Raw genomic sequence first — 49,235 nt, 5'->3', positions numbered from 1 at the left:
TGGTGCGGCGTATAGGATTCGAACCTATGACGTTCTGATTCGTAGTCAGACCCTCTATCCAGCTGAGGTAACGCCGCAACGCACGGATTATTATGCACGCGAGCCCCCGATGGGTCAAGCGACAATTAGAAAAAATTTTACGGAGTGATAATTAAGTTGTTCGTGCCTCGACCGAGGTTCGAATCCATGCGGTGTTGCCATAAAAGAAAAGCCCCCGTTGCCGGAGGCTTTCAATTTCAATTGGTGCGGCGTATAGGATTCCGCGCATCCGCTTCGCGGATCCGCACCGGCTTCGCCCGCCTGCCGGCGGACTCGCCCGCGGGCTAAAAACGCTCCGCGTTTTCTTGACGCCCGCGCCTCGACCGAGGTTCGAATCCATGCGGCGTCCGCCTAAAAGAAAAGCCCCCGTTGCCGGAGGCTTTCAATTTCAATTGGTGCGGCGTATAGGATTCGAACCTATGACGTTCTGATTCGTAGTCAGACCCTCTATCCAGCTGAGGTAACGCCGCAGCGCAAGACATATAAAACCACTTTAGCTTATTGGAGTCAAGCACAATTTCAAACTTTTTTGTGGAACGCAGTCTTGTCATGCTGCTCCGCATATACCGCCATTCCCCGTACGATCGATTGGCTTTTCGATCACGTCAAACTTAGCATCAAGTTCCCTCAGGAGCGATCTCACCCGCTGGGCACAATCATAATCGGCAAACGAGATGCTCAACATGCGAGCAACCTGATTAGATGTCTGGACCCCATAGAAATGCTCTAGGGCCACAAGCCCCTCGTGCGCCACAAACGTCTCAACCACATGAGGCGACTCCTCGTAGCACCATTGCGTCAACGGCCCCTCGCTCGTCTGTCGAACCACCAGGCCACCCATGCCAGACGGCTCACACGTCACAAGCAGGTACTCCCCGCCCTCGTCGCTCTCAAACAAAACCACCCGATCATCAAACAGCTCCATCGCGTCCCCTTTCTCTCGCTCTTATTTAGCAAAAGCATAGCAGGTAGATGGCTGTATACAGAACAGTTGTTCGTGTGTTTTCTATTGAGCTGTCCGCACGGCATGGTATGGACCTGCGCACGAAATAGGGCGCCCCCGAAGGAGCGCCCTTGCATATCGCCTATGCAGCCAAGTTACGCGACCGGCTCGATCTTCTCGAGGCCGCCCATGTAGGGACGCAGGACCTCGGGGATCGTGATGGTGCCGTCGGCGTTCTGGTAGTTCTCCAGAATGGCAGCCATGGTACGGCCAGCCGGCAGGCCGGAACCGTTAAGGGTGTGCAGGTAGCGCGAACCCTTGAAGTTCTCGGGGTCGCGATACTTGATGTTGGCGCGGCGGGCCTGGAAGTCACCGCAGTTGGAGCAGGAGCTGATCTCCTTGTAGGCGTTGTAGCTCGGCAGCCAGACCTCGATGTCGTAGGTCTGACGGGCAGAGAAGCCCAAGTCGCCGGTGCACAGGCTAATCACGCGATACGGAAGGCCCAGCTGCTGCAGCAGGTACTCGGCCTCGGCGGTCATGCTCTCGAGCTCCTCGTCGGACTCCTCCGGCTTAGCGAACTTGACCATCTCGACCTTGTCGAACTCGTGCTGACGGATGATGCCACGGGTATCGCGACCGGCGGAACCGGCCTCCTCGCGGAAGCAGGGGGTGAAGGCGGTGTAGCGGCGCGGCAGGGTGTCGGCGTCGAGGACCTCACCGGCGTGCAGGTTGGTGAGCACGACCTCGGCGGTAGGGATCAGGAAGTTGTCGCCCGAGACGTGATAGGCGTCGTCCTCGAACTTGGGCAGCTGGCCCGTGCCGAACATGGTCTGACGCTTGACGACGATGGGCGGCCACCACTCCTTAAAACCACGGCTGGTGTGCGTATCGAGGAAGAAGTTGATGAGGGCGCGCTCAAGACGGGCGCCGGCGCCACCGAGAACGGTGAAGCGGCTGCCGGAGAGCTTGTTGCCACGCTCGAAGTCGAGGATGTCCAGATCGGTGCCCAGATCCCAGTGTGGCTTAAAGTCGAAGTCGAACTCGCGCGGGGTACCCCAACGACGGCGCTCGATGTTCTCGTCCTCGTCCTTGCCGTACGGCGTGGCCTCGCAAGGAATGTTGGGCAGGTGAGCCATGAAGTCGTACTGCTCCTGCTCGAGAGCAGTGCGGCGCTCGGCCAGACCGTCAATCTTCTCGTTGACGGCGCGCACGGCCTCCTTGGCGGCCTCGGCCTCGTCCTTCTTGCCCTCCTTCATCAGGGCGCCGATCTTCTTGGACTCGGCGTTGCGCGTGGCCTGGAGCTCCTCGACCTCGGTGATGACGGCACGGCGCTCATCGTCGAGCTCAAAAAACTTCTCGCGGTCCCAAGACGTCTGGCGATTGGCCATAGCGGCGTCGATGGCATCGGGGTTCTCGCGAACAAACTTGATATCAAGCATTAGATCCTCCGGCGATATACATTCCATTTAGGTTGCAACCTTGTACATGTATGGGCAAGTATATACTTATGAGCGTTTACGACCCAACTCAACTACGCAAGAAGGCACCCAATGGACGCAGTTTTTTCCTTTTTGTTTGGCACCCGCACCGGTTTTGCCATCCTTTTCGCCGGCGGCATCCTGCTGTTTGCGATTATTGCCTTTGTAATGGAGAAGCGCACCCATAAGATGTATGTCGACCGCGGCCCCAAGTCCGAGGACGAAGAAGACGGCTTCTGGGACTAACCTGCCAAAAAGGGACAGGTTTATTTTGGTCGGTTTTATCTGGGCAAACGCAAGTGCCCCGCAACTGGAATTGAGCCAGTTGCGGGGCACTTTTCGCTAAAAGGACAAAACCGCAGGAAAAACCTGCCAAAATAAACTGTCCCTTTTTTGGTCGGTTTTACTGGAGGGTTGCGTCGATTGCCTTGACCAGGGCGCTGCGCATGCCGGCGTCCTCGAGTGCAACGACGCCCTTGATGGTGGCACCGCCGGGCGAGCATACGGCATCCTTCATCGCCGCAGGATGCTGGCCAGTTGCAAGCTGCAGCTTTGCCGTACCCAGCACCATCTGGCTCACAATGCGATAAGCATCCGCACGCGGGATACCGTGCTTGACCGCCGCATCGCCCAGGGCCTCGATTGCCATGGCGACAAACGCCGGAGCGCAACCACCCACCGTGCCGCCCACAAACAGCAGGCTTGTGTCGAGCTCGACGACAGCGCCAAGCTTACCGAGCAGGTCGAGCACCACAGCACGCTGCTCGTCGTTAAGCGTCGAAGCCTTCTCGCAGGCGATGACGCCCTCGCCCACCGAAACCGGCGTGTTGGGCACCGTCGAGATATGCGCGACGCCCGGCAGGACCTGCTCCCACTTGGCACTGTCCCAGGTCCAGGCAACCGACAGAACGACCTTTTTGGCAAGAGCATCCTTGAGCGGGGCGAATACCTTCTCGATCATGTACGGTTTGACCGCAGCGACCACGATATCGGATGCGGCGACAACCTCGGCGGCATCGTGGCAGGCGACCATGCCGCGCACCTCGCAACGCTCGACCAAAGCATCGTAGCGGCCTGCGCAGGCGCACATGTCGCCCGCGGCCACGCCGGCGGCAATCCAGCCATCGGCCATAGCACTCGCCATATTGCCAAAACCGACAAATCCGATCTTCATATCACACAGTCCTCTCAGATGCGTTCCTCAAAAACGAAAGTCATTGTCCCACGCTATTGTTTCGTATTGCCGACCTACTTGTGATACGGCTCGCCACGGCTAATCTTGCAGGCGCGGTAGATCTGCTCCAGCAGCACCACGCGCGCCAGGTTGTGCGGCAAGGTAATGCGCCCAAAGCTGAGCATCTCGTCGGCGCGGGCGCGCACCTCATCACTCACGCCGTCCGAACCGCCGATTACAAAAGCAATGTCGCTACTACCTCGCAGCATAAGATCGTCGAGCCTCGCCGAGAGCTCCTCACTCGAACGCTCCTTGCCCTCAATGGCCAGCAAGATCACATGCGCTCGAGACGGCAAGGCAGCAAGAATCGCCGCCCCCTCCTTGTCACGCGCAGCATCCACACCGCCCGCCTTAGCCGGGTCGATATCGGCCACCTCGCGGATATCCACCTTGGCATAGGCACCCAGACGCTTGGTGTACTCAGCGCACGCGTCCTTCCAAAAGCGCTCCTTGAGCTTACCAACACAAACGACGGTGTATTTCACGCGCGCCTACTCCTTCGAATCGTTTTGAACTTTGCCGGCAGCCAGCATCTGCTCGAACATAGAGGCCGACTGCGAGAAGTCGCTCGGCAACACGACCGTCGAGTTTTTGCCCGTACGTGCGAACTCCGTCATCATCTCGGTCCACTGCGTAAACATGAACAGCTGGTTGGCCTCATCGTTGCCAACGCCTGTCTCCTGGATAATCTCGAGCGAATCCTTGATGCCCAACGCGATAGCTTTGCGCTGGTTGGCGATGCCTTCGCCTGCCTTTTCCATCGCCTCAGCCTCGGCGGTCGCCTCGGTGACGCGCTTGATGCGGTCTGCCTCGGCGAGCTCCTGTGCCGCAGCGCGCTTGCGCTGGGCGGCGTTGATGTCGTTCATGGAGTTCTCAACCTCGGTCGGCAGTGCGATTTTGGTGATGAGCGTCGACACGAGGGTGAAGCCGTAGGCGGCCATCTGCTCGGAAACGGTAGCGTTGACATCCTTGGCGATGTCATCCTTCTTGGCAAAGACCTCATCGAGTGTGTAGACAGGAATCGAAGAGCGCAGGGCGTCGGTGATGAAGTCGCGCATCTGGTCGACGGGCTCCTGCAGCATATAGTAGCTCTTGTAGATGCCCGAATCTGCCGGGCCGGCGCCCATGTCATAGCTCACGTGGTACTGAGCGGAGACCTCAAGGCCAATGGTCACGTTGTCCTGGGTCTTAACGTCGATGCCAAATCCGTTTTTCATGGTGCGCAGACTCACCGTGGCGGCCTTGCGGTCAATCACGGGCACCTTCACGTGGAAGCCCGCGTTGACGATACGATTGAACTTACCCAAGCGCTCGATGATCACAGCGTGCTGCTGCTCAACGACGTAGCAGGCGTTGGGGAGCAGCAACAACAGGATGATGATGGGAATCAAAAGGCTGGTAAGGGCGGCGATGATACCGGAAAACAGCATGGTCTCTCCTCTGATAGGCACACGTTGGCATTAGGATACCCGTCCAAGGAGATCGTGCATAACAAAAAAGCTCCCATTGCTGGGAGCTCTTTCAATCCATGGTGCTGGCGAAAGGACGTCCGCGTATCCGCTTCGCGGATCCGCACCGGCATCGGCCGCCTGCCGGCGTCCTCGCCAGCTCGCTAAAAACGCTCCGCGTTTTCTTTACGCTCGCTCCTTCACAGGTTCAAGTCCCTGCGACGGGCCCATAACAAAAAAGCTCCCATTGCTGGGAGCTCTTTCAATCAATGGTGCGGGCGAAAGGACTTGAACCTTCATGGGGTTGCCCCCATACGGACCTGAACCGTACGCGTCTGCCAATTCCGCCACGCCCGCGTGCAGGAATTAGAATAACGGAGCGCCACCGCGAACGCAAGAACTATTTTTGAAAAAGTTTGCAGGCATTTTCCCAAGCGGCTCGCGCGATTGCCTCGGCATCCTCGCCGGTGCGATCGACACGGTCGTTGACCAGCGCGTTTGCCGTAATGGAGATCATTGCTGGCTCGCATTCAAGACCGCGAATGGGCTCCGGCGCCATATACGGGCAATCCGTCTCGAACAAAATGCGGTCGAGCGGGGTCGCCGCAAATGCCTCGCGCACGTCGTCGTTGCGCTTAAAGGTGGCCGCACCACCATAGGCGATATAGCAGCCCAGCTCCACAAAGCGCTCCATCGTGGCGCGGTCCTCGCCAAAGCAGTGCAGCACGCAACCGGCCTGAGGCACACCCACCTCGCGCAGCACGTTGTACGCATCCATATGCGAGGTGCGCTCCCCATCCGAGTCCTCGTGCCGCAGGTGCAGCTCCACCGGCACATTGCGGCGCACGGCAACTTCGAGCTGACGCGCCATGCAATCAATCTGCACACTGTGGGGCGCCGGCGCGATGTCGTCGTCGTAATCCATGTGGTAGTCCAGACCGATCTCGCCGATACCGGCGCACAAAGGGTCATCGAGCGCAGCAACAACCTGCGCGTGAATGTCATCGGTATAATCCGGCGCGCCATAGGGGTGAACGCCAGCGAGATACTTGATCTGCGGAATATCCCGCATCGGCAGAATTTCGCGCACGAGCCAGTCGCTATAGTCCGTCACGCTGCGCTTGTCGGCGATGGGGTCGAGCATCGTCACCAACAGGTCGACGCCCGCGGCTTTGGCGCGCACGAGCGTCTCGGGCACTTCTTTCCCCCAAAACGAAAGCAGATGCGCATGCGTGTCAGCAAGCGGTGCCAAGGGCACGGGACAAGCAACCGTCTTCTTTTTCTTGGTAAACGTCACGCGTTCGGCATTAGGCATCATGGATGAGCTCCTGAGCCAGGCGGATAAAGTCGGCAACATCAAGCGTTTCTGCGCGCGTGGTGGGTGCGATACCGCAAGCCTCAAAGGCGGCGTCGAGCACGTCCTTGGCAAAGCCGTTGGCGCTCATGGAATTGCGGATGGTCTTGCGGCGCTGAGCAAATGCAGCATCAATCACGCGGGCCACAAACTCGCGATCGAGTCCTTCGGGCGCCACGCCGTCAACACGGTCGATACGCACGACGGCCGAGTCCACGTGCGGTGCCGGCATAAAGCAACGTGGCGGCACCTCAAAGCGACCCGTAACCTGCGCATACAGGCCGAGCTTTGCCGTGTAGCCGCCATAGGTCTTGTTACCCGGCACCGCGGCAATGCGATCGGCAACCTCCTTTTGAACCATGACCACGGCACGCTTGAGCGCGGGCATCGTCTGGAAGAACTGCAGGATGATCGTCGCCGCCACGTTATAGGGCAGGTTCGCGACAAATACCGTCGGCTCACCGCCTGCAGCCTGCTCAATCTGCCCCGTCGTCACCTTGAGCGCGTCGCCCATGATAAAGCGGAAGTTGGCATAGTCGGCGGCATGGGCATCGAGCACCGGTTCGAGTTCGGGATCGGCCTCGATCGACGTGACGCACGCCGCCTCCTGCAGCAGCGCGAGCGTGAGCGTACCAACGCCCGGGCCAACCTCGAGCACGCGCTCATCGCCCGTGAGCTCGGAAAGCTCGCAAATGCGCTCAATTACATGGTTGTCGATCAGGAAGTTCTGGCCCAGGCGATGCTTGGTCGCAAGGCCAAACTCCTCCAGCAGCTCCCTTGTTGCCGTGGGGTTTGCCAAAGGCGAAGTTGTCATAGTTGCCTCCTTAGCATGATGGCGGCGTCTTGAAACAAAAGGGCATGGACCGTTGCGGCCATGCCCTTACATCTAAACAGCAAATTGCCGATATGGCGCGCGGCGTCTTAGCCCAGACGCGGGAACAGCGGCTCACCCTTCTCGACGGGCTGACCACCGGCAAGCAGGCCCCAAGCGCAAATGCCCTTGAGGTCGTCGCTCGCGGCCTCGTCCTCGCAGGACAGGCGGCGCAGGGCTTCGGCAGAGGTCTGAGGCATGAGCGGCATCAGCAGGTGAGCGGCAATGCGGATGGCCTCGAGCAGGTTGTAGATCACAAATGCCAGCTCGTCAGCCTTAGCCTCATCCTTGGCAAGCGCCCAAGGCTCGGAGTCCTCGATGTAGTGGTTGGCGGCGTGGATGAGCTCCATAACCTCGTCCTTGGCTCCGCCGTAATCGAGCACGTCCATCTTGGCCATGTAGCGGTCGACCAGGCCATCGGCGATCTTTGCCAGCGGGTTGTCGAACGCATCGAACGATGCGGGCTTGGCGGGCGCGCAACCGTCAAAGTACTTGCCGCTCATGTTGAGCGAACGCGAGATAAGGTTGCCCCAGCTGTTGGCCAGGTCGGCGTTGTAGACCTGCTCCATGCGATCGAAGCTGATAGCGCCGTCGGTACCGGGAACGACGTCGGTCATAAAGTAGTAGCGATAGCCCTCGACGCCCAGCATGTCGATAACGTCCTGCGGAGCGATGGCGTTACCGCGGCTCTTGGACATCTTCTCGGCCTTGCCGGTCTCGGCATTGCGCACGGTCAGGAAGCCGTGGGCAAAGACGTGCTCGGGCAGGGCCTCGCCGATGGCCATGAGCATGGCGGGCCAAATGACGCAGTGGAAGCGGATGATGTCCTTACCCACGATGTGGAACTGCGCGGGCCAGCGATAGGCCAGCTCGGCACGCGCCTCGTCGGTGTCGACACCGTAGCCGACGGCCGTCATATAGTTGAGCAGCGCGTCAAACCATACATAGGTCACATGGCCCTCGTCAAACGGAACCTGGATGCCCCAGTCAAAGCTCGTGCGACTCACGGAAAGGTCGTTGAGGCCGCCCTCGACAAAGCTGCGAACCTCGTTCATGCGGAACGCAGGCTCGACAAAGTCGGGGTGCTCGTCATAGAGCTTGAGAAGCTTGTCCTGGAAGGCGGAAAGCTTAAAGAAGTAGGACTCCTCCTGGACGCGCTCAAGCGGACGGTGGCAGTCGGGGCATAGATGCTGGCCGACGCTGCCGTACTCCTCGTCGCCCTTCTGGACCTGCGTATCAGTGAAGTAGGTCTCGTCAGGCACGCAATACCAACCGTCGTAGCTGCCCTTATACAGGTAACCGGACTCCTTCATGCGCTCCCACAGGTACTGCACGGCATGATGCTGGCGCGGCTCGGTGGTGCGGATGAAGTCGTCGTTGGAAATCTCGAGCTTGCTCCAAAGCTCCTTGAAGTGCGGGGCCTGGCTATCGGTCCACTCCTGCGGCGTCATGCCATGCTTGGCTGCGGCCTCGGCGACCTTCTCGCCGTGCTCGTCCATGCCGGTCAGGAACTTGACGTTATAGCCGGCGGAACGGCGATAGCGAGCCTGAACGTCGGCGATGATGGTGGAATAAGCCGTGCCCAGGTGCGGATCGGCGTTGACGTAGTAGATGGGCGTCGTGATAAAGAACGAAGGCTTGCTTTGATCCATGGGGTTTGTCCTCCAGAAAAACGTTGCATACAGAGGATGATTCTAGCGCAAGGGCTGGATATCCTCCATCTATTGCATATCGAGCACCATGGCATAGACATCGCGCTTGCGGCGCGAATACTTCTGAGACAGGCGCTTAGCCACCGCAGACGCGGGCTCCCCCTCCTCGAGCGCGGCGCGGATATCCTCGCGCAGGGCCTCGTCGGGATCCGCTGCCGTGGCGCCGACCGGCACGATACCGGCCTCCTCATCCTCGCTCGGTGGCGCGATGACCAGCGCAATCTCGCCCTTTACCTCGCCGCGAGCACGCAGCTCCTCGGCAAGCTGGTCAGCGGGCCCGCGCAAGACCTCCTCGTGCAGCTTGGTGAGTTCGCGGCAGACGGCAACCTCACGCTGGGGAAAGACCTCCGCCACGGCCTCGAGCGTCGCCACGATGCGATGTGGAGACTCGTAGAAGATGAGTGCGCCGGGCACCACGGCAAGGCGCTGCAAACGGCGCACACGGTCGCCGTGCTTTCGGCCCAAAAAGCCCTCGAAGAAAAAATGCTCGCAGGGAATGCCGGACGAAACAAGCGCCGTGACGCAAGCAGAGGGCCCGGGAATAACTTCGACGGGTACATCGGCCTCACGCGCCGCCTCGACCAGCGCCTGGCCGGGATCGGACACGCTCGGCATGCCGGCGTCCGAGGCAAAGGCGAGGGTCTCCCCCGCCAGCAGACGGTCGACCAGGCCGGCAGCGCGGCTAGCGATCACATTCTCGTCGCAACGGACAAGCGGCTTGGAAATGCCCAGGTGCATCAGCAGCTTTGACGTCACACGCGTGTCTTCGCAGCAAATGGCATCGGCGGCGGCAAAGGCCTCGCCAACGCGCGGGGACAGGTCGCCTAGGTTGCCGATGGGCGTGCCGACCACATAGAGTTTGCCCGTATGGGCGCTGTTTTGCGTCATATCAACCTATTCAATCATGCCGCGCTCGAGCGTACCGAGCGCCGCGCGGGCGTCCCATGCTGCAATGCGCTTCTCGGTCTTCCACGTTTGGAAGAACCAACCGGCAGCCGGCGCAAACGAAGCCAGCTGGTTGGCGATAAACACGCGCTCGTAGGCATTGCGGCCCTCGGGCGTAACCGACGAGTTGGCAAAGATCGCCGCGCCCGACCATTCGCCCACCAGCACGGGGAACCCAGTCGAAATCGCTTCTTTAAGCTCGCGCTTGTTACGCGAAATCGCCGTCGTCAGCCCGCGAGGGCTCGTGATGTCGAGCGCATACTCGTCGCGGTAATGGTACAGGTGAAGGTCCATGTAGACGTTCTTGTACTTGGCGCCGCGCATAAAATGCTTCCACTCGCTGGGATGCCCCGACGACGAGAAGACGACGATTTTATCCTCGGGCATATACGAACGGACGAGCTCGTAGGCATCGCGATAGAAATTGCGCAGGTAGTGAGCAGGAATGCCATCCGTCATGGTGAAGAGGCTCTTGCGAACGCTCATCTGCGGCGTGTCCAGCAGCTCAATGCCCAGCAGGCTCTCGGCCTCGCCATAGCGATCGGCCAAGCGCTCGAGCACGTCGAGTGCGACATGACGGCCGTTGGTGGACGAATGCCACTCGGCGACAGCCTCCGGCGTGGTGGGCGAATCGTTGGAATCGCCCTGGCCACCGGGCACGGTTGCCAGATCGAGCAGCACGCGGATATCGTACTTGGCAGCCCACTCAATCGCGCGGTCGATGTAATCGACAACCGATATGTAGGAGGCATCGGACTCCTGTGAGCCAAAGGCATACCAGGGCACCGGCAGACGCACGGCATTGAGACCGATCTGCGCCATGCGGCGAAAATCGTCCTCGCTCACAAACGTCTCGTAATGACGACGCATGCGCTCGTTGTAAGCGGCGGTACCCATGGCCTCCTGCAGCTCGGCTGCGTTGGATGCGCCGGTCGCCGCGTACAGCGACGGGGTCACCCAAGGCTCGGGAATAAACCAGCCAGAGAGATTAACGCCGAGTATCCTCTCCATCACTGCCCCCTTCGGATCATGCAGGTCGAACCCGCATCGTATTGCATAGGATAAGTATCGTTCTGAGTATACCCGCGTGTGCGGACAGGCGACCGAACGGTCTGTAAAGTGACGCGAAAGTGGGAGGAATGTCTGGGGCGGGCGGGCTCGGAATGGTGCGACGAGGTGTGTACGCGCGCCGGAGGCAGGCACCGGAAAGCGCGTCCCGTTCTATCGCTCAATAATGGGGCGCATTTTCCGTTAGCAGGCCCAACCGGAAAGCGCGACCCGCAATTTCGCGTCATTCCGGGTCGCGCTTTCCCAGACAGGCCCGAAGCGGAAAGTGTGTCCCGTTCTGAACCCTTATTCTGGGACGCAGTTTCCGCAGAACCCTACATAAAAGAAAAGGACCCCTTTGCAGAGGTCCTAGTCAATTCAAGGTGGCGGGGAAGGGAATCGCGTCCGCGCGCTGCGCGGACGGACCGCTGCGGCGCTTACGCGCCTTGCGAGCTGCGCTGGCAAACGCTTACGCGTTTACTCAGCTCCGCGCCCTCACGGGGTTCGATTCCATGTGGGGCTGCATAAAAGAAAAGGACCCCTTTGCAGAGGTCCTAGTCAATTCAAGGTGGCGGGGAAGGGAATCGAACCCCTGACACGAGGATTTTCAGTCCTCTGCTCTACCAACTGAGCTACCCAGCCATTTGAGGTGTGCCTTGTTTCAAGGCTTGATTAGTATAACCAAGGACGCGTTCCGGTCAACCGAGAATTTTAAAAAAGTTTTTGAGCACAGCCTCGGTTCTATAAATCGGCACGTCAGAGACATCAGCCGGCAGCAAGAAGTTTTTCGCTCAGAGCCGCACGGGCAAACTCACTTGGCGTCATCCCCTCGGCAGCCGCCCGTCGACGAATGGCCTCCTTCATTCCCAGAGGAATCTTGACCGACAACGTTGCCGTCCCCTCACCTGAGAGCGGGGGCCGTCCATGCACGATCCCACCAACGGTATGTTCGCCATCCGGAAACTCTCCGCGCTCGTACGACTCGCACCACGCGTCAATCATTTCATCCGTTACAACCTGACCTTTAGCGGCCGTATACGTCTTGCCCATCATCGACCCCTTTGCCGAGCCCGTTCAATCTCCTGCCAAAATTTCTTCTGGACTGGAGACAAGGCATGAATGATAAGCCACCCACGGACAAGCTCGACCGCGACAAGCTCCACGCTTCGTCCGTCTGGGAGCCATCCAATCGCAAGCCATCTCGGCGGCTCGTCCTTCGACTCGCGACGAATGCACTCAGTAACCGCAAGCCAAGCGCTAAGCACCTGCTTTTCCGTCAGGTGCTTTTTAGCGTTGGGATGGATCTCAACATCCATGCATCTTCTCCTCCATCTTACCCAATTTCGTATGACGAAAGTCCGCTGTCGCCAATTCTTAAGCCGGCACGCGTTGGAGAGCAGGGGTCGAAACAATGATTGAAGGACGCTCTAGTACGGCCCAGGCGCCGGGGCAGGAGCACATACGCCAGGGACGTACGTTTTCGTAGCATACGAGGACATAGCCACGTGCATCGATAAAGGCGATGTCGATGGGATAGGCCATAAAACACGTGTGGACCGAAGAGCAGCGTGGAAACGCCATGACGAGCGGCAGGCCGTTGGCGGCAACCGGACGCCGTCCCAGCATGCCGCGCAGGCGCACGACAAACGGCTCCGCCACCGCAAACTCGGCCGGCGTCCAACCCAGCCTATTGAGTGCCCGCGCGTAGGCGATGTAGGACGAGACCGCGGTCACATGACCACCCCCGGGCGCCATGGATCGACCGTCACCGCGCGCTCGTGCGACAACGTTGTCGGCGCCCCCAGCGGAACGCCAGCGATGCTGAGAGAAGTCGGCCACGGCTCATAGTGCATGGTGCAGGTGTAGGTCCTAAACGTACCGGGTAGGGAGAGCAGGCCACCATCCGATGCCTCCGCGCCTTGCTCGCTCGACACTTCGATCTGCAAGTCATAGCCCTCCATGGCATTCAGAATTTGAGTCTGAACCGTCGCCGAGGCATCGGCAGAGCTTTCGTCGCCCTCCCCCTCCGACGCCACGGCGTGCGCCAACACGATGTCGGGCACCACGCGGTCGAAGCGCGCGACAGCGCTGGCAAAGATCATGACGTTGTACACGATGAGTGCCAGCACCAGCAAAACGGGCGTAACCACTGCCATCTCGACCGTCGCCTGGGCGCGCTCCTCGCACAGGCGCGTGCGGATGCCCATTACGACCCACCGCCCAGGGCACCCGCCAGTGTGGTGACATCGACGGTAAGTGGGATGGAACCGCCGCCGGGCAGCGGAATCTCCGCAAGCGTGAACGTCGTGCCGCTGATGGTGCGCTCGACTTGATATTCCAACGCCTCGCAAAGCGCCTTGGGATCGGTCACGCCCAACGGAATACTTCGCAGTTTGTCTTGCGCTTGAGAGAGACCGGCAATGTCAGACCCCGGGCTCTTAATGACGTTGGCGGAATCGGTCAGCACCGGCTTTCGCAGGCGCAAGTCGCACGGTTCCAAACCCAGCGCCGCCACGGACGCCGAAACGGTATCGCCGAGCCACGATGCAATGGAGCCCAACGCGCCGCTGCCCCCTCCTAGGCCTTTAATCATCTCGTCCATAAGTTCGTCGGCCGAACCTTGGATGTCTCCGTATCCCACAAGCAGCCGTCCCCAGACATCCATGACGCCATCGAGTACGCCGGCAACGCCACCCGAGCGTTCCTTCAATGTCGAGAAAAATCGCGAAAGCACGTTGTTTTGCGCCGTCGCCTCATCGGGCGCCAGCACCGCGGCAGAGATGGCACCGCGATCGCCAAGCCTGACTGCCGTGTTAAACGAAGAGTTGAGCTCATCGGGGCTCGAGATGGCACCCGAAACCGCAAAGGCAACCACGCCGTTGCGACCGGGCGGAGCAATACGCGGACGCTCGCCCGAAAGCACTTTAATGGCCTGGTCAAACGCATTGCCCGCACGGTCGGCCTCATCCTCGGTCTGACGCATGAGCTCAAGCTCTTTGTTCCGACATTTGACGTATTCCTCCAAGGCCTTTTTGAACTCGTCGAAGTGATATTCGAAGCCGTTTTCGATAGAGGTTGAAGGCGCCGCAACAGCACCAAGCGACAAAACGCCAAAATGGCATTTGCTGCATTTATCCTGTCCATCGTAATCGGCAACCGAAGCAAATCCGCTCGGCGTCCCTTTCTTATAGTTAGGGCAGGTCGTCCCGTAATGCAGATACGCCTTGTCATCGTTCACGCTCGTCGGCCACACCGCATCGGTATAGAGTTCCGTCGCCCGAACCTCATCAGAGTTGCGCGGCAGCAGCGGAATATAGGAGGAAACCCTGTCTCCGTTCTCGGTTATATGTGCCCGATCGACCTCCGCGCTCGCATAGGTATAAAACGCCTTACGCGCCGCAGACTCTGCCTTCATCTCGACACTCGAGCCGTGGGGCTTCTCATTTGTCAGACGCCAATGGTAGTAGTCCTTCGCGCGATCAAGGGCAACTTGGGGCTCCCACGTAACGCTCGATGAGTAATGCGGATTTTGAACACCGGAGAGATCCGTTAGGCTTTTCGCACGCTCCCACATGCAAGAACAGCTGCCGACCGAGCCCTTGTCAGACCCACCACAATCCGCCAGCCAAGCACGCTCTTTAGCCTTCGCCGTGTCCTCAGAAGCCTTCCGCAGCTCCTCGGCCGCACACTCTAAATCATCTGATGTGTCTTTAATGGTATCGGTCGAGATCTCTGATCCTTTGAGCGTAGCGAAGTCAGACTCGGATGTCCTGGGCACGGCAAGCGCCGTACCGGTATAGGTCACACTATCGGTATCCTGCGCCGACACCGCCTGCGTGGCACGCGCGGCGATCAGATACGGCAGAGCCGTCTCGATTTTCTGTAAGCCTTCCGATGCGCTTTTGGCAAACTTGTTGCGCGTTTTAATGATCTCAATCCCGGTGTCGACCATATTGCCGGCAACCGGCTCGGCACCCGGGATGAGGATGGCGACCAGGCCCGTCCCGATCGTGGCAAACCCCGCCAGCCCCAGACTCAAGATGCTCGCATCAACCACCGTGGCAGCCGTGTGATAGGACGACACTACGTTGGCACCCGCCAGCGCGCCGCTATCAGCCGCCACCTGGGTATCCCCGGCACGCGACATGCTCCATATCGCCGCGGTCGACGAAAACAACAATGTGAGCACCACTAGGATGACCACGGCAGAAGAAAGCGTGGTATAGGCGCCGTCTTCGATAAACAGATCGACACCGGCTCGACCCATAAAGCCGCCTCGCTTGCGATGGCAGCTCGGACGGTGCGTCAAAACGCGTCTAGACCAGAAACACTTAATCCCATGCAGCAATCCACGAATCATAATCTCCCTCCAGCCATTCGGGACGCGATTGATACGAGACATCGACCTTGAGCTCAACGTAGCCGCCCTCGGCGGTACCACCCATAGCCTGCGCAAACGCACCGATCACAGGCAACGGCTTGACCTCGCCGGAAACGGACACGGACGAGACGCCACCCGCACCGGCCCGGCCAAGCTCGATATCCCACGACAACGGCCCGCCGGCATGAAAGATCGAAACGTTGGGCACTGCGGCAAGTCGGCGGCGGGTGAACTCCTTAAGATCGTCGTCCTCCGCCGTCGTTGTGGTCATGAGCCGCGCGGTCTCGGCGGCGGCAGACTCCATGACCGCGCGCGTATAGAGCAGGCACACCGGTTGCAGCGCGAGAAGGATGAGTGTCAGAAACGTCGGCAGCAAAAAAGCGGCCTCGACCGTAGACTGCGCCCGGTCCTCGCGCGCGGCATCAATACAACGCGATGTCCTTAGCGGCCGCAGCGGCGTCGATAACCGACGTCGAGGCAACGCCATGGGATGCCGCCCGCTCAACCAGCGCCGCCAAGCGCCCATCGGTGCCGGCACGCCAAAGTCCCGCGATCGCCAGCACGATCGATAACAGCGCCACCGTGACGATGGCGTATTCGACCGTCGCCTGGGCAGATTCCTCACGCAGGACATCATGCATTTCACGATCCCTCCTTTGAGTCCGTTGCCTGCGGGCTCAGGCGCACGGCGCGCAGACGACACGAAGCATCGCCAGCATCCGCGGCAATTGTCACCATATCGACCCAGCCGCGTCCGTCGCGCACGATGGCGCCCCACACGTTTCCCTTGATGTCGAGATAGCCGCTCAGAGCAAGTTGCGCCGTGGGTACCTCGCGATAGGCACGCAGCATATCCGCCGCCGCTTCGGTCATCGGTCGGTCCTCGGACCATGCAAGCCGGACCGCAATCGCGTTGCCCTCAGGCGAATCCGTCGCAGTGCCAGACCGCTTGCCGAGCGTCCGCAGAAAGGTTTGCGCCGTGACAGCGACATCCGAATCGTCCGCATCTCGCATCTCATCTTTTTGAGACGCCACCGCCGAATCTGAGCCCAAATCGGAGGCGGTCCCAGGACGCTGCTGCCGCGCGGCGTTAAGCCCCCAAAGCACCGCCGCTATCGCCACGGTCAGGCAAGCAAACACCAGCAGCACCCCGATGGGGCGCTCGCCCTCTACAGGCTGTTGATGCCCTCGCTGATAGCGTTCCATAGATCTTGGACCTTGCCCTTAAATGCGACGATGGCGATAATCGCGATCACCACGAGCACGCCGACCAAGATGGCATACTCGGTGGTACCCTGTGCACTCTCCTCCTGCAATAGTTCCTTGGCGCGCTGACGAACATGTGCCGCCCGGCAAAACGCCCAGCCCTGGACCTTGCCAGCAGCGTCAGTCATCGTGTTCATGTATTCCTCCCTACATCATCCCGCCTGCTCCCAGCAGCGGGCCCAATATGGACAGAAGCAACGCCGGCAAGATGAGCGTGCCGGTGGGAATCAGCAGCTTGACGGGCGCACGCTCGATCTCGCGCTCGACCGCGGCGCGATGAGCCGCACGGATCTCGCGACTTTGAGCGGCCAGTGTCTCGGCAAGTGGGGCACCCAGGACGAGCGCCTGCCCCACCGTGATGGCAAAGGTCTCGAGCGCTCGCACGTCCAGGTCGCGCGCGGCGGCCAACAACTCGTCCTCACGCGTGCCCACGCCCACCTGCCACGCCATGCAGGCGCGCTCAAGGCGAAGAGCCAGCACTGACCGGCGGTTGGCGCAGAAAATCTCAAGCGCCGCATCAAACGAAAGACCGGCCGAAAGACCTAAGCGCACAACATCGATCATCTCGGACACTTCGCCGAGCGACACTCGCGCCGGGCCGCCCGCTCCGAGCGCGCCTTTCAATCGTGTTGCCAGGGTATCGACCATCGAGCGAGCCGCGGCAACGACCAGCACCGCCTCGCGCTTACACGCCTCGGCAAGCTTTCGTGCATCCGCCCGGTCCAAACCCGTCGCAACGAACACGCTGAGCGCACACAAACAAGCCGCAGCACCGACCAGGGCACTCATAACTCCACCCGCATAATGCGCCGAATAACCACCAGGGCAACGGCGTTGAGGGCAAGCCCCAGCACTACGGCACCAGCGCCCGCCGGCGTTGCAAGACCACGGCGGAAGTCGGCCGAAAGCAGGGCAAGCACTGCGCACATGCCCGCCGGCATCGCCGCGACCATATGCGCCGACATGCGCGCCTGCGACGTCTTGACATCTAGGCGGCGCTTGAGCTCAATGCGCTCCCCCACCATGCTCGATGCCTCGGACAATAAATCGGCAAGCGGAGCGCCGGTGTGCTGCGACACCTTGAGCGCCAGCGTCACGAGCGAAAGACCAGGGGCATCAATGCGAACAAGCAGGTCATCTAGCGCATCCGTCGCCGAGATACCGCAATCAATCGCCGCCGCTACCCGCAAAAACTCGGTATGCACTGGTTCCTGTGCATGGGCGCCCACAAACCGCATGCCCTGGGCAAGAGAGTGCCCCGAGGCAAGCGACATGGAAAGCGCCGTAAAGGCCTCGGGCATGGCCTCTTCCACATCGTGTTGCTCACGACGGTGGTCGAAGGTGTCGCGTGCGGCGCCCACGCCAAGCGGCGCCACCAGCCCCAGAACAAAGCCGATGGGCGACAACGACACCATGGTTAGGGCAATGCAGCAGACACCGCTCGACAGCAACAGAAACGCTAGGCGCGCCGCATCATCCTCAATAACTAAGCCAAGACGATGCACTGGAACCAACGATGCCCACGAGCGGGCGATCCTTTTAAGCGGATCGTTTTCCACCAGCTCGCGCGGCAGTTTCTCCGCCGTCGATTCGAGCGTCTGGCGCGCCAGCTGCGCCGGGGGCACCCGCGGCACACGAGGTTCCGCCCCGCACGCCGCCGCAACCGAAAGCCCAGCCAAACCCCCTACGACGAGGGGCATAACGACCTCCATTCGTCCACCTCCTCTTGTGTGAGCGTTCCCGACCGCAAGCCCTCTGCAATAAACGGCGGCTCGCGGTCGAGCGTCCAGGTGCGCTCGGCGGCATCGAAGGTCACATAGCGCTCGAGCTCCACGCCACCCGATGCGCTGCGCCGCACCCCCGAATACGAGGACACAAAACGCCTGCCATCCGCATGGCGCTCGGACATCACGATGCCGTCGAGCGCCATGGCAATCTGCTCCTCGATAAGCTCACTTGGCAGGTCGATGCCGTAGCGCGCAAGCAACGTCAGGCGCACCACGGTCTCCTGCTCGGTGCCTGCATGAAGTGTGGTGAGCGATCCGTCGTGACCCGTGTTCATGGCCTGCAGCATGTCGCAGCACTCGGCACCGCGTACCTCACCCACGACGATGCGGTCGGGGCGCATGCGCAGGGCATTGGTCACCAGGTCGCGGATTGTCACCGCGCCCTCGCCCTCGATCGATGCCTCGCGCGCCTCCAGGCGCACCACATGCGGATGGTGCGCAAACTTGAGCTCAGCGGAATCCTCGATTGTCACGATGCGCTCGCCGGTGGAAATCTCGCACGACAGCGCGTTGAGCAGCGTGGTCTTGCCCGAGCCCGTACCTCCTGCAACCGCCAAATCCTGCCGCAACGACACCGCACACGAAAGCAGCTGCGCATACCAAAGCGGCAGCGATCCCAGAGCCACGAGCTCATCCAACGAGCATATGCGGTCCGAAAACTTGCGGATAGTGAGGATTGGTCCATCGATCGCCACGGGCGGAATCACTGCGTTGACGCGATAGCCCGTCTTGAGGCGGGCATTGACGATGGGACTGCGCTCATCGATGCGCCTGCCCAGCGGCGAGATGACGCGATCGATGAGCACGCGAATCTGTTCATCGTCCTCAAATGCATGCTCAATGGGGTATAAAACACCGCCGCGCTCAAAGAAAGCCGAGCGGCAGCCATTGATCATGATTTCGGTGACGCTATCGTCCTCGATAAGCGGCTGCAGCGGCCCCAAGCCAACCACGTCATCCAAGATTTCGTCAATGATGGTCTCACGCTCGGGCGTCGCCAGGTCGGTCGGCTCCTCCACGTTGAGCGCCGCCTCCACCGCCGGTCGCAATTCTGAGCGTGCAAGCGCCGGATCGATATAGGCACTGATGCGTGCCACCTCGTCGTAGCCCATGCGGTCCATCACGGCGCGCTTGGTGCGACGCTTGACCGCACGGCGCCGTCCCGCATCGACGTGAGCTACCGTTGCCGCCGCGCCGGCAGCCTTAATCCTCGTTTGCAAACTCATCGGTGATCACCCTCGCGCGACCAAGGAAGACGAATACGCGGACGCTCGGTACGCGTTGCGCGGTCGGTGACCATGTCGCTCCAGGGGCCGACAGCGCAGCCCAACTCCACGAGCATCTCACGCGTGGCCTCGCGCACGCTAGTCGCAAAAGCGCTGGTCTGCCCCACTGCCTCGTCAGCGCGCCCAAACGCCATGAGCGCGGCGAGATCCTGCCCGCCATCGGCGATACGAATCTTGGAGCTTAACGCACAGGCAATCTCAAAGCGCATGGCGACGTCCTCGTCTGCCCCGCGCGCACCGAACCGGTTGAACACGGCGCTCATGCGCGTGCGCGGCACACCTACTCGACCTGCCAGTTCAATGACGCGCGATGCCGATGCCGCGGACGACACCGCCGCATCGCCAACGACCAGGCAACGGTCGCTCGCCGCCACCGCAGCCGCCACGGCGTCGCCCCAAAAGACCGAGGTATCGATAAAGACCACGTCGGATTCGCGACGCAGAACATCAAGCAGTAGCTCCACCGGACGTGCCATGAGCTCGGCTTGCTCGGGCGCCGCGACGGGACCCCAGAGCGTAACGCCCGGCGCCACGCGCATCGAAGCGGCTACGATATCCGGCTCGGTGAGCGTGCCCGCCGCCGACGGCTCGATAAGTGCCGCCATATCGCGCGGAGCATCGACGCCTAACAAGTCGTAAAGGTTTCCAAACATCAGGTCCAGGTCGAGCACGGCGGCACGCAAGCCCAACAGCGACGATGCGTGTGCCATGGTGGCAGCGATCGTCGACTTGCCGCAACCGCCCGAACCCGAAATAGCGCAGATGACTGGAGCTCGATGCGGCGAAGCGGCAGCGTCTGCCGGCGGCATCGGAGGCGGCGGGGCGGGCGTCGGTGACAGCGTCCCTGTCTCCCCCGCCGCAACCACGTGCTGCGTCCAAGCCGGCATGGCTGCTTGTTCGGTCTGCGAGGCAGGCTCGTTCTGCGCAATCTGCTCATGCTGCATCAGCGACAACTCGCCGCACCCGGCAAGGCCCTCAACTTCGTCGAGTTCATCCGCCAGATTCACGCCGTGCACGTATCCCATATCTACTGCCGGGGAGTCGCCAGCATGCTGCGCCGGCCCTCCAGCGTCATCGTATACAAGGGGGTTCCGGGGGCGCCGACCATGCTCGGCTTCCGCTTTTCCATAATCATCAACACGCGGGCCTCTTGTAGCGCGAGGCGCCCCGGGTTCCCTATCAACAAAAGCATCGGGCTCAATCGTCATGCGCCGATCGGAATCAACCGCTCCCTCGCCCGCGCGCCCGTTGCCGCATATACTGTGTGCAGCGATGACCTCGGTCGCCCCCGCGCGAAACAGCACCTCGATATCCGACGGATCGAGCGCTTCTATCAACACGACCACGCGACTCACGCGGCCTTCGGCCGTCAGGCGCGCAACAGTCTTGCGCACATCTTCGGTATCAAACAGAGACGCCGCGATGATGGCAGCCCCGCGGCGCGACGGAAACGCCCGCGCCATGGAAACCAGCCCGTCCAGGTCACCCACGCGAAGCACCTGTGCACCCGCATCACGGCCCTCGACTTCCCGCTGCAACAGCCCGTAATCGCCGCACGCGCAGCACGCAAGCCAGATCGCCTTCATCACTCGTCGCCTCCGCTCTTTTTGCCGCGCGCCGTGGCGGGAATCGTCAAGCTGACCGTTCCCTTGCCCGAGGCTCCCAGCAGTTCCTTGACGTCTTCGGGGTCAGCCGCCAGCGTCACCCATTCGATCTTGCCCTCGCGCGTGGCACCGGAATCCTCACTGGTATCGATCACGTACGCGCCGCACAGCCGATCGGTCACGCCGTCTTTTTGCACATACACATCCACGTAGCTGCCCACGCCCGTAGCACCGCCGACCGAGTGCTCGGCATCGACCGCCACCGAAACGGCGACCTTGCCCTTAGGCACCTCGAGCTTGCGGCTCTCGACCTTGGTGTAGACATTGCAGATCACGGCGTTTTTGGGAATACGCGAAGTCGTCACGTCGCCGCGCACCTGGCGCAGCTCGGTCGCCGCGTCACGCGGCAGCAGACTCGTCAGCCACCCCTGGGTTATGACATTGGTCTCATCGAGGGTCTCGCCCACATCGATATCGCGCGCCGCGACGCATACCTCGACGCGATCGCCACCGTACTTGGCCAAGGTCTCAGCCTGGACCTGTTCGGCTTGTGAGCGGATCGATGAGCCGTAAACCATGCAGAGCAGAGCAGCGAGCACGCCCGCGACCAGACTGATGGCGATGCGCTTGCTCTTGTTCACGGCCGCTCCTCTCATGGCAGTGCCGGGCGAATGCCCGTACCACCATTGTCTGGGCGGTCAGAGTGCAAAGCGGCGCAATCGCAATCTTGGTTTTCGATGTCAAACCAATCGCTGACCAAAAGCTGACCAGCCCGTCAAGCTCGTGGCAAGGTTTTGGTCAGCACGTCAGCAAACTGCATGTTTCGAGGCTTTTCCGCGGCAAAAAGCCGTCTCCCGAACAGTTGGAAAACGGCTGTCATAGGAAAAATCAATTACAGATGGACATCGGGATCGAGCATTTGAGCACTCACGCGCATGGATGACGCCAGGTTTTGGAACGTTTCCAAACGCAGGCTATCGATCTGCCCGGCGTCCTCGGCCTCGCGAACGGCGCAACCCGGCTCATGGGTATGCGTGCAATCGCCAAACCGGCACGCGCGCGATGCCTCGACAATCTCGGGGAAAGCGCGCGCCAGACCCCGCTCGTGACCCACGAGCGGCAGGCTGCGCAGGCCCGGGGCATCGGCGATCACGCCGGCGTCGCCCGGCAGTGCCACCATCACGCGCGCGACGGTAGTGTGACGGCCCTGATCGTCGCGTTCGCGCACACCGCCGGTCGCCAACGTATCGTGGCCCAGCAGCGCATTGAGCAGCGTCGACTTGCCGGCACCCGACTCGCCCAGAATCATGGCGCAGCTCCCGGCGGGCACGCAGGCACGGATCTCGTCCAGGCCGCGGCCCTCGGCAGAGGACGTCACGATCACGCGCACGTCCGGACCCACCAGGCGGCGCACGCGGTCCAGATCGCGCTCGAGTTCCTCGGCATCGCAGCGGTCAGCTTTGGTGAGTACCACCACCGGTTCGGCATCGCAGTCGAGCGCCAACACCAGCGAGCGCGCCACACGGTCGAGCAGCACCTCGCCGGCACCGAGCGCCTGCACGATTAGCACGCTATCCACGTTGGAGCAGAGCACCTGACGCTCCCCGCGGGCACGGCCGCGCCAACGCTCAAAGCTCGTACGGCGCGGCAGCACGCACTCAATCACGCCCATATCGTGCCCGGGAGCGCGGCGCACCGCCACACGATCGCCCACGGCAGGCAGCAGGACCTCGTCCTCGCCGCGTGACTTGGCAAACCCCACAGCATGCTCGGCACGAAACGTGTCATCGGCAGTCGCCACCAGTGGAAACCCGCGATCCAAGCGCACCACGGCGCCAAGCTGCATCTGCTCGGGCTCCTCGACATGCGCGCAGAAATCATCAAAGGCAGCCTGCTGGGCTTCATCGACCGGCAGGTCATCAAACGCCGGAACGTCCCGCAGCGCGTCAAGCCCCGGTACACTCGCCAGCAACTCCTCAGCAGATGCGGGAGCCTCGGTCGCGAGCTTCCGACGACGATCACGCTTAGCCCGCGCCCCCGTCGTCTTTTTCTTCGCTTTTGCCTTAGCCTTGCCCACAAGCGCCTCCCAGCACCCAACCACACAACTGAGCAGGTATTTTAGATCAAAAAGAGCTGGCCGGGCAAAGCCCGACCAGCTCACAAACTTTCCCTCAGCTTATGGTCCCGAGAGGTTATCCGAAGGCCCGCCCGCCGGGAGGGGTTTCTTCTGAGCGATTCCGCAGCGCGAAGCGCGAGGACCAGCGAAGAAGAAATCCCGCAGGCGGTCGGGCCGGTGGGAAGGATGGCCTTTCGACTTACTCCTTCTCGACCGCGCGCATGATCGCCTTGTAGATCTCCATCAGCGGGATGATCAGGAAGGCCAGGCCCAGGGCAGCGACAACGCCCTTGAGCTCAAGCGTCACGGGGCCAAAGAACATCTCGGCAAGCGTCGGCTGCACGGTCACGATCACCGTCAGCACCAGTGCCAGCGCGGCGGAAGCCCACAGCCACTTGTTCTGCTTCTTCATGGTGAACAGCGACGCACGACGGCTGCGCATATTGAAGCAGTGGAAAATCTCGACCATGTTGAGCGTGATGAACGCCATCATCACGCCTTCCTCGTCGGCATTGCCGGCGATCATATCGGCGATGTGGATGTAGCCCATGTCAAAGTACACGCCCACAAAGAAGCTCGCCAGCACCAGCGCGGTGATGATTAGGCCCTGGACCACGCAGTCCAGACCCATATGTCCGGCAAAGACACCGTCCTTGGCGTTGCGCGGCTTGCGCTTCATGATGTCGCCCTCGGCATCCTCCATGCCCAGCGCAAGCGCGGGGAAGCAGTCGGTGACCAGGTTCACCCACAGCAGCTGCACCGGCTGGAAGATGGTAAAGCCGATGAGCGTGGCGATAAACACCGAGAACACCTCGGCAAGGTTGGCCGAAAGCAGGAACTGGATGACCTTGCGGATGTTGTCGTAGATGCGACGACCCTCTTCGCAGGCGCCGATGATGGTAGCGAAGTTGTCATCGGCAAGTACCATGTCGGCGACGTTCTTGGTGACGTCGGTACCGGTGATGCCCATACCAACGCCAATGTCGGCGCGCTTGATGGACGGGGCGTCGTTGACGCCATCGCCCGTCATGGCCACGATCTGGTCGCGCGACTTCCAAGCCTCGACGATGCGTGTCTTGTGCTCGGGCTGGACGCGGGCGTACACGCCGTAGTCCTCGATGTGCGCGTCGAGTTCCTCGTCGCTCATGCGATCGAGGTCGGCACCGGTGATGGCCTGGCTGCGATCGGCGACGATGCCCAGCTGCTTGGCGATGGCCACGGCGGTGTCGATGTGGTCGCCCGTGATCATGACGGTGCGGATACCGGCGTCGTGCGCCTCGTGGATAGCGTCGGCCACCTCGGGACGGACCGGGTCGATCATGCCGGACAGGCCACAGAAGACCAGGTCATGCTCGAGCGCAGCGGGGCTGCAGTCGTCGGGAACCTCGGTGTAGGTGCGGCTTGCCAGCGCCAGTACGCGCAGGGCCTCGTCGGCCATGGCCTTGTTGGCCGCCACGAGCTCGGCGCGGCGCTCCTCGGTCAGGGGGACGACCTTATCGCCCTCGTAGATATGGGTGCACAGGCCGATCACCACGTCGGGCGCACCCTTGGTGTACTGCTCGTACTCGCCATCCAGGGTCTCGACGACCACGGACATCATCTTGCGGCCCGAGTCAAACGGGGCCTCGCCCACGCGCGGATGCTCGGCAGTCAGGCCAGTGAGGCCCGCCTTGCCGGCGTCGTTGACGAGCGCGCACTCAGTCGGCTCGCCCACGGCCTCGCCCAGCTCCTCGTCCCACTGAGCATCGGAGCACAGCGCCATGCCGGCCAGGAACTTCTCCTTGGGCGCAGCGAGCTCGTGCTTGACGACGGTCATCTTGTTTTGGGTAAGGGTACCGGTCTTGTCGGAGCAGATGGTCTGCGTGCAGCCGAGAGTCTCGACGGCAGAGAGCTTGCGGATGATTGCCTGGCGCTTAGCCATCTTGGTCACGCCAAGCGATAGCACGATGGTCACGACGGCGACCAGGCCCTCGGGGATGGCAGCGACGGCGAGCGAGACGGCGACCATAAAGGTATCGAGCAGGGCGGTCGGGTCGGTAAGAACGTTGCCCACGCCGTGGCGGATGATATCAACGCCAAAGATGACGACGCAGATGACGATAACCATAATGGTAAGGATGCGGCTGAGCTCGGCGAGCTTCACTTGCAACGGCGTGAGCTCTTCCTTGGCCTCGGCCAGGGCGCCGGCGATCTTGCCCATCTCGGTGTTCATGCCGGTGCCGACCACGACGGCGCGACCACGGCCGTACACGACGGTGGAGCCCATATAGCACATGTTCTTACGGTCGCCGAGCGGCACGTCATCGGTGCCCGCAGCGAGCTCGATCACGTTGGCGTGCTTCTCTACGGGCACGGACTCGCCGGTGAGCGCGGCCTCTTCGATCTTCATCGTGGCGCTCTCGAGCACGCGGCAGTCGGCCGGGACGGAGTCGCCCGCCTCGAGCATGATCACGTCGCCGGGCACGAGCTCGGCGCTCGGCAGGTGCACGAGCTTGCCGTCGCGCAGCACCTTGGACTGCGCCGCACTCATCTCCTGCAGGGCCTCGAGGGCCTCCTCGCTCTTGGCTTCCTGGACCACGCCCAGCACCGAGTTGACGATAACGACGAACATGATGATGGCAACATCGGCAAAGTCGGGCTCGCCCTTGACCATGCCCGTGAGCGCACTGATGACGGCGGCAACGATCAGCATGATGACCATGGGGTCGGCCATCTGCTCAAAGAAACGCTTCCACAGCGGTGTCTTCTCGGCTTCCTCGAGCTTGTTAGGGCCTGTCTTGGCGAGGCGCGAAGACGCCTCGTCGTTGCTCAGGCCGAGGTTCTCATCGACACCTTGGTCGCTGAGCACCTCCGCCGCGGCGGACAGGTATTCCTTTTGCATATAGAGTCCCCTCCTGGGATTCGGGCCACTCAGCAGATTGATGCCCGATCATAATTCCCAGGAGAAGGGCAAGGGCTCATCAAGGCTGCCGTGCTGAGCGGCAGTTGATAGTGGAGCTATGGTACCCCAAAGCGACGCGTCTAGCCAAAACAATCGGTTTGGAAATATGGTCCGCACGCAACGGTGCAGACCGTGTGATGCTCAACATTGGTAAAACGTTTTTTCTTCGGCACATCGCCAAACTGACATATCTCCCAGATAGCAGCGGTTGGAGTGGTTGGTAAAGATTTTTCATATACCGTTTTTCCCGCAAAAAATGAACTTCCATTTCGGCATACGGTCGATTTTTTGGGGTATTCGGTCGGCATTTCGTTATAATCATCTCGGTTTTATTTCTTATGGTTTATCTATCAGCGCAAGACGATGTCAGATGGAGGTCTGAATGTACAAGCGCACTAAGATTGTATGCACCATGGGTCCCGCCTGCGATAGCGACGAGACCATCCGCGAGATGATCAAGGCGGGCATGAACGTCGCCCGTTTTAACTTCTCGCACGGCTCCTACGACGAGCACCACGGTCGCATCGAGCGCGTCCGCCGTATTTCCAAGGAGCTCGGTCTGCCTGTCGGCATCCTGCTCGACACCAAGGGCCCCGAGGTCCGCACCGGCCTTCTGGTCGACGGCAAGAAGGTTGCCGTCAAGACCGGCGATAAGATCGTCGTCACCGCTCAGCCCACGTCCGAGGATTTCCACGGCACCGCTGAGCACATCTCCCTCGACTACCTGGCTCTGCCTTCCGAGGTCGAGAAGGGCTCCCTCATCCTGATCGATGACGGCCTGGTTGCCCTCGAGGTCGAGTCCGTCAGCGGCCAGGACATGACCTGCGTCGTTAAGAACGACGGCCTGATCGGCGAGCGCAAGGGCGTCAACATGCCCAACGTCAACATCTCGCTGCCCGCCATCACCGAGCGCGATCGTCAGGACATCCTCTTTGGCCTGACCGAGAACATCGACTACATCGCCGCTTCCTTCATCCGTGACGGCGAGTCCGTCCGCGGCATCCGCAAGCTTTGCCGCGAGAACGGTGGCGAGCACGTGACGATCTTCCCGAAGATCGAGTGCGCCCTGGGCGTCGAGAACTTCGACGAGATCCTCGAGGCTTCCGACGGCATCATGGTCGCCCGTGGCGACCTGGGTATCGAGATCAAGCCCGAGCTCGTTCCGCACATCCAGAAGGAGATCATCGCCAAGTGCAACGCGGCCTACAAGCCCGTTATCACCGCTACGCAGATGCTCGACTCCATGCAGCAGAACCCGCGCCCGACGCGCGCCGAGGTTGCCGACGTTGCTAACGCCATCTACGACGGCACCGACGCCGTTATGCTCTCTGGCGAGTCCGCTGCCGGTAAGTACCCGGTCGAGGCCGTTAAGATGCAGGCCAGCATTGCTCTCGAGACCGAGAAGTACCTCCCGGCCCACGCTCCGCTCGAGGTTCCGGCCGACGCTCACGGCACCCGCGTCGTCAACAACGTTGTGGGTATGTCCGCTGTGAACATGGCCACCACCGTTGGCGCCAAGTGCATCACCGTGCCGACGACCACCGGTCGTACCGCACGCCTGATCTCGCACTTCCGTCCCAACATGCCGATCTGCGCGTTCTCCCGCCACGAGTGGGCCGTCCAGCAGATGATCATGTACTGGGGCGTTATCCCGCACCAGGCCGAGATTACCCAGGGCACCGTCAACGGCACGATCGTCAAGGCGATCGAGACCGCTAAGGAGCTCGGCTACGTCGAGGCCGGCGATCTGACCGTCGCTACCGCCGGCGATCCCCGCATGAGTGTTCAGCTCGAGGACAAGGTCTCCTCGACCAACGTCGCTTACGTCGCTCAGGTGCGCTAAATCGCACTTGCAAGCACGCTTGCATTGCAAAAGGGCCCGGAAGGCTTTGCCTTCCGGGCCCTTTTTAGACCTTCTTCGTATGCCGCATCATCGATTTGTGTTCAGTCGCAAGCCTCTCCGATGCCGAGCGCACCACCGAAGACGCCCTGCGACGGGAGCCGTTGGTCAATTGGAATGAACTGTTCACCGTTAAGCCGGCCGGCTAGCAGCTAGCGATCAGGGGGACTGCGGGAACGTCAGAAGCAGCAACGCGAGCCGCAAATCCCGCCTCGGTCAGCTCGATGACCTCGGTAAACGTTGCATCGAAAAACTCCTCGGTTAGCAGGCGATACGGCGGATGATCGGGCTCGCCGGGGTTTTCGCGTACAATCTCGTGCATGACGCCGATAGTCTTGAGCACATATTCTTTATGGATGGGATACTGCCCAAAACGCGTCGCAGCGGTATAGAGGCGATCGGTCGCACGCGGAATGGAAACGATGCCCAGCGTCTTGCCAAACCAGTCAAAATCGCCCTGCTTTTTAATGCGGAATTCCTCGCACGGCTTGCCGCCGTGTGCTTCCAGATACTGGTTCACACGCGTGTTCCATACCGTGTCGGCCACCAGATGCGACCAGACGCCCAGCGTTAAATCGAGCAGCGACTGCGCCACATCTTCGGACGCAAGCGAGAACTCACAGGCGCCGGGACCGACAACCGGCTCGGCATCCCTGTAGCGCTGAGGATAGTGCACGCGGTTCAGTCGCTCGCGCTCCTCGACAATCGAGGTAGCCTCAGCAGGTTCGCCCGCGGGTGCGCCTTTAAGCAGCGGCGCCACATAGGTATCCCAGAACTCGTGCTCGCGCGGCTTAGGGATAGGCTCGGGCTTTGCAAAGTGCGTAATGCGATACGGAATGGGATCGGCGATGCCAGGGACCATATAGCCCACGAAGATATCCGGAACCACGCAGCCAAACAAAAAGGCATTGCGGTCGCGCACGCTATCGGCAAGCACGCTAGCACGTGCCAGCAAGCGCTCCGTTTGAGCGATATGAATGTTCCAACTTGGCATAGCCACCCCCATAAAACCTGGTTAACTATACCATCACGGCAGAGTCGCACAGGCGGCCATACATACCCTACGCAGCAACTATTCCGCAGCACCGCTTTCGGTTCCATACGACGGCACGGGCGCCTCGACCACATGGTGATATCGATCGATATAGATGGCACGGGCCTCCAGGCGGCGCACCAAATCTTGATGGTGCGTACTCATCAAAACCGTCTTACCGGCAGCAACGTAGGCCAGCAAAAAGTTGACTACGATGTCGCACGAGTCCTCATCGAGCCCGTTGGTGGGCTCATCGAGCACTAGGATATCGGGGTTCATCGACACCACCGCAGCCAGCGCAACGCGCTTCTTTTGCCCGCCCGAAAGCTGATAGGGCGAGGCATCGACCAGATCGGCAACCTGGAACAGCTCCATGGCATCGCGGACGCGGCGCTCGAGCTCGTCTGTCGGCAGCCCCATCTGCGCGGGGCCAAAAGCAACTTCCTCGCCCACCGTAGCGCAGAACAGCTGGGCGTCGGCATTCTGGAACACAAAGCCCACGCGCTGATGAAAACGCTGAGCGGCTGCGGAATCCTTGAGATATGCCGCATCGATCACGTGCCCGTCAAACAGGTACGCACCCGCGTCCGCTAGTTCAAGACCGTTGATAAGGCGCATAATCGTCGTCTTACCGCAGCCGTTGGGACCGAGTAGGGCAACGAGTTCACCACGATCGACCTGCAGCGACACACCATCGACAACCGTATGCCCCGCATAGGAGAACAGCACGTCGCGAAACTCGATGAGCGGCACGCTCTTGGCGCCAGTAGCACCGCTCGCGCCCATCACGCCATTCGTATCGTTTGCCAAAACGTCGCCCTTCCCTATCCACATCGACGGCTCGGCCGCCCGCGCTACAGCACCGCGCACAACACGGCGAGCAGCACCACGACGACCGCATAGACCGCATCGCGCCAGCCAAAGCCGCTCCGCGCGGGAGTCGGATACGCACCGGCAAAGCCACGGCAAAGCATAGCCTCGTCCATCGCGCGGCTGCATTCCATCGCCTTGATAAAGGTCATGCCCATGATACCCGCGATCGAATCGGTACGCGAAAAACCCGCAGGCGCACGACCCACACTGCGCAGCATGACCGATTCGGTCAGATCGTGCGCCGTGCGTCCCAGCACCTCGATGTGCTTGAGCGCCATATCAAACGTAAAGATGACCTCGTCGGGCAGCTGTAGCGTCTTGAGCGCCGCCGACATGCGGCTCCAGGTGAGCGTCCACGAAACGCCCAGCACGAACGACACGTTAATGAACGTCTTGAGCGCGATCTTGAGCATGGCGCCCGCGGCAGAAGCGCCCAGCAGCAGGGCAGGCAGTGCCAGAACCACCGCAAGCCCTGTGGCGCCGAGCGCCGGTACAAAGGTCGCACGCAGCCCGCGTACGGGGCGCACGGCAACGAGCACCAGCGCGATGGCCGCCATCAACATGAGGTACAGCGGGCTCTGCGTCAGACACACGCACAGGACGCAAACGAACATCCCCACCAGGCGCACCGGAGCCGAAACGCAAGAAAGGGCGCGGTCGACCATCGACCCGCCCTCGTGCGCGCCTCCACCCAGGCGAACCCGCTCAAGCAGGCTCGCCAGGTGCAGGACATTCTTTTGCATCACACGATGCCGAGCCCCCGCGGGCTCGTAACGCTCCTCGGCCGCAAGCCAACTAGACAGCTCGGCTATTGCCATGAGCACCGCTTTCCTTGACCGTCAGCGAGACCAGGCGGAATGTGATGGTGAGCACCGCCACGCCAATCACGCCCGAAAGAATATACATCGCAGCCTGGCCGGCAAAGCCAAGGCCCTGCTCCTCGGAATAGGCCTGCAGATAATCGCCCGTGGGCAGGGCGTCGGCAAAGGTCGGGGTGTCGAGGCCGACCGAAGCCTGCAGGCTGTCGTCGCCAGCCTCCTGAACGGCGGTCGCGGCGCCCTCGGCGTCCCACTCACCCCAGGCGTCACCGGTGGCGAGCAAGCCGAGCGGCGTAGCCACGACAAGCACGGCGACCAGAATGAGCGTGGGAATCAGGGAAGTCTTCTTGGCGGTACCATCGGCGGCAAGCTGGCCATCGACGGCCTCGGGCCCGACGATAACGCTCGGCGCCGTCTTCTTAATGAAACCGTAGATGGCGGCCGTCGCCACGCCCTCGACCACGCCAGCAACCAACATATGCGGAATCATCATGGCCGGAATGGCAACGGACAGCGGGAAGGGGCAGTACAGTGGAGCGCCCGAAGCGTTGGTGAAGAGCATCGGCTGAATACCGAACTCGATCGCCGCGCACAGGGCCGCCAGACACAGGCCGACCCAACCGCTCACGATGGCAGAAACCGAGGTGCCCCAGCTCTTGTCGTGCAGACGGCTGTTGAGCGCACGGAACACGATAGCAGCGGTAAACGGCAGCACAAAGGCCATGTTAAAGCAGTTTGCGCCAAAGGACAGAACGCCGCCGTCGCCAAACAGCAGCGCCTGCAGCGCCAGCGCGACCGAAACCGCGATGGCAGCGGCCTCGGGACCCAGCAGCAGTGCGATGAGCGCGCCACCAACGGCGTGACCAGTGGTGCCACCGGGGAGCGGCACGTTGAACATCATGAGCAAGAAGGAAAATGCGGCGCAGATGCCCAGGAACGCCATATGCTCGCGATCGAGCGTGGCGCGTACCTTTTTGATGCAATGGACCCAAACGGGCACCATCGCCACCGCCATGACGGCATCGGTCTGCGGGGACAGATAGTTATCGGGAATATGCATGAGCCCTCTCAATCAGAACGTTGCGTGTTACGTTTCCAACAATCCGTAACACCGACTCAGCATACTAACAAAAAGGCGCACCGCCCACAACGCAGCACGTCCTTGCAATACGTACGTTATTAACCCAGGTCCACGCACCGCCCAATAAAGGGCCCATGCACTCCCAACTTTCCGGTCACCCGGAAGAAGGTGCGGTCCGCTCGCAACAAGGTTAACGCAGGAACCCGCCCCCGAGAGGGGTTTTCTAAGGCAACATCCCGCAGCCGCGAAGCGGCGAGGACGTTGCCGTGAAAACCCCGCAGGGGGCGGGTTCCGAACAGCAAAGATTACGAGCGGACCTCGCCGTTTACGCCCTTGCACACCTTGGTGACGATCTTCTGGTGCGCCTTCTCGACCTCTTCGCTGGTAAGCGTGTGGTCGTCCGAGCGATACGTGAGCGCGAAGGCCATGGACTTCTTGCCCTTGCCGATGCGGACCGGATCGCGGTAGACATCGAACAGGCGCACGCCCTCGAGCAGCTTGCCGCCGGCGCTGGTGATGCGACGCTCAAGGTCCTCGCAAGTCACGGCGTTGTCGACCACAATGGCAAGATCGTGCTCAACAGCCGGGTACTGCGAGAACTCGCGATAGTTCTCTTGGTTGCGGGCGCCCTTGATCAGCTTGTCCAGGTCAAGCTCAAAGGCAACGACAACCTCGTCGATGCCGCAGGCCTCGCGCGCCTCGGGGTGGATCTCGCCGACCCAACCCAGCACGGTGCCGCCGGACAGAACCTCGGCCGCACGACCCGGCTGCAAAAAGGCATAGCCCTCGCCCTCGACGGGACGGAAGCGAACCTTCTCGATGCGCAGCTGGGCGAGCAGCTCCTCGACGATACCCTTGCCAAAGAAGAAACGCAGTTTACGGTACTTCATGTTCCAAGACTGCTCGCTCCACTGGCCCGAAAGCACGCCCGCGACGGACTTGGTCTCCTTGGGCAGGCTGGCGTTTTCGCGGCCATGGAACAGGCTGCCGACCTCGTACAGGTGCACGTTGGGCGTACCGTGCGCCTCGTTGTAGGCCACGGATTGCAGCAGGCCCGGCAGCAGCGAGCGGCGCATCTCGGTCTGCTCGGCCACCAGCGGGTTCATGAGCACCACGGGGCAGCCGCGACCCTCGGCGGGCATGCCGATCTTCTCCAGGTCGCCCGGGGCGGCAAAGCCAAAGGTCGTGGTCTCGTTGAGGCCGCAGGCGCGCAGGATCTCGCCGACCTTGCGGGTAAGCTTCTGCTCGCGCGTCAGGCCGCCGATGTGGTTCTTGGCAGCCGGAATGGTCGCCGTGACGCGACCCATGCCCCACAGGCGCAGGACCTCCTCGATCAGGTCGATCTCACGCGGCAGGTCGGGACGGAAGCTCGGCGGCGTGACGATAAAGTCCTCGCCGTCGCGCTCGACGGTGCAGCCCAGGCGGGTGAGCGAGCGCTCGATAAAGTCGGGCTCGATGTCGGCACCGCAGATGGCGTGCACACGGGCCAGGCGCAGCTTAATGCTGTCGATGGTCTTGGGCGCGGGGAAAACGTCGACATAGCCGGGAGCAACCTCGCCGCCGGCGATCTCTTCGATGAGCGCGCAGGTAACGTTGGCGACATCCACGCAGCCGGTCTCGTCAACCTGGCGCTCAAAGCGAATGGAGGCGTCGGAGATCAGCGACAGGTCACGGCTGGTGTGCGAGGTGCGGCCGGCGTTGAAGCAGGCGCTCTCGACCATCACGTCGACGGTATCGTCCTCAATCTCGGAATCCATGCCACCCATAACGCCGGCCAGCGCCACGGGACGCTCGCCGTCGGTGATAAGGCCCATGCCGGCGTCGAGCACGCGCTCCTCGCCATCGAGGGTCGTGAACTTCTCGTCCTGCTGGGCGGCACGAACCACCACGCGACGGTGGCCATCGCGCTCGGCAAAGGTAGACAGGTCAAAGGCGTGCAGCGGCTGACCGGTGAGCATCATCACATAGTTGGTGATGTCGACGATGTTGTTGTGCGGACGCACGCCCAGGGCGTTAAGGCGCTTGACCATCCAGTCGGGCGACGGGCCGACCTTCACGTTGCGCACGATGCGGGCGACATAGCGGTCGCACAGGCCCTCGTCGGCAATCTCGACGGAAAGCTCGTCGTCGGTCGCGCGGCCAGTCTCCGCCTTGATGGCGGGCAGCTCAACGTGGAAATCGCGATCGAAAATGGCGCCGGTCTCGCGGGCCATGCCGATCATGGACAGGCAGTCGGGGCGGTTGGGCGTGATCTCGCAGTCGAGCACAGTATCACTCGAGCCCACATACTCGGCAAACGGCATGCCGCAGGGCGTATCCTCGGGCAGGATCATAATGCCAGAGTGGTCGCCGCCCAGGCCGAGCTCGCGTGCGGAGCAGTTCATGCCCATAGACACGACGCCGCGAAGCTTGCTCTTCTTGATCTTGACGTCGCCGGGCAGAACTGCGCCGATCATGGCCGTGACGATGTGGTCGCCGGCCTCGAAGTTCTGCGCGCCGCAGACGATCTGCAGCGGAGCGGGATTGCCGTCGGCGTCGAGGTTCTTGTCACCCACGTCGACCGAGCACACATACATATGGTCGCTATCGGGGTGCGGGGTCTTGGCGAGCACCTTGGCGGTCACCACGTGGTCGAAGGATTCTCCCACGGTGTCAATCGCCTCGACCTCAGTGCCGGTACGGATATATTCGTCCGAAAGGGTCTTGGGATCCTCCGGAATATCGATCATGGTCTTGAGCCAGTCGTAAGAAACACGCATCTAGCTCTCCTTTCATACTGAAAGCCTGCGAAGAGATGCAGGTGGAAACTTCAACTTTGTGAACATTCCTTACAAAGCGAGGGTTGTCCAAGTGCGGCAGATCGGCCCGAAAGAGGAGCGCCGCGTACTTTGGTACGCAAGCGACGAATGAGCGCCGAGGTGCCGTGCTTGGGCAAGCCGCAGCCTAGAACTGATTCAGGAAACGCATATCGCCTGTCATGAGCGTTCTGAGGTCGGGCAGGTCGTAGCGCAGGGCCGCGACGCGCTCGGCGCCAATGCCAAAGGCGAAGCCGGTGTACTTCTCGGGGTCGATGCCGCAGTTGATCAGGACGTTGGGGTCGACCATGCCGCAGCCCAAGATCTCGATCCAGCCGCTGTGCTTGCAGAAGTTGCAGCCCTTGCCGCCGCACACGTGGCAGCTCACGTCCACCTCGCAGCTGGGCTCGGTGAAGGGGAAGAAGTGCGGGCGGTAACGCGTCTTGCGATCCTCGCCAAACATGCACTTAACAAAGTAGTCGAGCGTGCCCTTCAGGTCGCCAAAGGTGATGCCCTCGTCGACGACCAGGCCCTCGATCTGGTTGAACTGCGGCAGGTGGCAGGCATCGGCCGTGTCGGGACGGTAGACGGTGCCCGGGCAGATCATGTAGATGGGCGGCTTCTGCGACTCCATAGTGTGGATCTGCACGCCCGAAGTCTGGGTGCGCAGCAGCACGTCGGACTCGCCGTGGGCGTGAGCCTCGGGGTGCGCGACGCTGCCGGGGTTGTTGTCGACCACGTAGAAGGTATCGCGGGCCGAGCGGCTCGGGTGATCCATGGGAGCGTTGAGCGCGGTGAAGTTGTAGTAGGAGGTGTCGACCATGGGGCCGGACTCGACGGTGTAGCCGATGCCGCAGAAGATGTCCTCGGCCTCCTCGATGATTTGCTTGATCAGGTGCTGGTGGCCGATCTGCGGACGGATGCCCGGCAGCGTGATGTCGACGGCGTCGTGCTCCAGTGCGCGCTTGAGGGCGGCGGCCTTCATCTCGGTGTTGCGCTCGTCGAGCATGCCCTCAATCAGCTGGCGCATCTCGTTGGCTCGCTTGCCCATCACGGGACGATCCTCGGGGGCGAGCTTGCCCATCATGCGCATCAGGCCGGTGATGCGGCCCTTGCGGCCGAGCAGCTCAACGCGCGCAGCCTCGAGCTTGGCTGCGTCGTCGGCGCCTGCGACGAGCTCCTTGGCCTCTTCCTCGAGTTTGACCAGATCATCAATCAGACTCATGTCTTCCCTTTCGTCTCTCGCGCTCTCCGTTTGCCGAGGCGGCTGCCACCGTCTGGCGTTGTGAAAACGCGGCCCGGTTCGGTAATAAAAAAACCGCCCTCGGGCATGTGCATTGCCCAAGGACGGTTGAATTCCGCGGTACCACCTTGTTTGACCCGGCGGATGTCTGGCCCGCCGCGCCCACTCTGTGCCCCTTGTCGCGAGGCTCACGGCTTCCCTACTGGGGCTTCGCCACCGCTGGCCGCGTGCCCGTTGAGGTCGCTGCTCGGGAGTGAACGCTTGGCCCTTGTCACCGCAGGAAGGCTCGCAGCCCATGACCTTCCCTCTCTTGCCGGCGACGCGGCGGGCAAAACCCTCTCCGTCAACGCATTGGGCTATAGGATAACACATTCTGCGTGTGCATCGCCGCGTTCCGTTTTGTTCGCACTGGGTACAAGGCAGGTAGCTGTGCAAACTGGCCGCACGCCCACCCGTGGCGCTCGACCTGCGAGATCAAGGATATAGGTATGGGAAAGAAACTCGATAAGAAGGCCAAGGCGGGCAAGAGCATCAAGAAGCTCCGCAAGCTCGAGGGCAAGCTGTGGACTCGCGAGTACCTGCTCAAGATTGCCGAGTTTGACGGCGCGACCATTGCTCCCGCCAACGGCGCCGCGGCCCGCGCCGATGCTATGGGCACCCTTGCTGGCGAGCATCACAAGCTGCTGACCAGCAAAAAGTCTGTCGAACTTGTGCGCTCGCTGGCACGAGAGACCGTCGCGGGCGGCAAGATCGACGACCCGCAGCTGCTCGACGAGATCCGTGTGCTCGGCCGCGACCAGCGCGAGGCAAGCGTCATCCCCACCGAGGAGGCCGAGGCCTGGACCAGGCTCACCTGCGAGGCCGATGCCGTGTGGCACAAGGCCAAGACGGCCAATGACTGGGCGAGCTTTGAGCCCTATGTGGATAGAATCGTCGCCCAACTTAAGCATCAGGCCGAGCTCATGGACCCCAAGCGCGACCCATACGACGTTTGGCTCGACCAGTACGAGCGCGGCCTTTCCGCCAAGAGCTTCGATGCGTTTTGCGATGAGGTCAAGGCCACGGTCGTGCCGCTCGTGCACGCCATCGGCGAGCGCGGCCAGCAGCCGGCTGCCGACTTTTTGCACGCCCACGTGCCCGAGGCTGCCCAGCGCGCCATGAGCTTCGACTTGATGAAGCTTGTCGGCCTGGACCTGGACGACACCACGCTTGCCTTTACCGAGCATCCGTTTAGCGAGGGCTTTGCCGTGGGTGATGCGCGCATCGCGACGCACATCTACGAGGACGACTGCATCTCCAACGTCTACAGCATCATCCACGAGGCGGGGCACACCATGTACGAGCTGGGCGTCAATCCCGCCTATGCGCGCACGTGCTTGGAGGGCGGCACCTCCATGGGCATCCACGAGAGCCAGAGCCGCTTTTTCGAGAACACCGTGGGTCGCAGCCGCGCCTTTATGGGCCCGCTGCTCGAGGTGCTGCGTCGTCACGCGCCCGAGGTCTACGGCGACGTCGACGAAGACACGCTCTACCGCGCCGTGAACATCGCGCAGCCGTCGTTGATCCGCACCGAGGCCGACGAGCTCACCTATCCGCTGCATATTATGGTGCGCTACCAGATCGAGCGCATGCTGTTTGCCGGCGAGGCTGCGGCCAAGGACATCCCCGCGCTTTGGAACCGCTTTATGGACGAGTACCTGGGCATTCCCGTTCCCGACGACACGCACGGCTGCCTGCAGGATACGCATTGGAGCGGCGGTTCGTTTGGCTACTTCCCCACGTATGCGCTGGGTAGCGCCTACGATGCCATGTTTGTGCCGGCCATGTGCCGCGACGGCGTCAACCTTACCGGTGCCTGCGCGAGCGGCGACTTGGCACCCGTCCGCGCGTGGCTGGGCGAGCACATTTGGCAGTGGGGCCGCGCCAAGGACGCGCCGGAACTCATCAAGGGTGCCTGCGGCATGGCGTTCGACGCCCGCTACTACTGCAGCTACCTGCAGGACAAGTTCACCACGCTCTACGAGCTGTAGGACACAACCGACACGCCAACGCCAACCATGTTGACGCCAATGTTTTGGCAACGTCAGCGAAAACGGCCCTAAGCGAGCAAGGTGACGTGAAATGAAAGGGCGCTGACCTTCCTGGTCGCGCCCTTGAAATTGAACGTCAGATTGCCGCTTAGGGTCGTTTGCAGCGTCGAGCCGTTACGCGGTTTGGTAAAACCGCGTAACTACAAGGCCTCCAAGGCACCCGCGATGCGCTTCATGGCGGCTTCGGCGGCTGCTTGGTCGGGGGCTTCGGCCAGAACGCGGATGACCGACTCGGTTCCGCTCTTGCGCACGAGCACGCGGCCCTCGCCTGCCAGCGATGCCTCGGCCTCGGCGATGGCGTTCTGCACGCCCATGCTATCCAGCGCGGCGTCCTTGTCCGCCACGCGCACGGCCACCTGCGCCTGCGGCAGCAGCTTGCACGGCGCCGTGAGCTGCGAGAGCGTCTCGCGCTCGGCACGAATCACTTCCATCACGCGCAGCGACGTCATGATGCCGTCGCCCGTGCGCTCGATATCGCCAAAAATCGTGTGGCCCGTCTGCTCGCCGCCCAGGCTGTAGCCGCCCTCGCGCATCTTGGCATACACATGACGGTCGCCCACGCCGCTGGTCACGGCACTCAGACCGGCAAGCTCCAGCGACTTGATCAGGCCAAAGTTGCTGGCGATCGTCGGCACCACGGTACCGCCCGAAAGGCGACCGTGCTTGTTTAGGTACACACCGCACACATACAGGATCTGGTCGCCGTCGACCACGCGGCCGCGCTCGTCCACGGCCAGGCAGCGGTCGGCATCGCCGTCATAGGCAAAGCCCACGTCTAGGCCCTGCTCCACCACGTGGCGCTGCAGGCGTTCCATGTGCGTCGATCCACAGTCGACGTTAATGTTGAAGCCATCGGGCGCAGCGTTAATTACGCGCACGTCGGCGCCGAGCGCGTCGAACACAGGCTTGGCCACCGAGGACGCCGAGCCGTTGGCGCAGTCGATGCCGATCTTGACGCCCTGCAGCGAAAAGTTCGCGCTCGCGATGAGCGAGGCAATATAGCGGTTGCGCCCCTGCATATAGTCCACCGTGGCACCGATCTGGTTGCCCGTGGCCAGCGGCACCTCGCCCTTGCCATCGATATAGTCCTCGATGAGCTCCAGCACGTCCTCGTCCATCTTGAAGCCGTCGCTGTTAACGAGCTTGATGCCGTTATCGCAAAACGGGTTGTGGCTCGCGCTGATCATGATGCCGCAATCGAAGCAGCCCTCCACGGTCTGATGCGCCACACCCGGCGTTGGGATCACGTGCAGCATATATGCGTCCGCACCGCTCGCGACCAGGCCACTCACCAGCGCCGCCTCGAACATATAGCTGGATCGACGCGTGTCCTTACCTACGATGACGCGTGCCTTGCGCTCGCGGTTGACGCCGTAATACCAGCCCACAAAACGACCGATCTTATAGGCGTGCTCTACCGTCAGCCCAACGTTGGCCTCGCCGCGAAAGCCGTCGGTGCCAAAGTACTTCATGCGCTCTCCTTATAAAAATGGGGCGAACAGATTATCCGTCCGCCCCAAAATGGTACTCGATTATCTGGTCTACCAGAAAAACCCTACGCCGAAGCGCTGTCGCGAGCCGCCTGGCACGTGGGGGTCTGGCGCAGCGTAAGCGGCTTGTCTCCCGCCTCGGCCGACGTGGTCAGCGTATAGGTGATCGTCGTCGTCTCGCCCGCATGCAGGTCGACGGTTCCCGAATAGAAGGGAATGCCATGCCACGTGGCGGCGCCAAGCCCAAACTGGGTGCCCTCGACGGTAAGGTCCGAGATGTTGCCGCCCGTCGGGGCGAACAGCGAGACATTCAGGCGCTCGTCGTCACGCGCGGCATCGGGCGCGCTCGCTGCAACGTAGTCGGGCAGCTTGCCGGCCTCTTCCTGCGTCATGATGTTCGTCAGGGTAACGGTGATGCGATAGGAGCACGTACCGTCGCCATTCTTGATGCCCTGGCCAATCTGCGTATCGGCGTTGAGGTACCAATCGAGCTTGGAGAAGCTCAGGTTGTTAAAGTAGACACCGGCAACGGGATCCTCGCTCGGGTCGTCCGGATCGGGCAGCGAGGCGTCGATGTTCATTTCCTTGATAGCGTTCTGCTCGTCGTCGTTTTTCATCCACGCGATCAGGCGGCCCTCTTCGGCGCCGCGCTCAACGGCGCTGACGAGCTTCGTAACATCGACATCGCCGATGCCGCCGAGAATCTTGTCGAAGGCAGCGCTGGCAACAGACGCAAAGATGCCGTCCGACTCCTCGACCGGATAGTTCCAGTACACATCGTGCATGAGGACCTTGGCCGCATTGGTGCCGTCGACAACCGTGCCATCGGGCAGCGAGACATTGCCGACAAGGCCCAGCAGATACTGCAGGAACACGGGGTCGATACCGATGATGCCATCGACATCCTGGCCATACTCGGACTTCCACAGAGAGGCGACACGCTGCGAGTTGCGGGGCCAGTCAGGCGAATACGTGTTACCCGAGTTGTACAGGTTACTGTGATCGCCAAACAGCGCCTCGTCCTCTTCGTCGACGCTCTCGACAGCCTCGTCCTTGCTACGTGCGATGCATGCGACAAAGTCGTTGATTGACATCTGGCCGTCGGTAACCGAGATCAGACCCTGCGAGCCGCCAAAGCCGCCGCAGGCACGAATCTCAACATTGTTCATGGCATACACCAGATAGTTGCGGGTCTGGCCATTGGCACCGAGCATCTGGGGGAGAACGGGGGCGACCTTCTCCGCCGCGTCAACCGCGCCGCTGAGAGTGGCAAAGCCGTCCTTTGCCTTATCGACCAGCTCGGTCACCTGGGAAATATGCGTATCGCCAATGCCTTGGATCTTCTCGTTGGCGCTCTTGAACACCTTCGAGCTGCTGGAAAGCGAATCGGCAACGGCCTGCAGCGCAGACACGTTAATCATGCCGTCCTGGAACAGCTTGCCGGGCGTGGCCTGCGAAAGGTTGTCGGCCATGGGAACCAGCGCATTGCTCGAGACATCGGACAGGGCGTCGATCATGGTGCGGGCCGCGTTGATGTCACTGCCATACACCGGAACAAACGAAGCCGCCGTCCACAGCGGGCTCGAAGTCTCCGCCTTCATGCTATCGCAGAGCTCATCGATCTTCTTCGCATCGTCGGGCAGCGTCGAAAAATCGCCCGACGTGACCTTGTCCTCAAGGCCGCCGACAATCTCGACAGCCTCCTTCGCTTCGCTCTTTACGGTCTTTGCCGAGTTAAGCAGCATAAAGCCACTTGCGCCAAGCGCAACGAGAAGTACCGCGACTACGGCGGCAACAACCGCGCCAACATGGCGCTTCTTGCGCTCACCCTTGCGATGACGATGACGGACCAGACCGTCCGAGGTTGAACTCGACGAAGCGTCGTTGCCGTAGTTCAGGCCAAAATCGTAATAATCTTCCTTGGAACCGGAGCCCTTAAACTCGGCACCGTTATCTTCCAAACGGGCGAACGTGCCGGTCTCAGAGGCACCCGTATAGATCGTACCAAGGTTACCCGTAAGCCCCGCGCCACCGGCAGAGGGAGTATTGTTGGCGGTATTGTCGGCATTAATGTTGCCGGCGGCATTCGCGGCGTTGGCAGTGCCTGCGTTGTTCGCAGGTGTCGAAGGAGCCCCGCTCGGCTGCGGCGTGGGGGTCGCACCGCCCGCAAAGACATTCCCTCTTGCTCGACCGGTCTTTTTGGCCTTCTGAGACTGCTCATACAGAGCGGTAAACATCGCCGTCTCGCCCGGGGACGTGCGCTTACCGGCACTGTTCTGACCAGCTCCGCTCGGCATGCCAGCTTTTCCAGTCCCGTTCGAACGCGGCGGAACCGCAGGACGGCCGCTGTCGCTGCCCTTAAAGTGATTACCAGCCATAAAGAAATCCTCGCAATTGAGTCGCAATGAAAAAGTCCATAACGTTACTAGTTTATGGCATATTGGGCATCGACAGCTAAACTCCAGACACGGACATCAATTGGCGGAAATGTGGCGCAACACCTTATCTGTCTTGGCGGCGGCGCTAGCTACACCGTAAGGAACATCATCACGATGATCATGGCAAAGCCGATAAGGTCGGTCGGCAAAAATACCGTGCCCAGCATAACGGCGCTGGTGATGGTCGCCGAAACCGGCTCCACGGTTCCGATGAGGCTTGCACGAACCGAGCCGATGTCCTTAACGCCCTGCATATAGAGCATGTAGGCAAAAAACGAACCGATGACCACGAACACCGCGAGTGCCTCGACGCCGGCAGCGTCGAGCGCAGGCATATGCGCCCAGGGCCGTACGAAGATGCACGAGACCACACCCGCCGTGAGCATAGCCGAGCCCGTGACGATGGGGCTGCCGTATTCGGGCAGAATCTTAGCGGGAATCACCGCCATGCAGGTGGCGCTGAGCGCGCACATGAGGCCCGCAATCAAGCCGAGCGGCGAGATGTTCAGGCTGGTGGGATCACCACCGGTAGCGATTAAAAAGGTGCCACCGAGGGCCAAGCCGATGCCGACCGCCTCGCGCACGCGCGGCATGCGGCGATCGACCACGCAGGTGTAGCCCATGATGATGACCAGCTGCAGGCATTGAAGCACCGTCGCCGTTCCGGCGTTGGTCAGGCGCACGGCCGAAAGGTAGCAAAACTGGTTAAAGAGCAGGCCAAAGGCGGTAAAGAACAGCAGCTGTTTGCGATCGGCGGGCGTGGTCCAGAGCTTGACGAGGCGTTCGCGGTCGCGCGTGACAACCACAGCCATAAAGAGCAGGCCGGCGAGAATCTGGCGAACGCTCATAAGCCACAGGGTATCAACGTGATAGGTATCGAACAGAAAGCTCGCGCTGGTGCCCGAAAAGCCCCAAAACGAACCGCCCACCAGCGTGGCCAGAACGCCCGTGATCATCTTACGCGTCGAAGCACTGTTCAGGCGGTCGCGCCAGGCGCGGCGGGTGTTGCGGCTCAGCTCGTCGGTTCCCTCCGGCACGACAAAATCGGACGCCGCCGTCATCGGCACCGAAGCCTTCGCGTTGGCGTGCTGCACCGAGCGCTCCTGTTTCATTCCACTCCCCCGAAACAATCTGGAAACAACTCGGCTTACCTTACCACGGTAAGGATGCAAGCTAACAGCTTGGCCGTTTATCGGTAAGACAAATCCGTCAATGACGTTCGTCCACGACTCCATGACGTATCGACTAGCGCATTATGCATCAAGCGGTCCACGGCTACGAGCTCTTAAAAAAGACAAGATCGACGCGGAGCCCTACTCCACAAGCTAACGATTTTTAAAAATGCTCTTGCCACCAGGTCCTGGCTCCGCTATATTATTCCCTGCGCATTCGCGCACCCTTGATCGGGCGTTTAGCTCAGGGGGAGAGCGCTTCCCTGACACGGAAGAGGTCAGAAGTTCAAATCTTCTAACGCCCACCAAATGTTCGCAGCTCAGAGGCTATGTCTCTGGGCTGTTTTGTTTTATGTCGCCAAATCCGCTGGCAGCTCCAACCGTCATCGCAACGTAACATCAATTCGCCTGACGAATGGCAGCCAAACAAATTCAATACCCCAATATCAACAATAACTTTGATATCCATCGCGAATATAAATTCGCTTGATGTACACGAGCAACAGATGGCGCTCCTTTTTGAGTTTTGGCAACTGGCCGTGGCTATCTTGCCATCGCACACCCCCAAATGCTCATTCGCCGATGTCTAAACCGCAATCCGTCAAGCTTTTGGCAAGGTTGCCGCCGACCGACCAAAAGCTGGCCATTTACTTGCCAATTTGCCCGACGCCACAACCAGCCAGCCCGCACAGCGACTTCTCGGCCAAACGCTACGACGTCCACGCCCTGCGGTATCCTTGAGCCACTTGCACCTGCAGCACCAAGGAGCCGCCATGCGCACCGAGCTCGATGTCCCCTTTTCGCACAAAGAAGAAGCCAAGGCGCTGGGCGCCAAATGGGACCGGACCAAGAAGATCTGGTATGTACCCAGCGGCGTCAACCCCGAGCCCTTTGCCGAGTGGCTGCCCGGTGTTGACCGATCAGACCCCTCTGCGCCGTATATATATCTGGTGCTGGGCAAGCGCGAGTGCTGGAAGTGCCACAAAGAGACCTCGGTCGCAGCCTTCGGCATTCCCTATCGAGCCGATAACGGCGAGGGCATCGCCATCGCGCACGAGCCCAACGAAGCCGGGCACATTGCCATCGACACGGCCAATGCCAACGCACTTGCCATCGTGCCCGCTCTTGGCTGCGTGCCGGGCGAGATCCGCGACTACCTTCATAAGCGCTGCGGCTACAAGCCCGTAGGCGCGCGAGCCTCCAAAGCCCCGTCGCTCGGCAACACGTGCACCAGTTGCGACGCGCTACAAGGCAGCCGCTATCTGTTCGAAGAACCCACGTCCCCGTTTGTCCTCACTGCCATCAACAAGCTACCGGCGCTGGAGTTCGTGCGCGTCGAAGTTGCCGGCGTCTTTGGCATCCCGGCCACGCGCACCGACTTTGACCAGGCGCTCTTTACCTGGGCACGCGACCATCACGCCGAGTTCCACAAGCAGCTCGGCGAGGGGGTTTATTTGTAGGGGCGGAGATGCCTTCACAGCCAGCTCCTCCGCATCACCTATCCCTCGCCACCGTCGTCATACACGATATCGAGGTTGCAAACGGGACACTTCTCCGGATACACCGGCATATGAACGCCCGTGCGTTTTCTCGCATCTTTGCTGAGCCAATCGTGCGCATCGATAAATCGAATGTCGAGACACGGAATTTGCAAGCCACAGCAAGGGCAGGCGACAGCAAACGAACCGTAATCAACTTCCACACCCGGGAACTTGCTTTTGTCGATGAGGGCGCGCGGCAGTTTTCCGTACTTCCCCATCACGACATCGCCTCGCCAGCCCACGCTCGCTCCCTTCCCGTTATTCAAACCAGGAAGAGCATGCACCAGCAAGTGCGCGTGAGATTGCATTGCCACGCGATCCGATCAAACGACACGATCGTCAAAGAATGCCAAATCCTAATACACTAATACGGCAGAAGCCCCACCTTTATCACGCTTCTTTTCCGAGCGATCGAACTCGATGCGATGGGCCTCAAGAAACACCGTATTGGGTCGCCACTGATGCTCATTCGGCTGCCTTAGCGTCGCACCCGCAAAGGAAACGTAGTCGATCTTATCCAGCAGGTACGATTCACACAGCCGATATTCACCGCAAATAGGCTCAAGCGAAATCAGATGAGCATCGAATAGAGAATGCAAGTCGCGCCGAAGCAGAATGCCATTGCTGGCGACTTGAGATTTTGGGCCCGAATAGTTTTCGATATGCGCGGCCTCCAAAACTTCGCTGACGCCACAACCCGACACTGCGCAACGACCGTCATAAGCGGCAACGAGCTGCTTGCGGAACCATTGCTGTCCCAGACGCTCGCGCCTTAACGCGTAGTGAACCTTTTCGTCGTCGGTCGCACCCTGTCCGGCAAACTCAATGTCGGCTGGCGCGTGCTTCAGATAGCTCATGTCCGGCGCAAAACGAGGGTCTGGACCACCCTTGTGAACAGGCCCGTGCAGCACAAACCAACCGTTTTCGGGCTCGAAGCGCTCAACAAACGCGAGGCCGAGCACCTTATAGCCCACCTCGGTTGCAAATATGACTCCGACTGGAACGCCGCAATCCATGCAGTTGAGCATTTTACGGTTGTAATTCTGGTCTCGAAAACCAACAGTACCCGGCGCTTGAACCGAGTACTTAATGATCCACGTACCATCGTCCAAATAGAGTGGAGGCACATCGGTATAGAAGCTCTTTTAGAGTTATGAACCGAGAGAACGAAGGTCTTATTAGGGTCTTGCTTCACCTTATCCTGGCCCGGCCAGAAAATCCCCGAATCCCGCGTTACAGGGAAGAGCTCCGAGCCAATTCTCAAACGATACTAATGCTGGAGGCTGTCTTTCTTGGTGCGGTGCGGAAGGTTGGCCCAAACGCCGCCGCGCTGCTCCTCGCTCAGAAACCACTCCCACGCCTCAACGTACTCGGAAGGCACGAGGCTGCAAGCGCGGTCATAGCTAGGTCCATCCATCAACGGAACAGCAAGGTCAATGTCGTTCATCGCCAGCACCTACAACCATACGAACGCGAGTCATGCTCCTCAATAATATGGCCGGGAGTCAATTATTGCGAGATCACATTCCGCGATCGGCACATCGTTGATGCTCTCGGTTTGCCGTTGGCGCGCTTGTACCCCGCTACCCCACTCCCCTGTATACTGATGTAGCACGTGTTTCATCCGGGCTTGTTGGGCCCGATCGTTCATGGGAGGGTCTTGTGGCTGCTTCGAATCCGCCTAAGGGGAGCGTTTCCTCCTCATCCATCAAACCGGTTACGCGCAAGGCCGTGCGGTGCCAGCGCGAGGTTGCCTGGCTTGTCACGCAGGCCGCAGGCAGGCTCGTGGCGACCACGGAAGACGTCAATGCACCCACGCCGAGCTTTGTGTTGGCAGCGGCACTCGAGCGCGTGCGCCAGTTAGAACTTGCCGCACAGGAAGCCGGCAGCGCCCTTGACCACCAGGGCACCATGGCACCCGACCTGTCCACGTTTTGCCGCATGGCCAAGCTGCCTACCGCACCCAACGCGCTTTCGGACGCAGGCTACATGTTTACGCTTTCGGGCGCGGACCTTATCCGCGACATCTATGCATACTGCAGCGAGCTTACCGAACGCCACGTCTTTGACGCTGCCGAGATCAAGCCGGGATACGCCATCAAACTGGTTCTTAGGCTGTTCTTGATGGACGGGCTCGGAACCATGCCAGCGTAAGCCGAGTCTTTAGCATCGCCGTCGACTGGGCAACAACCGCCTTACCTTAGCGGGCGTCAATCGAGAGTCGATTATTGGGTCACCTCGTCCGCTAGCACATCTGCTCTGCGCGCTCCGACAGTCGATACTTACGGTTGCGGCTCGTCGCCGGCGCCGTGGGCTCAAGCTCGCCCTGAGCGATAAGCATGTTGACGCGCGACCTAACCTGGGAAATGGTGAGCCCCGTGCGCTCTGCCAGCTCGCGCGTCCCCAGTTCGCCATAACGCTTGAGCGCCGTCACGATTAAGTCCCCGCCGTGATCGACCGGCTCGATCTTTGAACGGTAAAGTACGACTTTGAACCGATCGAATCCCGGGCAGAACAGGGGCTCGGCCAAACCACGTGCGCGCATGGCATCGATCATCATCGGAATGCCCGAGCCATTGCCCTCAGCTGGCAAACCTGCACCATCCGGCAGCGGGACAATCGACATCAATTTCACGAGCGTCGCGTTGCGGCATCGGGAGCTACCGTCAAACAAGTTCTCGCGAGTCTTTCCTCCGTATAGGCCACCCGGGTTCGTCACCTCGACACGATCATCGAAAACGTCAACGGCAATCGACTGCCCGCAGAATCGGTCCCCGTATTCCCTGTGAATCACCGCGTTGGCGATTGCCTCGCGCAGGACCTCCTCGGGGATCTCCAGCGAGTCAGCGCGCGAGACGCCCTGGACGGTCGAGGTTCGCCGCAAATTCTTGGCGACAGCCGCGACGGCATCCGAGATCATCTCGCCCAACGTTCCCTCGCAGATTGTGCGGTCCATGAACCTCAGCGATCCCGTCGCGCCTTTCTGGGTCCCGACATGAACGGCCACATCAATAAAGACCTTGGGATAGAACTGCTGCGGGTAGGTGCCCACAGCCAAGAGTCCGGCCTTAGTAACGTTACCTTGGGAATCAAAGATATTTAGGCGCTCCAGCTTCGTTTTCTCGTCCGACGCGCCGCGCATTGCCCGGGGCGTCAATGAGAAAGCGCGCTCTATCGTGCGGTCGACCAATGGTTCGTCGAGGTCATCTGTGCCTGCACCCGGCACCGCGTCGCGATCGCTCGGGCTCGTCCGTTCGTATGACGCCAACGCGAGCACCTCGGTCGATGAAAGCGGCACGTCTTTGTCGTCGATGCGCTTGTAGCTGCCGCCCTGGGCACCGCGCTCTATTACATAGCAGGGCTTGCTCGACGGATCGAGCTCCTCAATCGTGATAACGAGAACAATGGTGCCCTGGAGCTCCACCCGCTCGATCGTGTATTTGGGCGGATTGGCCAGCTTTCCTCGGCCGCCCGCATCGCCCATGCCTGCGACAAATTGGTTGAGCACCTTCTCGGTCTCGAAGTTCTCAACCGGGACAAAACCTGCGCGCTCACTCACTCCGAGCACGATGATTCCGCCGGCAGTATTTGCGAACGCGCTCACCGTTTCCCACACGTCGCGAGAAAGCGTCGTGGCGCTCTCCTTTACTTCGACGTTAAGATCATCCGAGCCCATGTGCCTTAAGGACTCGAGCAGATTGGTCAGCTCGTTTTCGTTCATCTGCATGCCCTTTCGTCTCGACTCGGCGGCGAGTGTCCCAATGGGCTTCTCTCGTCTCTCAGTTATCTCTCGTAATTATCTCTCGTCTTTCTCTTTATCTCTCGTCTCGGAGATGAGTGAGAGATGAGAGATAAACTATCTACTATTTGCTTCATTAAAACATGTTTTGGCTGGTAGAACAATCAGTGTTTGAAGATTCGATTCGTTATTTATCTCTTAGCAGCACTGTTATCTCTCGTGATTATCTCTCGTCTACCTCTTTATCTCTCAGCTTAGAGACGAGTGAGAGACGAGAGATGCATGGGTGACGCACGAGCGTGGATTTTCTGACGGCTGGAAAATGAGAGTGGATATTTGGACGGTTTTTGGGCGTTTTGAGGCTGATTCCGTCCGAAAATCCACTCTCATTCAATTTGCGTCCGGAAATCCACGCTCGGGCGTCCGGATTTCCACGCTCGTGCGATCCGGACGGCCAGGATGCAGGTCGCGCGCGCAGACGTGGTGTAAGAGCGTCCTGAGGTCCGTCGCTGCAAGTCCCGATGTTACTCCTTCTTGAGACCGCGCTTCTCGACTATCTCGTCCACTATC

43 protein-coding genes and 5 tRNA genes are annotated in these 49,235 nt (G+C 60.9%); 6 read left to right on the top strand and 42 right to left on the bottom strand.

The window, feature by feature from the left end; translation table 11 throughout:
• From AB5Z14_RS08060 to serS, 4 genes are all read right to left on the bottom strand, one after another.
• Window positions 1–77: transfer RNA gene (locus tag AB5Z14_RS08060), tRNA-Arg, on the bottom strand.
• 355 nt (window positions 78–432) lie between these two features.
• Window positions 433–509, bottom strand: a tRNA-Arg gene (locus tag AB5Z14_RS08055).
• A 77-nt stretch (window positions 510–586) separates the two neighbouring features.
• Entirely contained in the window at window positions 587–964 is a 378-nt protein-coding gene (locus tag AB5Z14_RS08050) for a hypothetical protein (RefSeq protein ID WP_117645937.1), read from the bottom strand.
• 173 nt (window positions 965–1,137) lie between these two features.
• Window positions 1,138–2,421, bottom strand: a complete 1,284-nt coding sequence (serS, locus tag AB5Z14_RS08045; RefSeq protein WP_368131001.1) for a serine--tRNA ligase — start codon at window positions 2,419–2,421, stop codon at window positions 1,138–1,140.
• 111 nt (window positions 2,422–2,532) lie between these two features.
• On the opposite strand from serS, the gene AB5Z14_RS08040 reads away from it, so the two are divergent.
• Complete coding sequence (locus AB5Z14_RS08040; RefSeq protein WP_368131000.1) at window positions 2,533–2,706, top strand: DUF6724 family protein; 174 nt, start codon at window positions 2,533–2,535, stop codon at window positions 2,704–2,706.
• A gap of 157 nt (window positions 2,707–2,863) precedes the next feature.
• Here AB5Z14_RS08040 and proC read toward each other — a convergent pair whose 3' ends face one another.
• The 25 genes from proC to AB5Z14_RS07915 form a co-directional block, all read right to left on the bottom strand.
• Entirely contained in the window at window positions 2,864–3,634 is a 771-nt protein-coding gene (proC, locus tag AB5Z14_RS08035) for a pyrroline-5-carboxylate reductase (RefSeq protein WP_117655499.1), read from the bottom strand.
• Between the two features lie 74 nt (window positions 3,635–3,708).
• Window positions 3,709–4,179, bottom strand: coding sequence for a 23S rRNA (pseudouridine(1915)-N(3))-methyltransferase RlmH (rlmH, locus tag AB5Z14_RS08030; protein WP_035136824.1), 471 nt, complete (start codon window positions 4,177–4,179; stop codon window positions 3,709–3,711).
• A 6-nt stretch (window positions 4,180–4,185) separates the two neighbouring features.
• Complete coding sequence (locus tag AB5Z14_RS08025) at window positions 4,186–5,124, bottom strand: SPFH domain-containing protein (RefSeq protein ID WP_117757556.1); 939 nt, start codon at window positions 5,122–5,124, stop codon at window positions 4,186–4,188.
• A 288-nt stretch (window positions 5,125–5,412) separates the two neighbouring features.
• A tRNA-Leu gene (locus AB5Z14_RS08020) sits at window positions 5,413–5,499 on the bottom strand.
• 43 nt (window positions 5,500–5,542) lie between these two features.
• The gene (locus AB5Z14_RS08015) at window positions 5,543–6,460 is read right to left on the bottom strand and encodes a TatD family hydrolase (RefSeq protein WP_368130999.1); all 918 of its coding nucleotides are present in this window, start codon (window positions 6,458–6,460) and stop codon (window positions 5,543–5,545) included.
• Window positions 6,450–7,310 (bottom strand): 16S rRNA (adenine(1518)-N(6)/adenine(1519)-N(6))-dimethyltransferase RsmA, encoded by an 861-nt coding sequence (gene rsmA, locus AB5Z14_RS08010; RefSeq protein ID WP_117583810.1) that lies wholly within the window; start codon window positions 7,308–7,310, stop codon window positions 6,450–6,452. The genes AB5Z14_RS08015 and rsmA overlap by 11 nt, the downstream gene beginning before the upstream one ends.
• A 107-nt stretch (window positions 7,311–7,417) precedes the next feature.
• Window positions 7,418–9,019 carry a methionine--tRNA ligase gene (gene metG / locus AB5Z14_RS08005; protein ID WP_117583811.1) on the bottom strand — a complete coding sequence of 534 codons (1,602 nt, stop codon included), beginning with the start codon at window positions 9,017–9,019 and terminating at the stop codon, window positions 7,418–7,420.
• A 69-nt stretch (window positions 9,020–9,088) separates the two neighbouring features.
• Window positions 9,089–9,967, bottom strand: a complete 879-nt coding sequence (gene rsmI, locus AB5Z14_RS08000) for a 16S rRNA (cytidine(1402)-2'-O)-methyltransferase (protein ID WP_117583812.1) — start codon at window positions 9,965–9,967, stop codon at window positions 9,089–9,091.
• A gap of 6 nt (window positions 9,968–9,973) precedes the next feature.
• Window positions 9,974–11,035: a glycoside hydrolase family 5 protein gene (locus AB5Z14_RS07995; RefSeq protein ID WP_055309641.1), complete on the bottom strand. Its 1,062-nt coding sequence runs from the start codon at window positions 11,033–11,035 to the stop codon at window positions 9,974–9,976.
• A gap of 605 nt (window positions 11,036–11,640) precedes the next feature.
• Window positions 11,641–11,713: transfer RNA gene (locus AB5Z14_RS07990), tRNA-Phe, on the bottom strand.
• Window positions 11,714–11,836: 123 nt separating this feature from the next.
• Window positions 11,837–12,121, bottom strand: coding sequence for an ATP-binding protein (locus tag AB5Z14_RS07985; RefSeq protein ID WP_118206062.1), 285 nt, complete (start codon window positions 12,119–12,121; stop codon window positions 11,837–11,839).
• Window positions 12,122–12,445: 324 nt separating this feature from the next.
• Window positions 12,446–12,805 (bottom strand): DUF192 domain-containing protein, encoded by a 360-nt coding sequence (locus AB5Z14_RS07980; protein ID WP_368130998.1) that lies wholly within the window; start codon window positions 12,803–12,805, stop codon window positions 12,446–12,448.
• Window positions 12,802–13,278, bottom strand: a complete 477-nt coding sequence (locus AB5Z14_RS07975; RefSeq protein ID WP_368130997.1) for a hypothetical protein — start codon at window positions 13,276–13,278, stop codon at window positions 12,802–12,804. The genes AB5Z14_RS07980 and AB5Z14_RS07975 overlap by 4 nt, the downstream gene beginning before the upstream one ends.
• Window positions 13,278–15,338, bottom strand: a complete 2,061-nt coding sequence (locus AB5Z14_RS07970; protein WP_368130996.1) for a hypothetical protein — start codon at window positions 15,336–15,338, stop codon at window positions 13,278–13,280. The genes AB5Z14_RS07975 and AB5Z14_RS07970 overlap by 1 nt, the downstream gene beginning before the upstream one ends.
• A 64-nt stretch (window positions 15,339–15,402) precedes the next feature.
• Window positions 15,403–15,939, bottom strand: coding sequence for a TadE/TadG family type IV pilus assembly protein (locus AB5Z14_RS07965; protein ID WP_117563703.1), 537 nt, complete (start codon window positions 15,937–15,939; stop codon window positions 15,403–15,405).
• Window positions 15,875–16,093, bottom strand: coding sequence for a hypothetical protein (locus AB5Z14_RS07960; protein ID WP_117563704.1), 219 nt, complete (start codon window positions 16,091–16,093; stop codon window positions 15,875–15,877). Before AB5Z14_RS07960 ends, AB5Z14_RS07965 begins: the two co-directional genes overlap by 65 nt.
• Before the next feature lies 1 nt (window position 16,094).
• Window positions 16,095–16,658, bottom strand: a complete 564-nt coding sequence (locus AB5Z14_RS07955) for a hypothetical protein (protein ID WP_368130995.1) — start codon at window positions 16,656–16,658, stop codon at window positions 16,095–16,097.
• A complete protein-coding gene (locus AB5Z14_RS07950; RefSeq protein WP_089572694.1) occupies window positions 16,622–16,855 on the bottom strand; it encodes a hypothetical protein in 234 nt (77 codons plus the stop codon). The genes AB5Z14_RS07955 and AB5Z14_RS07950 overlap by 37 nt, the downstream gene beginning before the upstream one ends.
• A 10-nt stretch (window positions 16,856–16,865) precedes the next feature.
• A complete protein-coding gene (locus AB5Z14_RS07945; protein ID WP_368130994.1) occupies window positions 16,866–17,507 on the bottom strand; it encodes a type II secretion system F family protein in 642 nt (213 codons plus the stop codon).
• Window positions 17,504–18,430 carry a type II secretion system F family protein gene (locus AB5Z14_RS07940; protein WP_368130993.1) on the bottom strand — a complete coding sequence of 309 codons (927 nt, stop codon included), beginning with the start codon at window positions 18,428–18,430 and terminating at the stop codon, window positions 17,504–17,506. The genes AB5Z14_RS07945 and AB5Z14_RS07940 overlap by 4 nt, the downstream gene beginning before the upstream one ends.
• On the bottom strand, window positions 18,403–19,731 hold the full coding sequence (locus AB5Z14_RS07935; protein ID WP_368130992.1) for a TadA family conjugal transfer-associated ATPase: 1,329 nt from the start codon (window positions 19,729–19,731) through the stop codon (window positions 18,403–18,405). The genes AB5Z14_RS07940 and AB5Z14_RS07935 overlap by 28 nt, the downstream gene beginning before the upstream one ends.
• Window positions 19,728–21,377, bottom strand: a complete 1,650-nt coding sequence (locus tag AB5Z14_RS07930) for a CpaE/TadZ family protein (protein ID WP_368130991.1) — start codon at window positions 21,375–21,377, stop codon at window positions 19,728–19,730. The genes AB5Z14_RS07935 and AB5Z14_RS07930 overlap by 4 nt, the downstream gene beginning before the upstream one ends.
• Window positions 21,377–22,036: a Flp pilus assembly protein CpaB gene (cpaB, locus tag AB5Z14_RS07925; protein ID WP_324249538.1), complete on the bottom strand. Its 660-nt coding sequence runs from the start codon at window positions 22,034–22,036 to the stop codon at window positions 21,377–21,379. The genes AB5Z14_RS07930 and cpaB overlap by 1 nt, the downstream gene beginning before the upstream one ends.
• Before the next feature lie 251 nt (window positions 22,037–22,287).
• Window positions 22,288–23,241, bottom strand: a complete 954-nt coding sequence (rsgA, locus tag AB5Z14_RS07920; protein WP_195535974.1) for a ribosome small subunit-dependent GTPase A — start codon at window positions 23,239–23,241, stop codon at window positions 22,288–22,290.
• A 469-nt stretch (window positions 23,242–23,710) separates the two neighbouring features.
• The gene (locus AB5Z14_RS07915) at window positions 23,711–26,392 is read right to left on the bottom strand and encodes a cation-translocating P-type ATPase (RefSeq protein ID WP_117773233.1); all 2,682 of its coding nucleotides are present in this window, start codon (window positions 26,390–26,392) and stop codon (window positions 23,711–23,713) included.
• 442 nt (window positions 26,393–26,834) lie between these two features.
• Between AB5Z14_RS07915 and pyk the strand changes: the two genes are divergently transcribed.
• Window positions 26,835–28,295: a pyruvate kinase gene (pyk, locus tag AB5Z14_RS07910; RefSeq protein ID WP_117637393.1), complete on the top strand. Its 1,461-nt coding sequence runs from the start codon at window positions 26,835–26,837 to the stop codon at window positions 28,293–28,295.
• A gap of 202 nt (window positions 28,296–28,497) precedes the next feature.
• Here the strand turns inward: pyk and AB5Z14_RS07905 are convergent, their stop codons facing one another.
• The 6 genes from AB5Z14_RS07905 to pheS all read right to left on the bottom strand — a co-directional run bounded on the left by AB5Z14_RS07905 (window position 28,498) and on the right by pheS (window position 36,177).
• On the bottom strand, window positions 28,498–29,346 hold the full coding sequence (locus AB5Z14_RS07905) for a hypothetical protein (RefSeq protein WP_117736236.1): 849 nt from the start codon (window positions 29,344–29,346) through the stop codon (window positions 28,498–28,500).
• 78 nt (window positions 29,347–29,424) lie between these two features.
• Entirely contained in the window at window positions 29,425–30,195 is a 771-nt protein-coding gene (locus AB5Z14_RS07900; protein ID WP_229071777.1) for an energy-coupling factor ABC transporter ATP-binding protein, read from the bottom strand.
• Window positions 30,196–30,239: 44 nt separating this feature from the next.
• Window positions 30,240–31,076, bottom strand: coding sequence for an energy-coupling factor transporter transmembrane component T family protein (locus AB5Z14_RS07895; protein WP_368130990.1), 837 nt, complete (start codon window positions 31,074–31,076; stop codon window positions 30,240–30,242).
• Window positions 31,054–32,136 (bottom strand): cobalt transporter CbiM, encoded by a 1,083-nt coding sequence (cbiM, locus tag AB5Z14_RS07890; RefSeq protein WP_368130989.1) that lies wholly within the window; start codon window positions 32,134–32,136, stop codon window positions 31,054–31,056. The genes AB5Z14_RS07895 and cbiM overlap by 23 nt, the downstream gene beginning before the upstream one ends.
• A 326-nt stretch (window positions 32,137–32,462) precedes the next feature.
• On the bottom strand, window positions 32,463–34,916 hold the full coding sequence (gene pheT / locus AB5Z14_RS07885; RefSeq protein WP_368130988.1) for a phenylalanine--tRNA ligase subunit beta: 2,454 nt from the start codon (window positions 34,914–34,916) through the stop codon (window positions 32,463–32,465).
• A 184-nt stretch (window positions 34,917–35,100) separates the two neighbouring features.
• Window positions 35,101–36,177 (bottom strand): phenylalanine--tRNA ligase subunit alpha, encoded by a 1,077-nt coding sequence (gene pheS / locus AB5Z14_RS07880; RefSeq protein ID WP_055250566.1) that lies wholly within the window; start codon window positions 36,175–36,177, stop codon window positions 35,101–35,103.
• Between the two features lie 506 nt (window positions 36,178–36,683).
• On the opposite strand from pheS, the gene AB5Z14_RS07875 reads away from it, so the two are divergent.
• The gene (locus tag AB5Z14_RS07875; protein WP_368130987.1) at window positions 36,684–38,225 is read left to right on the top strand and encodes a carboxypeptidase M32; all 1,542 of its coding nucleotides are present in this window, start codon (window positions 36,684–36,686) and stop codon (window positions 38,223–38,225) included.
• A gap of 200 nt (window positions 38,226–38,425) precedes the next feature.
• Here AB5Z14_RS07875 and glmM read toward each other — a convergent pair whose 3' ends face one another.
• The 3 genes from glmM to AB5Z14_RS07860 all read right to left on the bottom strand — a co-directional run bounded on the left by glmM (window position 38,426) and on the right by AB5Z14_RS07860 (window position 43,325).
• Window positions 38,426–39,757: a phosphoglucosamine mutase gene (glmM, locus tag AB5Z14_RS07870; RefSeq protein WP_368130986.1), complete on the bottom strand. Its 1,332-nt coding sequence runs from the start codon at window positions 39,755–39,757 to the stop codon at window positions 38,426–38,428.
• 83 nt (window positions 39,758–39,840) lie between these two features.
• On the bottom strand, window positions 39,841–42,153 hold the full coding sequence (locus tag AB5Z14_RS07865) for a DUF4012 domain-containing protein (RefSeq protein WP_368130985.1): 2,313 nt from the start codon (window positions 42,151–42,153) through the stop codon (window positions 39,841–39,843).
• Window positions 42,154–42,302: 149 nt separating this feature from the next.
• Window positions 42,303–43,325, bottom strand: a complete 1,023-nt coding sequence (locus AB5Z14_RS07860) for a DMT family transporter (protein WP_368130984.1) — start codon at window positions 43,323–43,325, stop codon at window positions 42,303–42,305.
• A 293-nt stretch (window positions 43,326–43,618) separates the two neighbouring features.
• Here AB5Z14_RS07860 and AB5Z14_RS07855 point away from each other — a divergent pair.
• Together AB5Z14_RS07855 and AB5Z14_RS07850 are read left to right on the top strand one after the other, a co-directional pair.
• Window positions 43,619–43,693 (top strand) — tRNA-Val (locus AB5Z14_RS07855).
• Between the two features lie 465 nt (window positions 43,694–44,158).
• Complete coding sequence (locus AB5Z14_RS07850) at window positions 44,159–44,845, top strand: DUF5710 domain-containing protein (protein WP_368130983.1); 687 nt, start codon at window positions 44,159–44,161, stop codon at window positions 44,843–44,845.
• A 38-nt stretch (window positions 44,846–44,883) separates the two neighbouring features.
• Here AB5Z14_RS07850 and AB5Z14_RS07845 read toward each other — a convergent pair whose 3' ends face one another.
• The 3 genes from AB5Z14_RS07845 to AB5Z14_RS07835 all read right to left on the bottom strand — a co-directional run bounded on the left by AB5Z14_RS07845 (window position 44,884) and on the right by AB5Z14_RS07835 (window position 46,373).
• Window positions 44,884–45,168 (bottom strand): hypothetical protein, encoded by a 285-nt coding sequence (locus AB5Z14_RS07845; RefSeq protein ID WP_368130982.1) that lies wholly within the window; start codon window positions 45,166–45,168, stop codon window positions 44,884–44,886.
• A gap of 114 nt (window positions 45,169–45,282) precedes the next feature.
• Entirely contained in the window at window positions 45,283–46,053 is a 771-nt protein-coding gene (locus AB5Z14_RS07840) for an HNH endonuclease (RefSeq protein WP_368130981.1), read from the bottom strand.
• Between the two features lie 143 nt (window positions 46,054–46,196).
• The gene (locus tag AB5Z14_RS07835) at window positions 46,197–46,373 is read right to left on the bottom strand and encodes a hypothetical protein (protein WP_368130980.1); all 177 of its coding nucleotides are present in this window, start codon (window positions 46,371–46,373) and stop codon (window positions 46,197–46,199) included.
• Window positions 46,374–46,588: 215 nt separating this feature from the next.
• Here AB5Z14_RS07835 and AB5Z14_RS07830 point away from each other — a divergent pair, with 215 nt between their 5' ends.
• Window positions 46,589–47,080 carry a hypothetical protein gene (locus tag AB5Z14_RS07830; protein ID WP_368130979.1) on the top strand — a complete coding sequence of 164 codons (492 nt, stop codon included), beginning with the start codon at window positions 46,589–46,591 and terminating at the stop codon, window positions 47,078–47,080.
• A 91-nt stretch (window positions 47,081–47,171) separates the two neighbouring features.
• Here the strand turns inward: AB5Z14_RS07830 and AB5Z14_RS07825 are convergent, their stop codons facing one another.
• The gene (locus AB5Z14_RS07825) at window positions 47,172–48,647 is read right to left on the bottom strand and encodes an ATP-binding protein (RefSeq protein ID WP_368130978.1); all 1,476 of its coding nucleotides are present in this window, start codon (window positions 48,645–48,647) and stop codon (window positions 47,172–47,174) included.
• Window positions 48,648–49,235: the final 588 nt, after the last annotated feature.

It is taken from the genome of Collinsella aerofaciens (assembly GCF_040910265.1).
GTDB classification, from domain to species: domain Bacteria; phylum Actinomycetota; class Coriobacteriia; order Coriobacteriales; family Coriobacteriaceae; genus Collinsella; species Collinsella aerofaciens_BK.
This window is presented reverse-complemented; position numbering and strand designations above follow the sequence as displayed.

Coding starts and splice junctions, on each gene's coding strand:
- AB5Z14_RS07940 (WP_368130993.1), bottom strand. CDS start 18,430: ATGGAGGTCGTTATGCCCCTCGTCGTAGGGGGTTTGGCTGGGCTTTCG.
- AB5Z14_RS08025 (WP_117757556.1), bottom strand. CDS start 5,124: ATGCTGTTTTCCGGTATCATCGCCGCCCTTACCAGCCTTTTGATTCCC.
- AB5Z14_RS07965 (WP_117563703.1), bottom strand. CDS start 15,939: ATGGCGTTGCCTCGACGTCGGTTATCGACGCCGCTGCGGCCGCTAAGG.
- AB5Z14_RS07945 (WP_368130994.1), bottom strand. CDS start 17,507: ATGAGTGCCCTGGTCGGTGCTGCGGCTTGTTTGTGTGCGCTCAGCGTG.
- cbiM (WP_368130989.1), bottom strand. CDS start 32,136: ATGCATATTCCCGATAACTATCTGTCCCCGCAGACCGATGCCGTCATG.
- AB5Z14_RS07970 (WP_368130996.1), bottom strand. CDS start 15,338: ATGGGTCGAGCCGGTGTCGATCTGTTTATCGAAGACGGCGCCTATACC.
- metG (WP_117583811.1), bottom strand. CDS start 9,019: ATGGATCAAAGCAAGCCTTCGTTCTTTATCACGACGCCCATCTACTAC.
- AB5Z14_RS07985 (WP_118206062.1), bottom strand. CDS start 12,121: ATGGGCAAGACGTATACGGCCGCTAAAGGTCAGGTTGTAACGGATGAA.
- AB5Z14_RS07860 (WP_368130984.1), bottom strand. CDS start 43,325: ATGAAACAGGAGCGCTCGGTGCAGCACGCCAACGCGAAGGCTTCGGTG.
- rsmA (WP_117583810.1), bottom strand. CDS start 7,310: ATGACAACTTCGCCTTTGGCAAACCCCACGGCAACAAGGGAGCTGCTG.
- AB5Z14_RS07875 (WP_368130987.1), top strand. CDS start 36,684: ATGGGAAAGAAACTCGATAAGAAGGCCAAGGCGGGCAAGAGCATCAAG.
- rsmI (WP_117583812.1), bottom strand. CDS start 9,967: ATGACGCAAAACAGCGCCCATACGGGCAAACTCTATGTGGTCGGCACG.
- AB5Z14_RS07935 (WP_368130992.1), bottom strand. CDS start 19,731: ATGAGTTTGCAAACGAGGATTAAGGCTGCCGGCGCGGCGGCAACGGTA.
- AB5Z14_RS07915 (WP_117773233.1), bottom strand. CDS start 26,392: ATGCAAAAGGAATACCTGTCCGCCGCGGCGGAGGTGCTCAGCGACCAA.
- AB5Z14_RS08015 (WP_368130999.1), bottom strand. CDS start 6,460: ATGATGCCTAATGCCGAACGCGTGACGTTTACCAAGAAAAAGAAGACG.
- AB5Z14_RS07835 (WP_368130980.1), bottom strand. CDS start 46,373: ATGAACGACATTGACCTTGCTGTTCCGTTGATGGATGGACCTAGCTAT.
- AB5Z14_RS08040 (WP_368131000.1), top strand. CDS start 2,533: ATGGACGCAGTTTTTTCCTTTTTGTTTGGCACCCGCACCGGTTTTGCC.
- AB5Z14_RS07950 (WP_089572694.1), bottom strand. CDS start 16,855: ATGAACACGATGACTGACGCTGCTGGCAAGGTCCAGGGCTGGGCGTTT.
- serS (WP_368131001.1), bottom strand. CDS start 2,421: ATGCTTGATATCAAGTTTGTTCGCGAGAACCCCGATGCCATCGACGCC.
- AB5Z14_RS08050 (WP_117645937.1), bottom strand. CDS start 964: ATGGAGCTGTTTGATGATCGGGTGGTTTTGTTTGAGAGCGACGAGGGC.
- AB5Z14_RS07955 (WP_368130995.1), bottom strand. CDS start 16,658: ATGGAACGCTATCAGCGAGGGCATCAACAGCCTGTAGAGGGCGAGCGC.
- AB5Z14_RS07905 (WP_117736236.1), bottom strand. CDS start 29,346: ATGCCAAGTTGGAACATTCATATCGCTCAAACGGAGCGCTTGCTGGCA.
- AB5Z14_RS07865 (WP_368130985.1), bottom strand. CDS start 42,153: ATGGCTGGTAATCACTTTAAGGGCAGCGACAGCGGCCGTCCTGCGGTT.
- AB5Z14_RS07930 (WP_368130991.1), bottom strand. CDS start 21,377: ATGAAGGCGATCTGGCTTGCGTGCTGCGCGTGCGGCGATTACGGGCTG.
- pyk (WP_117637393.1), top strand. CDS start 26,835: ATGTACAAGCGCACTAAGATTGTATGCACCATGGGTCCCGCCTGCGAT.
- rsgA (WP_195535974.1), bottom strand. CDS start 23,241: ATGCAGCTTGGCGCCGTGGTGCGCTTGGATCGCGGGTTTCCACTGGTG.
- AB5Z14_RS07850 (WP_368130983.1), top strand. CDS start 44,159: ATGCGCACCGAGCTCGATGTCCCCTTTTCGCACAAAGAAGAAGCCAAG.
- AB5Z14_RS07960 (WP_117563704.1), bottom strand. CDS start 16,093: ATGCATGATGTCCTGCGTGAGGAATCTGCCCAGGCGACGGTCGAATAC.
- AB5Z14_RS07895 (WP_368130990.1), bottom strand. CDS start 31,076: ATGGCAATAGCCGAGCTGTCTAGTTGGCTTGCGGCCGAGGAGCGTTAC.
- pheS (WP_055250566.1), bottom strand. CDS start 36,177: ATGAGTCTGATTGATGATCTGGTCAAACTCGAGGAAGAGGCCAAGGAG.
- AB5Z14_RS07825 (WP_368130978.1), bottom strand. CDS start 48,647: ATGAACGAAAACGAGCTGACCAATCTGCTCGAGTCCTTAAGGCACATG.
- glmM (WP_368130986.1), bottom strand. CDS start 39,757: ATGAAGTACTTTGGCACCGACGGCTTTCGCGGCGAGGCCAACGTTGGG.
- proC (WP_117655499.1), bottom strand. CDS start 3,634: ATGAAGATCGGATTTGTCGGTTTTGGCAATATGGCGAGTGCTATGGCC.
- pheT (WP_368130988.1), bottom strand. CDS start 34,916: ATGCGTGTTTCTTACGACTGGCTCAAGACCATGATCGATATTCCGGAG.
- AB5Z14_RS07975 (WP_368130997.1), bottom strand. CDS start 13,278: ATGGGCATCCGCACGCGCCTGTGCGAGGAGCGCGCCCAGGCGACGGTC.
- AB5Z14_RS07995 (WP_055309641.1), bottom strand. CDS start 11,035: ATGGAGAGGATACTCGGCGTTAATCTCTCTGGCTGGTTTATTCCCGAG.